54 protein-coding genes and 1 pseudogene are annotated in these 56,817 nt (G+C 65.8%); 32 read left to right on the forward strand and 23 right to left on the reverse strand.

Annotated features, from left to right (window positions below; all coding sequences use genetic code 11):
* Positions 1–257 precede the first annotated feature (257 nt).
* Entirely contained in the window at positions 258–1,034 is a 777-nt protein-coding gene (locus tag SB786_RS30300; protein ID WP_410730672.1) for an enoyl-CoA hydratase, read from the reverse strand.
* Between the two features lie 129 nt (positions 1,035–1,163).
* On the opposite strand from SB786_RS30300, the gene paaN reads away from it, so the two are divergent.
* From paaN to paaK, 5 genes are all read left to right on the forward strand, one after another.
* The gene (paaN, locus tag SB786_RS30305) at positions 1,164–2,870 is read left to right on the forward strand and encodes a phenylacetic acid degradation protein PaaN (RefSeq protein ID WP_410730673.1); all 1,707 of its coding nucleotides are present in this window, start codon (positions 1,164–1,166) and stop codon (positions 2,868–2,870) included.
* 87 nt (positions 2,871–2,957) lie between these two features.
* Positions 2,958–4,160: a 3-oxoadipyl-CoA thiolase gene (pcaF, locus tag SB786_RS30310; RefSeq protein WP_410730674.1), complete on the forward strand. Its 1,203-nt coding sequence runs from the start codon at positions 2,958–2,960 to the stop codon at positions 4,158–4,160.
* A 43-nt stretch (positions 4,161–4,203) separates the two neighbouring features.
* Positions 4,204–4,995 carry a 2-(1,2-epoxy-1,2-dihydrophenyl)acetyl-CoA isomerase PaaG gene (paaG, locus tag SB786_RS30315; RefSeq protein ID WP_410730675.1) on the forward strand — a complete coding sequence of 264 codons (792 nt, stop codon included), beginning with the start codon at positions 4,204–4,206 and terminating at the stop codon, positions 4,993–4,995.
* 1 nt (position 4,996) lies between these two features.
* Complete coding sequence (gene paaI, locus SB786_RS30320; RefSeq protein ID WP_410730676.1) at positions 4,997–5,449, forward strand: hydroxyphenylacetyl-CoA thioesterase PaaI; 453 nt, start codon at positions 4,997–4,999, stop codon at positions 5,447–5,449.
* Between the two features lie 38 nt (positions 5,450–5,487).
* Positions 5,488–6,786, forward strand: coding sequence for a phenylacetate--CoA ligase PaaK (gene paaK / locus SB786_RS30325; RefSeq protein ID WP_410730677.1), 1,299 nt, complete (start codon positions 5,488–5,490; stop codon positions 6,784–6,786).
* 132 nt (positions 6,787–6,918) lie between these two features.
* Here the strand turns inward: paaK and SB786_RS30330 are convergent, their stop codons facing one another.
* Positions 6,919–8,043, reverse strand: coding sequence for a murein transglycosylase A (locus SB786_RS30330; RefSeq protein WP_410730678.1), 1,125 nt, complete (start codon positions 8,041–8,043; stop codon positions 6,919–6,921).
* Positions 8,044–8,071: 28 nt separating this feature from the next.
* On the opposite strand from SB786_RS30330, the gene SB786_RS30335 reads away from it, so the two are divergent.
* Positions 8,072–8,215 (forward strand): hypothetical protein, encoded by a 144-nt coding sequence (locus tag SB786_RS30335; RefSeq protein ID WP_006758475.1) that lies wholly within the window; start codon positions 8,072–8,074, stop codon positions 8,213–8,215.
* A 14-nt stretch (positions 8,216–8,229) separates the two neighbouring features.
* Here SB786_RS30335 and apaG read toward each other — a convergent pair whose 3' ends face one another.
* On the reverse strand, positions 8,230–8,604 hold the full coding sequence (gene apaG, locus SB786_RS30340; protein ID WP_011350820.1) for a Co2+/Mg2+ efflux protein ApaG: 375 nt from the start codon (positions 8,602–8,604) through the stop codon (positions 8,230–8,232).
* 177 nt (positions 8,605–8,781) lie between these two features.
* On the opposite strand from apaG, the gene rpe reads away from it, so the two are divergent.
* The 8 genes from rpe to SB786_RS30380 all read left to right on the forward strand — a co-directional run bounded on the left by rpe (position 8,782) and on the right by SB786_RS30380 (position 16,107).
* Positions 8,782–9,468 carry a ribulose-phosphate 3-epimerase gene (rpe, locus tag SB786_RS30345; RefSeq protein ID WP_006752695.1) on the forward strand — a complete coding sequence of 229 codons (687 nt, stop codon included), beginning with the start codon at positions 8,782–8,784 and terminating at the stop codon, positions 9,466–9,468.
* Between the two features lie 4 nt (positions 9,469–9,472).
* The gene (locus tag SB786_RS30350; protein WP_410730679.1) at positions 9,473–10,228 is read left to right on the forward strand and encodes a phosphoglycolate phosphatase; all 756 of its coding nucleotides are present in this window, start codon (positions 9,473–9,475) and stop codon (positions 10,226–10,228) included.
* Between the two features lie 358 nt (positions 10,229–10,586).
* Entirely contained in the window at positions 10,587–12,080 is a 1,494-nt protein-coding gene (gene trpE / locus SB786_RS30355) for an anthranilate synthase component I (RefSeq protein WP_006758479.1), read from the forward strand.
* A 13-nt stretch (positions 12,081–12,093) separates the two neighbouring features.
* The gene (locus tag SB786_RS30360) at positions 12,094–12,693 is read left to right on the forward strand and encodes an aminodeoxychorismate/anthranilate synthase component II (protein ID WP_410730680.1); all 600 of its coding nucleotides are present in this window, start codon (positions 12,094–12,096) and stop codon (positions 12,691–12,693) included.
* Between the two features lie 13 nt (positions 12,694–12,706).
* Positions 12,707–13,738: an anthranilate phosphoribosyltransferase gene (trpD, locus tag SB786_RS30365; RefSeq protein WP_410730681.1), complete on the forward strand. Its 1,032-nt coding sequence runs from the start codon at positions 12,707–12,709 to the stop codon at positions 13,736–13,738.
* A 29-nt stretch (positions 13,739–13,767) separates the two neighbouring features.
* Positions 13,768–14,553: an indole-3-glycerol phosphate synthase TrpC gene (gene trpC, locus SB786_RS30370; RefSeq protein WP_410730682.1), complete on the forward strand. Its 786-nt coding sequence runs from the start codon at positions 13,768–13,770 to the stop codon at positions 14,551–14,553.
* Entirely contained in the window at positions 14,553–15,179 is a 627-nt protein-coding gene (locus SB786_RS30375) for a CYTH domain-containing protein (protein WP_410730683.1), read from the forward strand. The genes trpC and SB786_RS30375 overlap by 1 nt, the downstream gene beginning before the upstream one ends.
* 13 nt (positions 15,180–15,192) lie before the next feature.
* The gene (locus SB786_RS30380) at positions 15,193–16,107 is read left to right on the forward strand and encodes a uracil-DNA glycosylase (RefSeq protein ID WP_410730684.1); all 915 of its coding nucleotides are present in this window, start codon (positions 15,193–15,195) and stop codon (positions 16,105–16,107) included.
* Between the two features lie 106 nt (positions 16,108–16,213).
* On the opposite strand, the gene SB786_RS30385 is transcribed toward SB786_RS30380, so the two are convergent.
* The 4 genes from SB786_RS30385 to SB786_RS30400 form a co-directional block, all read right to left on the reverse strand.
* Positions 16,214–16,810: an FMN-dependent NADH-azoreductase gene (locus SB786_RS30385; RefSeq protein ID WP_410730685.1), complete on the reverse strand. Its 597-nt coding sequence runs from the start codon at positions 16,808–16,810 to the stop codon at positions 16,214–16,216.
* A 146-nt stretch (positions 16,811–16,956) separates the two neighbouring features.
* Positions 16,957–18,756 carry a M61 family metallopeptidase gene (locus tag SB786_RS30390; RefSeq protein WP_410730687.1) on the reverse strand — a complete coding sequence of 600 codons (1,800 nt, stop codon included), beginning with the start codon at positions 18,754–18,756 and terminating at the stop codon, positions 16,957–16,959.
* A gap of 115 nt (positions 18,757–18,871) precedes the next feature.
* Positions 18,872–19,600, reverse strand: a complete 729-nt coding sequence (locus tag SB786_RS30395; RefSeq protein ID WP_006752685.1) for a DsbC family protein — start codon at positions 19,598–19,600, stop codon at positions 18,872–18,874.
* A 90-nt stretch (positions 19,601–19,690) separates the two neighbouring features.
* Complete coding sequence (locus SB786_RS30400) at positions 19,691–20,869, reverse strand: UbiH/UbiF family hydroxylase (protein ID WP_410730688.1); 1,179 nt, start codon at positions 20,867–20,869, stop codon at positions 19,691–19,693.
* A 248-nt stretch (positions 20,870–21,117) separates the two neighbouring features.
* On the opposite strand from SB786_RS30400, the gene ychF reads away from it, so the two are divergent.
* The 3 genes from ychF to SB786_RS30415 all read left to right on the forward strand — a co-directional run bounded on the left by ychF (position 21,118) and on the right by SB786_RS30415 (position 24,295).
* A complete protein-coding gene (gene ychF, locus SB786_RS30405) occupies positions 21,118–22,212 on the forward strand; it encodes a redox-regulated ATPase YchF (protein WP_410730689.1) in 1,095 nt (364 codons plus the stop codon).
* A gap of 203 nt (positions 22,213–22,415) precedes the next feature.
* A complete protein-coding gene (locus tag SB786_RS30410) occupies positions 22,416–23,648 on the forward strand; it encodes an AAA family ATPase (RefSeq protein ID WP_410730690.1) in 1,233 nt (410 codons plus the stop codon).
* 2 nt (positions 23,649–23,650) lie between these two features.
* A complete protein-coding gene (locus tag SB786_RS30415; protein ID WP_410730691.1) occupies positions 23,651–24,295 on the forward strand; it encodes a hypothetical protein in 645 nt (214 codons plus the stop codon).
* A 161-nt stretch (positions 24,296–24,456) separates the two neighbouring features.
* On the opposite strand, the gene gabP is transcribed toward SB786_RS30415, so the two are convergent.
* Together gabP and SB786_RS30425 are read right to left on the reverse strand one after the other, a co-directional pair.
* The gene (gene gabP / locus SB786_RS30420; protein WP_410730692.1) at positions 24,457–25,848 is read right to left on the reverse strand and encodes a GABA permease; all 1,392 of its coding nucleotides are present in this window, start codon (positions 25,846–25,848) and stop codon (positions 24,457–24,459) included.
* Between the two features lie 472 nt (positions 25,849–26,320).
* Positions 26,321–26,419: pseudogene (locus tag SB786_RS30425) on the reverse strand (MmcQ/YjbR family DNA-binding protein); the annotation flags it as partial.
* Between the two features lie 100 nt (positions 26,420–26,519).
* Between SB786_RS30425 and SB786_RS30430 the strand changes: the two are divergent.
* Entirely contained in the window at positions 26,520–26,828 is a 309-nt protein-coding gene (locus SB786_RS30430; protein WP_410730693.1) for a DUF3761 domain-containing protein, read from the forward strand.
* A 189-nt stretch (positions 26,829–27,017) separates the two neighbouring features.
* Positions 27,018–28,685, forward strand: coding sequence for an energy-dependent translational throttle protein EttA (gene ettA, locus SB786_RS30435; RefSeq protein ID WP_410730694.1), 1,668 nt, complete (start codon positions 27,018–27,020; stop codon positions 28,683–28,685).
* Between the two features lie 127 nt (positions 28,686–28,812).
* Here the strand turns inward: ettA and SB786_RS30440 are convergent, their stop codons facing one another.
* The 4 genes from SB786_RS30440 to SB786_RS30455 are packed head-to-tail and all read right to left on the reverse strand — an operon-like array spanning position 28,813 to position 32,126.
* Entirely contained in the window at positions 28,813–29,436 is a 624-nt protein-coding gene (locus tag SB786_RS30440) for an HAD family hydrolase (protein WP_410730695.1), read from the reverse strand.
* Positions 29,433–29,984, reverse strand: a complete 552-nt coding sequence (locus tag SB786_RS30445; protein ID WP_410730696.1) for a cysteine hydrolase family protein — start codon at positions 29,982–29,984, stop codon at positions 29,433–29,435. The genes SB786_RS30440 and SB786_RS30445 overlap by 4 nt, the downstream gene beginning before the upstream one ends.
* A 55-nt stretch (positions 29,985–30,039) precedes the next feature.
* Complete coding sequence (locus SB786_RS30450) at positions 30,040–31,854, reverse strand: aminopeptidase P family protein (protein ID WP_410730697.1); 1,815 nt, start codon at positions 31,852–31,854, stop codon at positions 30,040–30,042.
* Positions 31,851–32,126, reverse strand: coding sequence for a hypothetical protein (locus SB786_RS30455; RefSeq protein ID WP_006755625.1), 276 nt, complete (start codon positions 32,124–32,126; stop codon positions 31,851–31,853). The genes SB786_RS30450 and SB786_RS30455 overlap by 4 nt, the downstream gene beginning before the upstream one ends.
* A gap of 171 nt (positions 32,127–32,297) precedes the next feature.
* On the opposite strand from SB786_RS30455, the gene SB786_RS30460 reads away from it, so the two are divergent.
* From SB786_RS30460 to SB786_RS30490, 7 genes are all read left to right on the forward strand, one after another.
* Entirely contained in the window at positions 32,298–33,059 is a 762-nt protein-coding gene (locus SB786_RS30460) for a response regulator transcription factor (RefSeq protein ID WP_175758650.1), read from the forward strand.
* 26 nt (positions 33,060–33,085) lie between these two features.
* Complete coding sequence (gene hemA, locus SB786_RS30465; protein ID WP_410730698.1) at positions 33,086–34,384, forward strand: glutamyl-tRNA reductase; 1,299 nt, start codon at positions 33,086–33,088, stop codon at positions 34,382–34,384.
* A gap of 82 nt (positions 34,385–34,466) precedes the next feature.
* Entirely contained in the window at positions 34,467–35,549 is a 1,083-nt protein-coding gene (gene prfA, locus SB786_RS30470) for a peptide chain release factor 1 (RefSeq protein WP_410730700.1), read from the forward strand.
* 7 nt (positions 35,550–35,556) lie between these two features.
* Complete coding sequence (prmC, locus tag SB786_RS30475; protein WP_410730701.1) at positions 35,557–36,399, forward strand: peptide chain release factor N(5)-glutamine methyltransferase; 843 nt, start codon at positions 35,557–35,559, stop codon at positions 36,397–36,399.
* Between the two features lie 67 nt (positions 36,400–36,466).
* Positions 36,467–36,778: a Grx4 family monothiol glutaredoxin gene (gene grxD / locus SB786_RS30480; RefSeq protein ID WP_006753626.1), complete on the forward strand. Its 312-nt coding sequence runs from the start codon at positions 36,467–36,469 to the stop codon at positions 36,776–36,778.
* Between the two features lie 13 nt (positions 36,779–36,791).
* Positions 36,792–37,388, forward strand: coding sequence for a UbiX family flavin prenyltransferase (locus tag SB786_RS30485; RefSeq protein ID WP_410730702.1), 597 nt, complete (start codon positions 36,792–36,794; stop codon positions 37,386–37,388).
* 217 nt (positions 37,389–37,605) lie between these two features.
* Positions 37,606–38,397: a DODA-type extradiol aromatic ring-opening family dioxygenase gene (locus SB786_RS30490; protein ID WP_410730703.1), complete on the forward strand. Its 792-nt coding sequence runs from the start codon at positions 37,606–37,608 to the stop codon at positions 38,395–38,397.
* Between the two features lie 112 nt (positions 38,398–38,509).
* On the opposite strand, the gene SB786_RS30495 is transcribed toward SB786_RS30490, so the two are convergent.
* A complete protein-coding gene (locus tag SB786_RS30495) occupies positions 38,510–40,108 on the reverse strand; it encodes an APC family permease (protein WP_410730704.1) in 1,599 nt (532 codons plus the stop codon).
* A gap of 420 nt (positions 40,109–40,528) precedes the next feature.
* Between SB786_RS30495 and SB786_RS30500 the strand changes: the two genes are divergently transcribed.
* Positions 40,529–40,732, forward strand: coding sequence for a cold-shock protein (locus tag SB786_RS30500; protein ID WP_006477070.1), 204 nt, complete (start codon positions 40,529–40,531; stop codon positions 40,730–40,732).
* A 102-nt stretch (positions 40,733–40,834) separates the two neighbouring features.
* Here SB786_RS30500 and SB786_RS30505 read toward each other — a convergent pair whose 3' ends face one another.
* Together SB786_RS30505 and SB786_RS30510 are read right to left on the reverse strand one after the other, a co-directional pair.
* Entirely contained in the window at positions 40,835–42,085 is a 1,251-nt protein-coding gene (locus SB786_RS30505) for an Hsp70 family protein (protein WP_410730720.1), read from the reverse strand.
* A gap of 185 nt (positions 42,086–42,270) precedes the next feature.
* Positions 42,271–42,876 (reverse strand): nitroreductase family protein, encoded by a 606-nt coding sequence (locus SB786_RS30510; RefSeq protein WP_006759422.1) that lies wholly within the window; start codon positions 42,874–42,876, stop codon positions 42,271–42,273.
* A 443-nt stretch (positions 42,877–43,319) separates the two neighbouring features.
* On the opposite strand from SB786_RS30510, the gene SB786_RS30515 reads away from it, so the two are divergent.
* Positions 43,320–44,336 (forward strand): fimbrial protein, encoded by a 1,017-nt coding sequence (locus tag SB786_RS30515; RefSeq protein WP_410730705.1) that lies wholly within the window; start codon positions 43,320–43,322, stop codon positions 44,334–44,336.
* Between the two features lie 54 nt (positions 44,337–44,390).
* Here SB786_RS30515 and SB786_RS30520 read toward each other — a convergent pair whose 3' ends face one another.
* The gene (locus SB786_RS30520) at positions 44,391–45,674 is read right to left on the reverse strand and encodes an MFS transporter (RefSeq protein WP_410730706.1); all 1,284 of its coding nucleotides are present in this window, start codon (positions 45,672–45,674) and stop codon (positions 44,391–44,393) included.
* 216 nt (positions 45,675–45,890) lie between these two features.
* Here SB786_RS30520 and SB786_RS30525 point away from each other — a divergent pair, with 216 nt between their 5' ends.
* Positions 45,891–46,514 (forward strand): TetR/AcrR family transcriptional regulator, encoded by a 624-nt coding sequence (locus tag SB786_RS30525; RefSeq protein ID WP_410730707.1) that lies wholly within the window; start codon positions 45,891–45,893, stop codon positions 46,512–46,514.
* An 82-nt stretch (positions 46,515–46,596) separates the two neighbouring features.
* On the forward strand, positions 46,597–47,169 hold the full coding sequence (locus SB786_RS30530; RefSeq protein WP_410730708.1) for a DUF1415 domain-containing protein: 573 nt from the start codon (positions 46,597–46,599) through the stop codon (positions 47,167–47,169).
* Positions 47,170–47,236: 67 nt separating this feature from the next.
* On the opposite strand, the gene SB786_RS30535 is transcribed toward SB786_RS30530, so the two are convergent.
* The 4 genes from SB786_RS30535 to SB786_RS30550 form a co-directional block, all read right to left on the reverse strand.
* Entirely contained in the window at positions 47,237–48,127 is an 891-nt protein-coding gene (locus tag SB786_RS30535; RefSeq protein ID WP_410730709.1) for a class I SAM-dependent methyltransferase, read from the reverse strand.
* 89 nt (positions 48,128–48,216) lie between these two features.
* Positions 48,217–49,350 carry a methyltransferase gene (locus tag SB786_RS30540; RefSeq protein ID WP_410730710.1) on the reverse strand — a complete coding sequence of 378 codons (1,134 nt, stop codon included), beginning with the start codon at positions 49,348–49,350 and terminating at the stop codon, positions 48,217–48,219.
* A gap of 138 nt (positions 49,351–49,488) precedes the next feature.
* Positions 49,489–49,821 (reverse strand): YegP family protein, encoded by a 333-nt coding sequence (locus SB786_RS30545; RefSeq protein WP_410730711.1) that lies wholly within the window; start codon positions 49,819–49,821, stop codon positions 49,489–49,491.
* Between the two features lie 150 nt (positions 49,822–49,971).
* Positions 49,972–50,466: an LEA type 2 family protein gene (locus tag SB786_RS30550; RefSeq protein WP_410730712.1), complete on the reverse strand. Its 495-nt coding sequence runs from the start codon at positions 50,464–50,466 to the stop codon at positions 49,972–49,974.
* A gap of 644 nt (positions 50,467–51,110) precedes the next feature.
* On the opposite strand from SB786_RS30550, the gene SB786_RS30555 reads away from it, so the two are divergent.
* Positions 51,111–53,279, forward strand: coding sequence for a M1 family metallopeptidase (locus tag SB786_RS30555; RefSeq protein ID WP_410730713.1), 2,169 nt, complete (start codon positions 51,111–51,113; stop codon positions 53,277–53,279).
* A 145-nt stretch (positions 53,280–53,424) separates the two neighbouring features.
* Here SB786_RS30555 and SB786_RS30560 read toward each other — a convergent pair whose 3' ends face one another.
* Both SB786_RS30560 and SB786_RS30565 read right to left on the reverse strand, forming a co-directional pair.
* Positions 53,425–54,453, reverse strand: a complete 1,029-nt coding sequence (locus tag SB786_RS30560; protein ID WP_410730714.1) for a transporter — start codon at positions 54,451–54,453, stop codon at positions 53,425–53,427.
* Between the two features lie 186 nt (positions 54,454–54,639).
* The gene (locus tag SB786_RS30565; RefSeq protein WP_410730715.1) at positions 54,640–55,608 is read right to left on the reverse strand and encodes a phage tail protein; all 969 of its coding nucleotides are present in this window, start codon (positions 55,606–55,608) and stop codon (positions 54,640–54,642) included.
* A gap of 121 nt (positions 55,609–55,729) precedes the next feature.
* On the opposite strand from SB786_RS30565, the gene SB786_RS30570 reads away from it, so the two are divergent.
* Positions 55,730–56,575, forward strand: coding sequence for a M15 family metallopeptidase (locus SB786_RS30570; protein ID WP_410730716.1), 846 nt, complete (start codon positions 55,730–55,732; stop codon positions 56,573–56,575).
* Positions 56,576–56,817: the final 242 nt, after the last annotated feature.

Raw genomic sequence — 56,817 nt, forward strand, 5'->3', positions numbered from 1 at the left:
TCGTTGCGACGGCGGGGTTCAACTTCGTGTGCGCCGGGGCTCCTGCAACCCACCCTCGACAGCACCGCTTCCCTTCCCTCCCGCGCCGTGTTTCCGTTAGCGCGAAAGAGGCGTGATTCTAAGCACCCCATCCCGTCTTCGCAAGCCCCTTTGTGAAAATATTTTGAAAAAGCCCCCGGGCGCTGCCGCGCGCGGGGGCTGCGGGTTCATAGCACCCAAGGAGATCACTTGCCGGCGACGACACCGTCGCCACCGAATCAGCGGTTCTTGAATACCGGCTTCCGCTTCTCGACGAATGCCGCCATCCCTTCCTTCTGATCTTCGGTCGCAAACAGCGAATGGAACAGTCGACGCTCGAAATGAACGCCCTCGGCCAGCGTCGTCTCATACGCACGGTTCACCGACTCCTTGACCATCATGACCGCCGGCAGCGAAAACTCGGCGATCGTCGTCGCCGCGGCAATCGCTTCGTCGAGCAACTTGTCGGCCGGCAGCACGCGCGAAACGAGCCCTGCCCGCTCCGCCTCCGCCGCATCCATGAAGCGCGCGGTCAGGCACATGTCCATCGCCTTCGCCTTCGACACCGCACGCGGCAGGCGCTGCGTGCCGCCCGCACCCGGCATCACGCCCAGCTTGATTTCGGGCTGGCCGAACTTGGCCGTATCCGCCGCGAAGATGATGTCGCACATCATCACGAGCTCGCAGCCGCCGCCGAGCGCGAACCCCGCGACGGCAGCAATGATCGGCTTGCGGATCTCGCGGACGGTCTCCCAGTTACGCGTGATGTAGTCGCCGCGGTAAACATCCATATAGGAATAGGTCGCCATCATGCCGATGTCGGCCCCTGCCGCGAACGCCTTCTCGCTCCCCGTCACGATGATCGCGCCGATCTCGTCGTCCGCGTCGAACGCTTTCAGCGCAGCGCCCAATTCATCCATCAATGCATCGTTCAGCGCATTGAGCGCCTTCGGGCGGTTCAGCGTGACCAGCCCGACCCGCCCCCGGGTCTCCACCAGGATGTTCTCGTAAGACATCTATTTCTCCTCGATCAATGAAATGAGAAACGCCTCGCACACGCGAATAGTTTGATGCTACCATTCTCCGACCAACCGGTCGGTTAATTAATCGGCCCAATCCCTCCCAACGTCCATCAGGCCGCCGTCATGACCCATGCACTGTTCACGAAGCACGAAGACACGCTGAAACACGCCCTCGCCGCCATCGAGAGCCGCGGGTACTGGAGCCCGTTCGCGGAAATGCCAAGTCCCAAAGTGTACGGGGAAAGCGCCAACGCCGATGGTGAAGCGGCGTTCAAAACACATCTCGGCAACACGTTCGTGCTCGACCAGCCGGCGTCCGGCGGAACCGTCGGCGCGGAGCAGTCGCCGTTCGGGATCGCGCTGGGCATCCGCTATCCGAAATCGACGCCCGACGAGCTGATTGCAGCGGCCGCCGCTGCCCAGCGTGCATGGCGCGAAGCCGGCCCGAGCGCGTGGATCGGCGTCAGCCTCGAAATCCTCGCGCGGCTGAACCGCGCAAGCTTCGAGATTGCCTACAGCGTGATGCACACCACGGGCCAGGCGTTCATGATGGCGTTCCAGGCCGGCGGCCCGCATGCGCAGGATCGCGCACTCGAAGCAGTCGCCTATGCGTGGGACGAACTGCGTCGCATCCCCGCCGATGCGCACTGGGAAAAGCCTCAAGGCAAGAACCCGCCGCTCGCGATGCACAAGCGCTATACGATCGTCCCGCGCGGCACCGGCCTCGTGCTCGGCTGCTGCACGTTCCCGACCTGGAACGGCTACCCCGGCCTGTTCGCCGACCTGGCGACCGGCAACACGGTGATCGTCAAACCCCACCCCGGTGCGATCCTGCCGCTCGCGATCACGGTTCGCATCGCCCGCGACGTGCTGCGCGAGGCCGGCTTCGATCCGAACGTCGTCACGCTTCTCGCCACCGAACTGAACGACGGCGCCCTCGTCCAGGACCTCGCGCTGCGCCCTGAAATCAAGCTGATCGACTTCACGGGCAGCACGCAAAACGGCACGTGGCTCGAACGCCATGCCCATCAGGCCCAGGTGTATACGGAGAAGGCCGGCGTCAACCAGATCGTGATCGACTCGACCGACGACCTGAAGGCCGCGGCCAAGAACATCGCGTTCTCGCTGGCGCTGTACTCCGGCCAAATGTGCACCGCACCGCAGAACATCTACGTGCCGCGCGACGGCATCCGGACGGCGGACGGCCACGCGAGCTTCGACGAAGTCGCGCAGGCGATCGCCGTGTCCGTGCAGAAGCTGACCGGCGACCCGGCTCGCTCGGTCGAACTGATCGGCGCGATCCAGAACGACGGCGTGACCGCGCGCATCGACGACGCCCGCAAGCTCGGCCGCGTGCTGGCCGACAGCCAGACGCTCCAGCACCCGGCGTTCGCCGACGCTCGCGTGCGCACCCCGCTGGTACTGCAGCTCGACGTGGCCGACCGCGCGAAATTCACGCAGGAGTGGTTCGGCCCGATCTCGTTCGTGATCGCGACCGACTCGACCGCCCAGTCGCTCGATCTCGCCGGCGAAATCGCCGCGGAGCATGGCGCGCTGACGCTTTCCGTCTACAGCACTGACGACACGATCCTCGACGCCGCGCACGATGCGGCGGTGCGTGGCGGCGTCGCACTGTCGATCAACCTGACGGGTGGTGTGTTCGTCAACCAGTCGGCCGCGTTCTCCGACTTCCACGGTACCGGTGCGAACCCGGCCGCCAACGCGGCGCTGGCAGACCCGGCGTTCGTCGCCAACCGGTTCCGCGTGGTGCAAAGCCGTGTCCATGTTGCGCCGAAGGCAGTGCCCGCGGAAGCCGGCCAGACTGCATAACCCGAATGGCCGACGTGCAAACGCCGCCACGTTCCCTACCATGAACGAATCCGCCACCCGGCGGGTTCGTTGCACATCGACACACCCATGACCGACGCCTACATTTGCGACGCGATTCGCACCCCCATCGGCCGCTACGGCGGCGCCCTGAAAGACGTTCGTGCCGACGATCTCGGCGCGGTGCCGCTCAAGGCGCTGATCGAACGCAACCAGCACGTCGACTGGTCGGCGATCGACGACGTGATCTATGGCTGCGCGAACCAGGCCGGCGAAGACAACCGCAACGTCGCGCGCATGTCCGCGCTGCTCGCGGGCCTGCCGACCGCCGTGCCGGGCACGACGCTGAACCGGTTGTGCGGCTCGGGCATGGACGCCGTCGGCACGGCCGCGCGCGCGATCAAGGCGGGCGAGGCACGCTTGATGATCGCGGGCGGCGTCGAGAGCATGACGCGTGCGCCGTTCGTGATGGGCAAGGCCGCCAGTGCATTCACGCGCCAGGCCGCCATGTTCGACACGACGATCGGCTGGCGTTTCATCAATCCGCTGATGAAACAACAATACGGCGTCGATTCGATGCCCGAGACGGCCGAGAACGTCGCGGTCGACTACAACGTCAGCCGCGCCGATCAGGATCTGTTCGCGCTGCGCAGCCAGCAGAAGGCCGCGCGTGCGCAGCAGGACGGCACGCTCGCCGCCGAAATCGTCCCAGTCACGATTGCGCAGAAAAAAGGCGATGCGCTCGTCGTATCGCTCGACGAGCATCCACGCGAAACATCGCTCGAAGCGCTCGCGAAGCTGAAGGGTGTCGTGCGTCCCGACGGCTCGGTAACGGCCGGCAACGCGTCGGGCGTCAACGACGGCGCATGCGCACTGCTGCTCGCCAACGCGCAAGCCGCCGATCAATATGGGCTGCGCCGCCGCGCGCGTGTCGTCGGCATGGCGAGCGCCGGCGTCGAGCCGCGCGTGATGGGTATCGGCCCCGCGCCGGCCACGCAGAAACTGTTGCGCCAGCTCGGCATGACGATCGACCAGTTCGACGTGATCGAGCTGAACGAAGCGTTCGCGTCGCAGGGTCTCGCGGTGCTGCGCATGCTCGGCGTCGCCGACGACGATCCGCGCGTGAACCCGAACGGCGGCGCGATCGCGCTCGGCCATCCGCTCGGCGCATCGGGTGCGCGACTCGTGACCACGGCGCTTCACCAACTCGAGCGTACGGGCGGCCGCTTTGCGCTCTGTACGATGTGCATCGGCGTCGGCCAGGGCATCGCGATCGCGATCGAACGCGTGTAACCGACGCGCCGCGCCTATAACGAAGTCATGAAGGAGACTCTGCATGTCATATCAGGCGATCCAGCTGGATATCGATCAGGTTGCCCGCGTGGCCACGATCACCCTCTACCGTCCGGACAAGCTGAACAGCTTCACACGGGCGATGCACCGCGAACTGCAGTCGGCACTCGATGAAGTCGAGGCGAGCGGCGCGCGTGCGCTGATCCTGACGGGTGCGGGGCGCGGCTTCTGCGCGGGCCAGGATCTGGCCGACCTCGACTTCACGCCAGGCGCGTCCACCGACCTCGGCACGCTGATCGACGAGCATTTCAATCCGCTGATCCGCCGCCTGCAACGCATGCCGATTCCGGTGATCGCCGCCGTCAACGGCACGGCGGCCGGCGCCGGCGCGAATCTCGCGCTCGCATGCGACATCGTATTTGCCGCGCGCTCGAGCAGTTTCATCCAGGCCTTCGTCAAGATCGGGCTCGTACCCGATTCGGGCGGCACCTGGTTCCTGCCGCAACGCGTCGGCATGGCCCGCGCGCTCGGGCTCGCCCTGACCGGCGACAAGCTCGGGGCCGAACAGGCCGAACAATGGGGCCTGATCTGGCGCGCGGTCGACGACGATGCGCTCGCCGCGTCGGCCCGCCAGGTCGCCAACCAGCTCGCGCAGCAGCCGACGCTCGCGATCGCATCGATCAAGCAGTCGATGCGCGACAGCATGACGAATACGCTCGACCAGCAGCTCGACCTCGAGCGCGACCTGCAGCGCAAGCTCGGCCAGTCGGCCGACTACGCGGAAGGCGTCAAGGCGTTCATCGAGAAGCGCGCGCCGCGCTTCGAGGGCCGTTGACATGACCACGCCCACCGACACGCTCGCCGCCGATGCGCTCGCCCGTGCCACGGCGCAGGCCATGTACGATGCGGACGCCTGCAGCCGCGCGTTCGGCATGGAAATCACCGAAGTGCGGGCCGGCTACGCTCGCGTGCAGATGCGCGTACGGCCGGAATTCCTGAACGGACACCAGACCTGCCACGGCGGCATCATCTTCACCCTCGCCGATTCGACGTTCGCATTCGCGTGCAACTCGTACAACCTGAATACCGTTGCGGCGGGCTGCTCGATCGAATATCTGCGTCCCGTATACGGCAACGACCTGCTGACGGCCGAGGCGATCGAACAGACGCGCAGCGGCCGGCACGGGATCTACGACATCCGCGTCACGAACCAGACAGGCGAAACGGTCGCAATGTTTCGCGGCAAATCGGCGCAGATCAAGGGCACAGTCCTCCCGGATGAACGCTGACGTCCACGGCTCGCTCATAACAATCACTGGAGACACGCATGACTACCCCGCTACCGCTCGAGCCGATCGAGACCGCGTCACGCGACGAGTTGACCGCGCTGCAACTCGAGCGCCTGAAATGGTCGCTCCGGCATGCGTATGAGCACTCCCCCGTCTATCGCCGCAAATTCGACGAAGCGGGCGTGCATCCCGACGACCTGAAAACGCTCGCGGATCTGTCGCGCTTCCCGTTCACGACCAAGATCGACCTGCGCGACAGCTATCCGTTCGGGATGTTCGCGGTGCCGCAGGACCAGATCTCGCGCATTCACGCGTCGTCGGGCACGACGGGCAAGCCGACCGTCGTCGGCTATACGGCGCGCGACATCGACACGTGGGCGAATCTCGTCGCGCGCTCGATCCGCGCGGCCGGCGCGCGCCGCGGCGACAAGGTTCACGTCAGCTACGGCTACGGGCTGTTTACGGGCGGGCTCGGCGCGCACTACGGCGCCGAACGCGCGGGGCTGACGGTGATCCCGTTCGGCGGCGGCCAGACCGAGAAGCAGGTGCAGCTGATCCAGGATTTCCGGCCCGACATCATCATGGTGACGCCGAGCTACATGCTGTCGATCGCCGACGAGATCGAGCGCCAGGGCCTCGATCCCGCGCAAAGCTCGCTGCGCATCGGCATCTTCGGCGCGGAACCGTGGACCAACGACATGCGGGTGGCCATCGAGCAGCGAATGGGCATCGATGCGGTCGACATCTACGGGCTGTCCGAAGTGATGGGTCCGGGCGTCGCGTCGGAATGCGTCGAGACCAAGGACGGCCCGACCATCTGGGAAGACTACTTCTATCCGGAAATCATCGATCCCGAGACCGGCGAAGTGCTGCCGGACGGCCAACTCGGCGAACTGGTGTTCACGTCGCTGACGAAGGAAGCCCTGCCGATCGTCCGCTACCGGACGCGCGACCTGACGCGTCTGCTGCCCGGCACCGCGCGCATGATGCGCCGGATGGAAAAAATCACCGGGCGTACGGACGACATGATGATCGTGCGGGGTGTCAACGTCTTCCCGACGCAAATCGAGGAACAGCTGCTGAAGCAGCACGCGCTCGCGCCGCACTATCAGATCGTGCTGACGAAGGAAGGGCCGCTCGACGTGCTGACGCTCAACGTCGAGCCGTGTCCCGAAACGGCCCCCGACACGGCGGCGATCCATGCGGCCAGGCAGGCGCTGGCGCACGACATCAAGTCGCTGATCGGCGTGACGGCCGTGATCAACGTGCTGCCCGTGAACGGGATCGAGCGCTCGGTCGGCAAGGCACGCCGCGTGATCGACAAACGCAAGGGCTGACACCCGCCGCGGCCCCATCGCCGCGCGAAGCAGCAATCGCGTACGCAAAAAAACAGCCCGACCGGCCAACAAGCCGATCGGGCTGTCTCGTTTCGATGCCCGGCTACACGTGTACGCCGGCACCGCCGCGCATCACGAATTCGGGAACAGCAGCCACATCCTGCCGCTCTGCTTCATCCGCCCGGCCTGATCGCCGGCGTCGTCGCCGAGCCCCCAGAAATAGTCGGCCCGCACGCCACCCCGGATCGCGGAACCCGTATCCTGCGCGAACACGAGCCGGTTCATCGGCGTATTCGTCAACGGGCGCGTGGTCTGCAGGAACACGGGCGTGCCGAGCGGGATCGACGACGGATCGACCGCGATCGAACGCTCGGGCGTGAGCGGCACGCCGAGCGCGCCGATCGGGCCGTCCGCGCCGCCGTGCGGCGCATCTTCCTTGGTCGGCATGTCACGGAAGAACACGAATCGCGGATTCGTGTCGAGCAACGCGTCGACGCGAGTCGGGTTCGCCTTCGCCCACGCCTTGATGCCCTGCATCGTCGCCTGGGCGGGCGTCAGCTCGCCGCGATCGAGCAGCCACTTGCCGATCGAACGATACGGCTGGTTGTTGGTCCCGCCGAAACCGACCCGCATCACCGAACCGTCGTCGAGCAGCACGCGTCCCGAACCCTGCACCTGCAGGAAGAACGCCTCGATCGGATCGTCGACCCACACGAGTTCGTTGCCGTTCAGGATGCCGGCGCGCTCGAGCTGCGCGCGAGCGGGCAGCGCGGCGCCGGCGCGATAGCCTGCCGGCCAGCGGTACAGCGCGTACTGGTAAGGACCGCGACGCACGCGTGAGCCATGCAGCAACGGCTCGTAATAGCCGGTCACGAGCCCGTCGAGCGTGCCGTCGGTGTTCGCCAGCTGAAACGGCGTGAAATACGTTTCGAAGAATGCACGCGCGCCGCTGACGTCGAGCTCGTCGAGGCGATCCGCGGCCGCACAGGCGCGCTGCCACGCCGGCTGGCGCGCGAGCCGCACGCAGTTCTGCCGCAGCGCCGCCGCCGCGCCGATCAGCGAATCGTCCTGCCAGCCCGGCACCTGCTGCCAAGCGACCGGCGTCAGCCGCTTCGCGGCGACCTGCCCCGGCACGATCGCCGTGCCGGTCGGCGGCTTGAGCGTCGATGTCCGCGTCGGCGCGCCGCCGCACGCGGCAAGCAGTGCGGCCGTCGCGGCCACTGCAACCCAGCCGGCCAGCCGGGGCCCAAACCACATACAATGTCCGTTCTTGATGGAAACCGCCATGTCAGATTTTCTCGACCAATATCCGATGCTCATCTTCGCGCTCGAAGCTTTCGTAGCGCTCGCCCTGCTGATCTTCATCGTCGTGTGGACGTCGTCAGGCAGGAAGAAACACGCCCGCGGCAACGACCGCCAGCCACGCTGACCGCCCCCGCACGCTCAATGCAGCGTGCGCGGCATGTGCAGCGCAAATTCGTCGACCGGCGCCTCGAACCGCTCGCCGTCCTCCGCCACGCAGAAGTACGCGCCGCGCATCGTGCCGACCGGCGTCGCGATCACGGCCCAGCTCGTGTATTCGAAGTGTTCGCCCGGCTGCAGCAGCGGCTGGTGCCCGACGACGCCGAGCCCCTTCACTTCCTGCACGTGGTTCTCGCTGTCCGTGATGATCCAGTGACGCGCGATCAGCTGCGCCGCGACCTGCCCGGTATTGCGGATGGTCAGCGTGTACGCGAATGCGTATTGACGTCGATCGGGGTCGGATTGTTCCGGCAGGTAGCTGGTTTTCACCGAAACGGTGAACTGATACTGACTCATGATGTTTCCGCTGTAGGTAAGCGCCCGCGCCGATTCGAGCGGCCGGGCCGCGGGCGCGCCGCATTGGTTCGGCATTCTATGCGGAATCGGGCCGCCACCGCACGGCCTGTCGCCGCGCAGCGGGTCGCCGGACGGTAGAATGACGGTTTTGCGCCGCAGCGTCCCCGCTCCCCTGTCATGACTCAATTCCGCATCGCTCCCAGCATCCTGTCGGCCGACTTTGCCCGGCTCGGCGAAGAAGTCCGCAACGTGGTCGCCGCCGGCGCCGACTGGATTCACTTCGACGTGATGGACAACCATTATGTGCCGAACCTGACGATCGGCCCGCTCGTCTGCGAGGCGATCCGCCCGCACGTGCAGGTGCCGATCGACGTGCACCTGATGGTGCGCCCGGTCGACCGGATCGTGCCCGATTTCGCGAAAGCCGGCGCGAACCTGATCAGCTTCCACCCGGAAGGCTCGGACCACATCGATCGTACGCTATCGCTGATCCGCGATCACGGCTGCAAGGCCGGCCTGGTGTTCAACCCGGCCACGCCGCTGAACTATCTCGACCACGTGATGGACCGCCTCGACTTCGTGCTGCTGATGTCGGTGAACCCGGGCTTCGGCGGCCAGTCGTTCATTCCGGAAACGCTGAACAAGCTGCGCGAGGCGCGTGCCCGCATCGACGCGTACACCGAGCGCACCGGCCGCGAGATCCTGCTCGAGGTGGACGGCGGCGTGAAGGCCGACAACATCGCGGAAATCGCGGCAGCCGGCGCGGACACCTTCGTCGCGGGTTCGGCGATCTTCGGCAAGCCCGACTACCGCACGGTGATCGACGAGATGCGCGCCGCGCTCGCTACCGTCGAGCGGAGCTGACGCCGTGGCCGATTCCTTGCTGGCGGGTCGGGCACCGGCCGAAGCCGACGGCCCGATCCGTTTCGCGGTGCCGCGCATCGACGCGGCGCTGATCGATCTCGACGGCACGATGGTCGATACGGCCGACGATTTCACGGCCGGGCTGAACGGCATGCTCGCGCAGCTCGGCGCGCCGGCCACGTCGCGCGACGAGGTGATCGGCTACGTCGGCAAGGGCTCCGAGCATCTGATCCAGAGCGTGCTGAAGGCGCGCTTCACGCCCGACCAAGCGCACGCGCGCTTCGACGACGCACTCGCGATCTATCAAACCGAATACGCAAAGATCAACGGCCGGCACACGCGCCTCTATCCCGAGGTCGCGGCCGGTCTCGACGCGTTGCGCGCGGCCGGCATCCGGCTCGCGTGCGTGACGAACAAGCCGCACCGCTTCGCGGTCGAGCTGCTCGAGCAATACGCGCTGGTCGACCGCTTCGGCATCGTGCTCGGCGGCGACAGCGTCGCGCGCAAGAAGCCCGATCCACTGCCGATGCTGACGGCCTGCGATGCGCTCGGCGTCGGGCCGGACGCGGCGGTCGCGATCGGCGACTCGGAAAACGACGCGCTGGCGGGCCGTGCGGCCGGCATGGCGACACTGACGGTGCCGTACGGGTACAACCACGGCAAGGCTATACAAACGATAAATTCGGATGGTATAGTCGATTCGTTGCTGGTCGCAGCACGCGCGATCACCGCGCACAACGCCGGCCGGCCAACCATCTGATTATTTCTTCCATCCGCATGTTTCTGAATAAAAAACGGAGTCTGAGCAGCATCGACCGGGGAGCCTGGCCCTGGCGTCGCTGGTCGCGCTAACCTCTTCGATGAGGTACGCTGAGGCACGTCTTCAGCGCCGTTTTTTATCTCGCTGCGCATCCGCGCGCCGATCGTCGCACCACCTCGAGTTCCACCGCGCCCGAACGCTTGCGTTCAGGATCGGCCGCAGGCTCGCGACGCTCACGCCCGGAATGCCGGCCGGCAACAGGCACTTCTCGATCGACCGCCCTTTCGCCGACGGCAGCCCGCGCAGCGTCAAGTGATCCCTGGCGCACACCGCCGCTCGTCCCGAACAGGACCGGAACATGACCGAACTCGAATTCCAATCGCTCGCGAACGAAGGCTACAACCGTATCCCGCTGATCGCGGAAGCGCTCGCCGACCTCGAAACACCGCTGTCCCTCTACCTGAAGCTGGCCCAGCCCGAACGTGCGGGCGCCAACTCGTTCCTGCTCGAGTCGGTGGTCGGCGGCGAACGCTTCGGCCGCTATTCGTTCATCGGCCTGCCTGCGCGCACGCTGGTGCGCACCCGCAACGGCGTGTCCGAAGTGGTGCGCGACGGCGAGGTCGTCGAGACGCACGACGGCGACCCGTTCCAGTTCATCGAATCGTTCCAGGCGCGCTTCAAGGTCGCGCAGCGCCCGGGCCTGCCGCGCTTCTGCGGCGGCCTCGCCGGCTATTTCGGCTACGACGCGGTGCGCTACATCGAGAAGAAGCTCGCGAACACCGCGCCGCGCGACGATCTCGGCCTGCCCGACATCCAGTTGCTGCTCACCGAAGAAGTCGCGGTGATCGACAACCTCGCCGGCAAGCTCTACCTGATCATCTATGCGGATCCGGCCCAGCCGGAGGCTTACACAAAGGCGAAGCAACGCCTGCGCGAGCTGAAGCAGCGCCTGCGCACGACCGTGCAGCCGCCCGTCACGTCGGCGAGCGTGCGCACCGAGACGTTCCGCGAATTCAAGAAGGACGACTATCTGGCCGCCGTGCGCCAGGCGAAGGAATACATCGCGGCCGGCGAACTGATGCAGATCCAGGTTGGCCAGCGGCTGACGAAGCCGTACCGCGACAATCCGCTGTCGCTGTATCGCGCGCTGCGCTCGCTGAATCCGTCGCCGTACATGTATTACTACAACTTCGGCGATTTCCACGTGGTCGGCGCGTCGCCGGAAATCCTGGTGCGCCAGGAAAAGCGCGGCGAAGACCAGATCGTCACGATCCGTCCGCTCGCCGGCACGCGTCCGCGCGGCAATACGCCCGAGCGCGATGCGGAACTCGCGACCGAACTGCTGAACGATCCGAAGGAAATCGCCGAGCACGTGATGCTGATCGACCTCGCGCGCAACGACGTCGGCCGCATCGCGCAGATCGGCTCGGTGCAGGTCACCGACAAGATGGTGATCGAGAAGTACTCGCACGTGCAGCACATCGTCAGCTCGGTCGAGGGCAAGCTGAAGCCCGGCATGACGAACTACGACGTGCTGCGCGCGACGTTCCCGGCCGGCACGCTGTCCGGCGCGCCGAAGGTGCGCGCGATGGAACTGATCGACGAGCTGGAGCCGGTCAAGCGTGGGCTGTACGGCGGTGCCGTGGGCTACCTGTCGTTCTCGGGCGAGATGGATCTCGCGATCGCGATCCGCACGGGCCTGATCCACAACGGCAACCTGTACGTGCAGGCGGCGGCAGGCGTCGTCGCCGACTCGGTGCCCGAATCCGAATGGCAAGAGACCGAAAACAAGGCGCGCGCGGTGCTGCGTGCGGCCGAACAGGTCCAGGACGGCCTCGATAGCGACTTCTGACCGGAGACTGACCATGCTGCTCATGATCGACAACTACGACTCGTTCACCTACAACCTGGTCCAGTACTTCGGCGAACTGGGCGAGGATGTGCACACGTACCGCAACGACGAAATCACGCTCGACGACATCGCGCGCCTGAATCCCGACACCATCTGCCTGTCGCCCGGCCCGAGCAACCCGCGACACGCGGGCATCACGCTCGACGTGCTGCGCGAATTCGCGGGCAAGAAGCCGATTCTGGGCGTCTGCCTCGGGCACCAGGCGATCGGCGAAGCGTTCGGCGGCCGCGTGGTGCGCGCGAAGACCATCATGCACGGCAAGGTGAGCCGGATCGAAACCGACTGCCGCGGCGTGTTCGCCGACCTGCCGAAGCATTTCGACGTCACGCGCTACCACTCGCTCGCGATCGAACGCGAGTCGCTGCCCGACTGCCTCGAGGTGTCCGCGTGGACCGACGACGGCGAGATCATGGGCGTGCGCCACAAGACGCTGCCGATCGAAGGCGTGCAGTTCCACCCGGAATCGATCCTCTCCGAGCACGGCCATGCGCTGCTCGAGAATTTCCTGAAGCAGAATCGCGCGGCGGCCCACGCGGCCGCGCCGGTCGCCTGACGGGAGACGCACGATGACCATTACCCCGCAGGAAGCGCTGCAGCGCACGATCGAGCACCGCGAAATCTTCCACGACGAGATGCTGCACCTGATGCGGCTCATCATGCGCGGCGACATGTCGCCCGTGATGGCGGCCGCGATCATCACCGGCCTGCGCGTGAAGAAGGAGACGATCGGCGAGATCGCCGCCGCCGCGACCGTGATGCGCGAGTTCGCGAATCACGTCGAGGTGCAGGACAACTCGAACTTCGTCGACATCGTCGGCACGGGCGGCGACGGCTCGCACACGTTCAACATCTCGACCGCGTCGATGTTCATCGCGGCAGCGGCCGGCGCGAAGGTCGCGAAGCACGGCAACCGCGGCGTGTCGAGCAAGTCCGGCAGCGCCGACGTGCTCGACGCGCTCGGCGTGAACATCGACCTGCAGCCCGACCAGGTTGCCGCGTCGATCGCCGAAACCGGCATGGGCTTCATGTTCGCGCCGAACCACCACCCGGCGATGAAGAACATCGCGGCCGTGCGCCGCGAGTTGGGCGTGCGGACGATCTTCAACATTCTCGGCCCGCTGACCAATCCGGCCGGCGCGCCGAACCAGCTGATGGGCGTGTTCCACCCGGACCTCGTCGGCATCCAGGTGCGCGTGATGCAGCGTCTCGGCGCGCAGCACGTGCTGGTGGTGTACGGCAAGGACGGGATGGATGAAGTGTCGCTCGGCGCCGCGACGCTCGTCGGCGAATTGCGCGACGGCAAGGTGCACGAATACGAGATCCATCCGGAGGATTTCGGCCTGCAGATGGTGTCGAACCGCACGCTGAAGGTGGAAAATGCCGAGGAATCGCGCACGATGCTGCTCGGCGCGCTGGACAACCGGCCGGGCGTCGCACGCGAAATCGTCACGTTGAACGCGGGCACCGCGCTTTACGCGGCCAATATCGCCGAATCGATCGCGGACGGCATCCAGCTCGCCCGCGAAGCGATGGCGAGCGGCAAGGCGCGCGCGAAGGTCGACGAACTCGTGCGCTTCACGCAGCAGTTCAAGCGCTGACTCCCCTTACGAATCAAGCAGGAACCCACATGAGCGACATTCTCGACCGAATCATCGCCGTCAAGCGCGAAGAAATCGCGGCGGCCATGCGCAGCGCGCCGCTCGAGGCACTGAAACTGGACGCATCGACGCGCGACCTGCGCGACTTCGTCGGCGCACTGCGCGCGAAGCAAGCGGCCGGCAACGCGGCGGTGATCGCCGAAGTGAAGAAGGCGAGCCCGTCGAAGGGCGTGCTGCGCGAGCATTTCGTGCCGGCCGACATCGCGCGCTCGTATGCGGCCCACGGCGCCGCGTGCCTGTCGGTGCTGACCGACGAGCAGTTCTTCCAGGGCAGCGTCCGCTACCTCGAGGAAGCGCGTGCGGCCTGCACGCTGCCGGTGCTGCGCAAGGACTTCATCGTCGACGCGTACCAGATCCTCGAAGCACGCGCGATGGGCGCCGACGCGATCCTCCTGATCGCGGCCGCGCTCGACACGCCGCTGATGCAGGACCTCGAGGCGTATGCGCACTCGCTCGGCCTCGCGGTGCTGGTCGAAGTCCACGACCGCGACGAGATGGAACAGGCGCTGACGCTGAAGACGCCGCTGCTCGGCATCAACAACCGCAATCTGCGCACATTCGAGACGACGATCCAGACCACGCTTGACATGCTCGACATGATTCCGCCGGAACGCATGGTCGTGACCGAGTCCGGCATCCTGTCGCGCACCGACGTCGACACGATGCGCGCGGCGAACGTGAACGCGTTTCTCGTCGGCGAAGCGTTCATGCGCGCCGACCAGCCGGGCGAGGAACTCGCGCGGATGTTCTTCTGATGGCGATCGAAACGGAAATCAAGCTCGCGCTGCCGGCCGGTCGGGCCGATGCCGCGCGGCGCTTTTTCGCGACGCTGACCGGCGAAGACGGCGACGTCATCACGCTCGCGAACGTCTACTACGACACGCCCGAACTCGCGCTGGCCCGTTCGAAGAGCGCGGTGCGCGTGCGCCGCACGCCGCACGGCTGGCTGCAGACCTTCAAGACGGTCGGCAGCGCGCAAGACGGCCTGCATAGTCGCCACGAATGGGAACTGCCCGTTGCCGGCGATGCGCTCGAAATCGATGCGCTCGTCGCCGCGTGCGACGTGCCGGACGCTGCCGCCGCACTGCGCGACGCGGCGCCGGCGCTGCACGCGCTGTTCCGGACGGATTTTTCGCGTACGCTGTGGCGCATCGCAATCGGCGGCGCAACCGTCGAGGCCGCGGTCGATGTCGGCGAGATCGTCGTCCAGACGGAAAACGATACGCGCCGCGAACCGATCAGCGAAATCGAACTCGAACTGATCGACGGCCCGGAAGCGGCGCTCGCGACGCTCGCCGCCGAACTGCAGCAGGCGCTGCCGGGCCTCGCCCCCGAAAACATCAGCAAGGCGCAGCGCGGCTACCGGCTGCGCGCGCAATAAACACGCATCACGCATGGCAACCCGCAAGACTCTCCGCACGCCGCAGCAGGCGTCGCTGTTCGACGATCCCGTGCCGGAAACGGCGCAGGACGATGTTTCCGCCACGGCGCCCGCGCCGGCCGCTACCGGGCGCAAACCCGCGAGGAAGGCCGCGGCGGACGCCCCGATTTCCGCCGCGCCGCAGCCCGTGCGCCCCGTTGTCGCGAACGTCCCGCACCTGGCCGCGCAGTTCGACGCGCTGCCGGCCGCCTGGCGCGACGTGCTGAAACCCTTCACCGACAGCGACGCGTATGCGCCGCTGTGCCGCTTCGTCGACGACGAGCGCGCGGCCGGCAAGACGGTCTACCCGACCGACGTGTTCCGCGCGCTACGCCTGACGAGCCCGGACGACGTGAAGATCGTGATCCTCGGCCAGGACCCCTACCACGGCGACGATCGCGGCACACCGCAGGCGCACGGCCTGGCGTTCTCGGTGCCGCCGGCCGTGCGCACGCCGCCGTCGCTGCGCAACATCTTCAAGGAAATCGCCGCGAATTTCGGCCACGACACGCCGCGTCACGGCTGCCTCGACACCTGGGCGCGCCAGGGCGTGCTGCTGCTCAACACCGTGCTGACGGTCGAGCGCGGCGCGGCCGCGAGCCACGCGAAGCGCGGCTGGGAGCAGTGCACGGACACGCTGATCCGCGAACTGGCCAACCGCCATCGCGGGCTCGTGTTCATGCTGTGGGGTGCGCACGCGCAGGCGAAGCGCGCGCTGTTCGATGCGAGCGCCCACTGTGTGCTCGAGGCGCCGCATCCGTCACCGCTGTCCGCACATCGCGGCTTCCTCGGTTGCCGCCACTTCGCAGTCGCGAACGACTATCTCGTCGAAGCGGGCCGCGAACCGGTCGACTGGCGCCTGCCTGAGGTGGCCGAAACGCTCGCGTAACCGCGCTCCGGTTTTACGCGCACCACGCAAGAACGCCGCGCCCTTTCGGGACGCGGCGTTCTTTCATCCGGCGACGCAACGCGGGTGCGATGCACCCGCGCTGGGCTTACGCGGCAGCGATTGCTTCGCGTGCGCTGGCGAGTGCCGCGCTCTGGGAATCCGGCCCGAGGTTCAGGCCTTCCGCGTGGATGAAGCTCACGTCGGTCAAGCCGATGAAGCCGAGGAACGTGCGCAGGAACGGCGTCTGGCTGTCGTTCGGCGTACCGGCGTACTTGCCGCCGCGCGCCGTCACCACGTAAACCTTCTTGCCCTTGATCAGGCCTTCCGGACCGTTCTCGGTGTAGCGGAACGTGACGCCTGCGCGGGCGATCCAGTCGAAATACGTCTTCAGTTGCGACGAGACGCCAAAGTTGTACATCGGCGCACCGATCACGACGATGTCGGCGGCTTGCAGTTCGGCGATCAGCGCATCGCTCTTCGCGACGATCGCATTCTGTTCCGCGCTGCGCTGGTCGGCCGGCGTGAAAAATGCGCCGAGCACCGATTCGTCGAGGTGCGGCAGCCCGTTGGCCAGCAGGTCGCGAACCACGACGTTCGCGCCGGCGTTCGATTGTTGCAGCTTTGCCGTCAGTTCGTTGGCCAGCAGCGTGGATTGCGCACCTTGCGAGCGCGCCGCGGAATTGATTTGCAGAATGGTCGTCATGTCAGCTCCAGTTGGATTGCGCTTCGGTAGCGCGAGTGACGCCATTGTGCGTGGCCGTATCGTCGCGAAAAAGCGGCTTAGGGGCGACGGATTGTTGCAGCAGTAGAACAATCCATGGTCGCGCCCCTAAACCTGCTCGCGGATGATCAGCCTTTCAGCCAGATTTCCCTGGACTTGCGCGCGGCGGCCGGCTTCGCGGCCGCCGTGAGCCGGTAGCGCATGACCTCAGGCCCGTCCAGCTTCAGTTTCGCGGTCCGCAGTTCGTCGCGGCGGAATGCGTGCAACTCGACCTTGTCGCCCGGCCGGTAGCGCGCGAGCAGCGTGTCGAGATTCGTGCCGGTGACGCGCAGCCCGTCCAGCGCGATCAGCGTGTCGCCGGCCGACAGCCCCGCGCGATGCGCGCCGCCGCCCTCGTACACCGCCGCCAGCGTGCAGTCGGCCCCGCCGCGCAGGCGCGCGCCGATCGTCGGTTTCCCGGCCGCGCCAGGCGCGACCTCGGGCGCGAGCGTCACGCCGAACGGCGCGAGCAGTTCGGCGAGCGGCAGGTCGCGCGTGCCGTGCACGGCGTCGGCGAACAGTCGGCCGAGTGCCACGCCCGTCGCTTCCTCGATCAGCGCCTCGACCTCGTTTTCCTCGACGCCCGCCTGCTTGCCGCGATAGAACTCGCGGCCGTAGCGCTGCCACAGCAGACGCATCACGTCGTCCAGCGACTTGCGGTCGCGCGTCTGCGCGCGGATCGCGAGATCGAACGCGAGCGCGACGAGCGAACCCTTCGTGTAATAGCTGACGATCGCGTTGGTCGCGCTCTCGTCCTGGCGGTAATACTTGATCCACGCGTCGAACGAGCTGTCGGCGACGCTTTGCTTCAGGCGCCCCGTGCCGCGCAGCACGCCGCCGACGGTACGGCCGAGCGCCGCGAAATACTCGTCCTGCGACATCAGCCCGCTGCGCACGAGCATCAGGTCGTCGTAATACGACGTGAAACCCTCGAACAGCCATAGCAGCGACGTGTAGTTCTCCCGTGCGAAGTCGTACGGCACGAACGCGGCCGGTTTGATGCGCTTCACGTTCCACGTGTGGAAATACTCGTGGCTGCACAGGCCGAGATACGTGCGATAGCCTTCCGTCGTTTCCGGCCGGCCCTTCACCGGCAGATCGGTGCGGTTGCAGATCAGCGCGGTCGACGCACGGTGCTCGAGGCCGCCGTACCCGTCGCTGACCGCGAGCGTCATGAACACGTAGCGGTCCATCGGCGCCTTCTTCGATTTCGGCTCGAACAGCGCGATCTGCGCTTCGCACACGCGCTTCAGGTCGGCGCGCAGCCGTTCCATGTCGAGCTGCGTCACGCGCCCGGCGATCACGATGTCGTGCGGCACGCCGTGCGCGTCGAACGTCGCCAGCGCGAATTCGCCGATCGTCACCGGATGGTCGGTGAGCTCGTCATAGTTCGAGGCCCGATATGCGCCGAACCCGTAGCGCCGGGTGCCGCGCGCCTCGGGCAGCGACGTACCGACGCGCCACGTGCGGAACGCCGCGCCCGCCGGTTTCGCGATGTCGACTTCGCACGGTGCCTCCTCGCGGCCGGCGACGCTCAGGAACACGGCCGTGCCGTTGAAGAAGCCGCCCGATTCGTCGAGATACGCGGAGCGGACCGACAGATCCCACGCATACACGTCGTACCGCAGCGTCAGCGTGCCGTTCACCGGCGCAGCCTGCCACGTGTTCTTGTCGGTTTTTGCGATCCGCACCTTGCGGCCGGCGTCGTTGAACGCGGCGAGCGTCACGATGTTGCGCGCGAACTCGCGCACGAGGTAGCTGCCGGGAATCCATACCGGCAACGAGAAGCGCTGGCCTTCGGGATCGGGATCGGTGACCGTCACCGACACTTCGAACAGGTGCGCGGCAAGATCTTTCGGGGTAATCGAATAACGGATCGGCTGGGTCATCGTGGCAATCGGTCGGAAATCGGACGGGATATGGCGGCGGAAACGAAGAGAGGCGCCGGCGGATATCGCGGGCGCCCCTCGCTGGCCGGGCCATGCGGCCCGGCGTGTCGGTCGGTTACTTGCTCGACGCGAGCGCCTGATTCAGCTGATCGGCCGACACCGCGCCCGGCAGGCGACGGCCGTCGGGCAGGAAGATCGTCGGCGTGCCCGTGACGTTCATCCCGCGGCCGAGCGCGAGGTTCTTGTCGAGCGCGCTCGTATCGCAGTTGCCGGCGCCTGACGGTGCGCGATGGTCGAGCATCCAGCCTTCCCAGCTTTTCGCGCGGTCGGTCGCGCACCAGATCGCCTTCGACTTCGTGGTCGAATCGGGCGACAGCACCGGGTACAGGAACGTGTAGACGGTCACGTTGTCGACCGACTGAAGCGTCGTCTCGAGCCGCTTGCAGTACGGGCAGTTCGGATCGGAGAACACCGCGATCTTGCGTGCGCCGTTGCCCTTGACCACCTTGATCGCGTTCGCGAGCGGCAGGCTCGCGAAGTCGATCTTGTTGAGGTCGGACAGGCGCGCGTCGGTCAGGTTCTTGTGCGTCTTGGTGTCGACGAGATCGCCGAGCAGCACGTAGTCGCCGGCTGCATCGCTATAGATGATCTGCGTGCCGAGGTTCACTTCGTACAGGCCCGCGACCGGCGATTTCGACACGCTCTTGATCGGCGCGTCGCTACCGAGACGCGCTTGCAGCGTGGCTTTCAACTTGTCGGTGGTCTGGTCGGCCTGCGCGGTGCAGCCGAGCGTCGCCATCGTGACGGCCAGCGCCAGCGATGCGATGCGGATCGTTTTTTTCATCCTGTTGTTCCTTCAGCTCAATCGGAGTGCACGTCACAGTGTACGCCGTAACGGAGCCCTGTCCGACAGGCCGGGCGCGCGAAGGTTCGATCAGCCGAGCGCCGCCGACACGAGCCAGCGCTTCACGAGCGGTTGCGCGCCGACGAACGCCATGCCCGCGTTGCGCACCGCCTTCGCGAACGAGCCGGGCACCGCGAACAGCCGCTGCAGCCCGTCGGTCGCGACCATCAGCGCGCGGATGTCCTCGCGGCGCGAACGCTCGTAGCGGCGCAGCAGCACCGTATCGCCGAGGTTGCGGAAGCGCTCCTTGTTCGCGATCGCATCGGCGAGCGCCGCGACGTCGCGCAACCCGAGATTCATCCCCTGCCCCGCGAGCGGGTGGATCAGGTGCGCGGCATCGCCGACGAGCGCGACGCGCGGGGCGATCAGCTTGTCGACGGTCTGCAGCGCGAGCGGGAAACCGGCGGCCGGCGTCACACATTCGAGCGTGCCGAGCTGCCCGTGCGACACGCGCTCGACTTCGGCCGCGAGTTGCGCGGGATCGAGCGCGAGCAGTTCGTCCGCGTGCGCGGTGTGCGCGGACCACACGAGCGACACATGCCCGTCCGGCAGCGGCAGCAGCGCGACGATCTCGCCGTCGCGGAACCATTGGCTGGCGGTCTCGCGGTGCGGGAGCGATGCCTTGAAGTTCGCGACGACGCCCGTCTGCCGATAATCGCGCCGCTCGGTCCTCGCGCCCATCTGGGAGCGCACCCAGGAATGCGCGCCGTCCGCGCCGACCACGAGGTCCGCTTCCAGCACTTGCCCCGACGACAGCGTGAGTACGGCCGCGTCGTCGCGCACGTCGAAACCTTGTGCGCGCGCATCGAACCACGTGAGGTTCGGCTGGAACCGCAGCGCGGCGTCGAGCGACGTCTCGATCAGCGACGATTCGGCGATCCAGGCGAGCTGCGGAACGGACGCCTGGTAGGCGGAGAAATGCAGTTCCGCATGCGCATCGCCGTACACCCGCATGTCGTAGACCGGCGCGAGCCGGCCATGGTCGAGCGCCTGCCAGACCCGCAGCCGCTCCAGCAATGCCTGCGAGCTGGACGACAGCGCGTAGATGCGCGTGTCGAACGCGAGATCGGCGGGGCGCGGCGCCGCCGGCTGGGCGAGCAAGGCGGTCTTGTAGCCGGACTGGGTCAGCGCGAGCGCGGCCGTCTTGCCGACGAGCCCGCCGCCGACCACGGCGACGTCGAAGGTGTGGTGGGCAATCATGGCGGGCATTATAGCCGCGGGGCCAATCCCTTACGCGGCCGGACTTTGCGGGAAATCAGCAGAATCGCGGGCTGGCCCGGCGGCGCGGCGGCCCGTCGCATCGGGCGTTCGGGGGAAGGCCGGAAACCGGGGCGTCGGCACGGTACAATAGCGGCTTCGAACATCGGCCCGCCGCATCGCAGGCGCCGGCCGTCCCTATTTTTCCCGCGCCGCCGCGCTTTGTCCGGCCGCGCCGCCTCACCGGTCCGAAGGATTCCATGAGCCTCAAATGCGGCATCGTCGGCTTGCCCAACGTCGGCAAGTCCACCCTGTTCAATGCGCTGACCAAGGCCGGCATCGCCGCCGAGAACTACCCGTTCTGCACGATCGAGCCGAACGTCGGCATCGTCGAAGTGCCCGACACGCGCCTGAAGGCGCTGTCCGAAATCGTGAAGCCCGAGCGCGTCGTGCCGGCCGTCGTCGAATTCGTCGACATCGCCGGCCTCGTCGCGGGCGCGAGCAAGGGTGAAGGCCTCGGCAACCAGTTCCTCGCGAACATCCGCGAAACCGATGCGATCACGCACGTCGTGCGCTGCTTCGAGGACGACAACGTCATCCACGTCGCCGGCAAGGTCAGCCCGATCGACGACATCGAAGTGATCAACACCGAACTCGCGCTCGCCGACCTCGCCACCGTCGAGAAGGCGCTCACGCGCTACTCGAAGGCCGCGAAATCGGGCAACGACAAGGAAGCGGGCAAGCTCGCCGCGGTGCTCGAGAAGGTGCGCGCGCACCTCGACCAGGGCAAGGCCGTGCGCGGCCTCGATCTGTCGGACGACGAGCAGGCGCTGCTCAAGCCGTTCTGCCTGATCACCGCGAAGCCGGCGATGTACGTCGCGAACGTGAAGGACGACGGCTTCGAGAACAACCCGCACCTCGAAGCGGTGCGCAAGTACGCGGAAAGCGAGAATTCGCCGGTGGTCGCGGTGTGCGCGGCGATCGAGGCGGAAATCGCCGATCTCGACGATGCGGACAAGGAAGCGTTCCTCGCCGACATGGGCATGCAAGAGCCGGGCCTCGACCGCGTGATTCGCGCGGGCTTCAAGCTGCTCGGCCTGCAGACCTACTTCACCGCGGGCGTGAAGGAAGTGCGCGCGTGGACGATCCACATCGGCGACACGGCGCCGCAAGCGGCCGGCGTGATTCACACCGACTTCGAGCGCGGCTTCATTCGCGCGCAGACGATCGCGTTCGACGACTTCGTTTCCTACAAGGGCGAACAGGGTGCGAAGGAAGCCGGCAGGATGCGTGCGGAAGGGAAGGAATATGTCGTGCACGACGGGGACGTGATGAACTTCCTGTTCAACGTCTGACGCAATGCCCCATCACCCCGCAGGAGGTGGCATGGCACACGCATCCCGCTAACACCACCGCGATTCCGTTAGAATTAAATTCTGCCCTCGATCCAATGTCGAGGGCTTTTTTATGGACGTAACTCAGCGGACCCGCATACAATTTTATGCACCGCAAATGAGCAGATAGGCAAACACCGTTTGCTCGAAAAATAGGACGCGACATGGCATTGATAGAAGGCTTCCGCGTGCGCAACTATCGCGCTTTGCATGATGTAACTCTAGGAAAACTATCCACTGAACAGAAAGGTGATCCACTTACACCTTTCACGGTAGTAATTGGAAAGAACGGCGTAGGCAAAAGCACGCTGTTCGATGCCTTTGGATTCGTCGCCGACTGTCTTTCGACCGACGTAGAAACCGCGTGTGATGCCAAGCAGCGTGGTGGATTTGAGCGCATGCGCTCCCTCGGAACAGATGAAGCAATCAGTTTTGAGATTTACTATCGCGAGGCAAAAGGTGAGCGACCAATCACATATGAACTCGCCATCAATCTCGATGAAACTGGTCGGCCATTTGTTGAGTCAGAGGTTCTTAAACAACGGCGTAAAGGACAGAAACACGGGCGTCCTTATCCTTTCCTCCGACTTCATCACGGCATAGGAAAGGTATGGGCTGGTGAAGAAGCGGTTGAAACAACTAGCGGCGAAGAAGATCGCGCACAGGAAGATGTCGAGTTAACTGACCTGCGTCAACTCGGAATTGCCACACTCGGAACTCTTAAAGAGCACCCTCGCATTAAACGTTTTCGAGATTTTCTGAAAGGCTGGTATTTATCTTACTTTCATCCGGACGCCGCACGATCAATTCCATCAGCCGGCGCACAACGTCACCTTAATATTCACGGCGACAATATCGGGAACGTAGTCCAATACATGGAGCGCGAACACAAGGAGCGCTTCAAGACCATATTAGAGCGAATCGCCACCAAAATTCCCGGCGTACAAAGCATCACCACGACCATCACTCAAGACAAACGAGTTCTCCTTCAGTTTAACGATGGGGCATTCAGAGACCCGTTTTACGCAGGCCAAATGTCTGATGGCACCTTGAAAATCTTTGCGTACCTCTTATTGATGGAGGACCCAGATCCGCCTCCATTCATTTGCATTGAAGAGCCCGAGAACGGGCTCTATCATCGCCTATTGGATTCGCTCGCTTATGAGTTGCGCAGTCACGCAACCGGCAAGAAAAATGCACCCCAAATATTTGTGACAACTCATCAGCCATATTTTGTTGATGCGTTGTCACCAAAAGAGGTTTGGATATTAGAGAAAGGTAATGACGGCTTCTCTTCAATCCGCCGAGCTTCCGATATTGAATTGGTCCGCAATTTGGTAGACGAAGGATTGCCACTTGGCGGCCTTTGGTACAGCGACTACCTTGATGCGAGGTAAGCATGCACATCGAGGTACTGGTTGAAGATAGCTCAGGCGCGAAGCTGATTGAAAATTTACTACCCAGAATCGTAGGGACATATGGAGAGCCGCATACTTGGCGCGTTCACATCTACAAGGGAATTGGCCGCATTCCGCCCAATCTTTCGCCTAAAGCAGACCCTGCAAAACGCGCCCTGCTTGATCAATTGCCGCGCCTTCTTTCAGGATATGGGAAAACGCCAGGCATTGACGCAGTAGTAGTGGTTTTGGACAGCGATCGCCGCGACTGCAAAACATTTCTACGAGAGCTAAATTCATTGAGTGCGAAGTGCAACCCCGCGCCAAAAACTCTGTTCCGGCTCGCTATCGAAGAAATGGAAGCTTGGTTTTTTGGTGATCGGCAAGCTCTGTTGAGAGCCTATCCGAGAGCACGCAAGGAAGTACTCGGTCGCTACGAGCAGGACAGTGTTTGTGATACATGGGAGCTACTGGCGGACGCAATCTATCCCGGCGGGCGTTCTGCAATCGAAGCCGAAGGGTGGCCTTTACCTGGACAGGTCAAACATGAATGGGCGGAGACTATCGGCCCTTACATGGACATTGACGCCAACACATCGCCAAGCTTCTGCAAATTTCGTGACGGACTGCGACGTCTAATCGGCTGATCGAGTATCAGCGACTCGTATAAGCGAAATCATTCGGGATAGGACAACGAATCACACACCCTATCCCGAACTCTCTGGTTCAACAGCCGGGCGACGCTAACAGCGCGTTGCTGAATTCGCCATTTAAGTCACTCAAAAGCGAATTGATCCGCCAATCGGCGTCACGTCGCCGTCGCCCGCGGCCCCGCCCCTGCCCGCGCATCGCGACCGCGCTTGTTCAACCACGCGGCAAACAGCACGATCAGCGCCAGCACGGCCGTCGCACCCACTTCCATCCGGTGTTCCTCGCTGACGAACATCACGGTCAGCGTGCCGCAAATGAACAGGATCACCGCCCACGTGAGCCACGGGAACAGCCACATCCGCAGCGTCAGGTCGGCGCTGCCCGATTCGAGCGTCTTGCGCATCCGCAGCTGCGAGATCGCGATCACGAGATACACGAGCAGCGCGATCGCACCCGACGTCGCCAGCAGGAAGCCGAACACCTGTTCCGGCATCAGGTAGTTGGCGATCACGGTCAGGAAACCGAACGCCGTCGATGCGAGCACGGCCGCACGCGGCGTGCCGGTCGAATCGGTGCGGTGCAGGAACGCGGGCGCGTCCTTGCGCCGGGACAGCGAGAACAGCATCCGCGACGCGGTGTACAACGCGGAATTCAGGCAGCTCGCGACCGACACGAGCACGATCACGTCGATGATCGCCTTCGCGTTCGGAACGCCGATCAGCTCCATCGCACGCTGATACGAGCCGTGCTTCGGCAGCAGCGGATCGTTCCACGGCACGATGGCCGCGACGACGAGGATCGAGCCGAGATAGAACAGCGTGATGCGCCAGATCACCGAGTTCGTCGCACGCACGATCTGGCGTTGCGGGTTATCCGATTCGGCGGCCGCGATCGTCACGATCTCGGTGCCGAGGAACGAGAACATCGTCGTCAGCATCGCCGCGAGCACCGCACTGGCGCCGTGCGGCATGAAGCCGTCATGTGCAAACAGGTTCGACACGCCCGACACGGCCGGGGCAGGAACGATGCCGACGATCGCCGCGCCGCCGATGCACAGGAACACGACGATCGCGACGACCTTGATCAGCGCGAACCAGAATTCGAATTCGCCGTAGTTCTTGACCGAGAAGAGGTTGGTGATCGTCAACAGCAGCGTGATGCCGAGCGCGAAGATCCAGGTCGCGACGCCGGGGAACCACGCATTGAGAATGGTCGCGGCGGCGGTCGCCTCGATCGGGATCACGAGCACCCAGAACCACCAGTACAGCCAGCCGATGGTGAAGCCTGCCCAGTGGCCGATCGCGCGATCGGCATAGGTCGAGAACGAACCGCTGTCCGGATGCGCGACGGCCATCTCGCCGAGCATGCGCATCACCAGCACGACCAGCACGCCCGCGATCGCATACGCGAGGATCGAAGCCGGACCGGCCTCGGCGATCGCGTGGCCGGAGCCGACGAACAAGCCCGCGCCGATGACGCCGGCAATCGACATCATCGTCACGTGACGCTGCTTCAGGCCCGTGCCGAGGCCGGTGTTGCTTCCACTCATATGTCTCTCTCCAAAAAACGATTCCGGTACGACCGGGGGTCTCGTGAAGGCGGCGCGGGGAGTTGTCGTTGTTGAACCGGGCAGCCCGCCGCGCGTGCGCGGCATGCGGGCAGGAAGCCGGATCGAGCCTGTTTCGGTCGGTGCGCGACGCAGTGTCTGCGAAGCTGCGGGTGCGATGCGGCACTCGGGGATGCCGGCGCATCGCGTGCGCCCGTTCCGTCGGCTGTCGGTCAGCCGCCTTCGAAGCGAACGAGTGTAAGCATCAAACGGTTCTTCACTGAGAACCAATTGAAGAATTTCGATGGAACCACTTGTTGCATCGAGGTGAATCGATGCAACGCTTGGTCCGGTTGGGCATCCGCTGGGCGCGCGGCCAGATCGGGCAATCGAAGGCAATGGTGCCCCCTGGGCATCGCGGCGGCCCCGTTCCGTCGAAGAGGTTCGTTCACCGCGCGGGCGCCGCGCCGGATGCTCAGTTCGCGCCGCGTGCCCCTTCGTCGCGCCATTTGGCCGGCACGATCGCCTGCCATTCTCGCAGAAGCAGATTTTCCACGGCGTCGGGATGCGCGGCCTAGCGTCGCCGCGCCTCGGCGCAGCGGCGCCGATCTTCAGCCGATCGGCTAACATGCGGCCCGGGATCGACAGCAGATAACAACATCCGGAGAGAGACCATGCCTGCCCAGCTCCGCCGCGCGATGCGCATCGCGACCCTGTCCGCCGCGCTGTTCGCCGCGTGCGCCGCCGTGCCGCCTATGGCGCACGCGTATCGCGCGTCGCCCGGGTACGGCAACGAAGCCGACCTCGACCGGCACGACACGTACCGCAATCGCGACGGCGACACCGTCCATGCGCCGGCCCATTCGAAATCGGGCCGCGTGCCCGAGGGCGCGAGCGCGCGCTGCCGCGACGGTACGTACAGCTTCAGCCGCCATCGGCGCGGCACCTGTTCGGGGCACGGCGGCGTCGCCGCGTGGCTGTGAACGCGGGTCGGCCGAATGGCCGGCGCGGTGTCAGCGGCAGCCGGCGGCGAAGTACAATACGCGCTCGCGCCGCCAACCCGCGGCGACACCGCCGCGCCCCGCGCGGCACGCTCCTTACCGAATCACCCGACGCCACGCATGCCCATGCGCCGCGAGGCAGTCTCAACCCATTCTGACTTTCACATCCAAATGGCCCAATACGTTTTCACGATGAACCGGGTCGGCAAGATCGTGCCGCCCAAGCGCCAGATCCTGAAGGACATCTCGCTGTCGTTCTTTCCCGGCGCGAAGATCGGCGTGCTCGGCCTGAACGGCTCCGGCAAATCGACGCTGATCCGCATCATGGCGGGCGTCGACAAGGACATCGAAGGCGAAGCGACGCCGATGCCGAACCTGAACATCGGCTATCTGCCGCAGGAACCGCAGCTCGACCCGACGAAGACGGTGCGCGAAGCCGTCGAGGAAGGCCTCGGCGACCTGTTCCAGGCGAACAAGAAGCTCGAGGAAATCTACGCCGCGTATGCGGAACCGGACGCCGACTTCGACGCGCTCGCGGCCGAGCAGGCGAAATACGAAGCGATCCTCGCGTCGAGCGACGGCGGCAGCCCGGAGCAGCAGCTCGAAGTGGCCGCCGACGCGCTGCGCCTGCCGGCGTGGGACGCGAAGATCGAGCACCTGTCGGGCGGCGAAAAGCGCCGCGTCGCGCTGTGCAAGCTGCTGCTCGAGAAGCCGGACATGCTGCTGCTCGACGAACCGACCAACCACCTCGACGCCGAATCGGTCGACTGGCTCGAGCAGTTCCTGGTGCGCTTCCCGGGCACCGTCGTCGCCGTCACGCACGATCGCTACTTCCTCGACAACGCAGCCGAGTGGATTCTCGAACTCGACCGTGGCCACGGCATTCCGTGGAAGGGCAACTACAGCAGCTGGCTCGACCAGAAGGAAGAGCGCCTGAAGCAGGAAGAAGCATCGGAATCGGCGCGCCAGAAGGCGATCAAGAAGGAACTGGAGTGGGTGCGCCAGAACCCGAAGGGCCGCCAGGCGAAGTCGAAGGCGCGTATCGCGCGCTTCGAGGAGCTGAACAGCCAGGAATACCAGAAGCGCAACGAAACGCAGGAAATCTTCATCCCGGTCGGCGACCGCCTCGGCAATGAAGTGATCGAGTTCAAGAACGTCAGCAAGGCGTTCGGCGATCGCCTGCTGATCGACAACCTGAACCTGAAGATCCCCGCCGGCGCGATCGTCGGCATCATCGGCCCGAACGGCGCCGGCAAGTCGACGCTGTTCCGGATGCTGACCGGCCAGGAACAGCCGGATTCGGGCGAAGTCGTGATGGGCCCGACGGTAAAGCTCGCATACGTCGACCAGAGCCGCGACGCGCTCGACGGCTCGAAGACGGTGTTCGAGGAAATCTCGGGCGGCGCCGACGTGCTGACGGTTGGCAAGTACGAAACGCCGTCGCGTGCGTACATCGGCCGCTTCAACTTCAAGGGCGGCGACCAGCAGAAGATCGTCGGCAACCTGTCCGGCGGCGAACGCGGCCGCCTGCACCTCGCGAAGACCCTGATCTCCGGCGGCAACGTGCTGCTGCTCGACGAACCGTCGAACGACCTCGACGTCGAAACGCTGCGTGCGCTGGAAGACGCGCTGCTCGAGTTCGCAGGCTCGGTGATGGTGATCTCGCACGATCGCTGGTTCCTCGACCGGATCGCGACGCACATCCTCGCGTTCGAAGGCGATTCGCAGGTCACGTTCTTCGACGGCAACTACCAGGAATACGAAGCAGACAAGCGTGCACGCCTCGGCGAGGAAGCCGCGAAGCCGAAGCGCCTGCGCTACAAGCCGATCAGCCGCTGAACGGCGCGGCTCGGGCAACCGGCACTGCGGCAACGCGGGCCGGTGCCGAAAGCGGCCGCCGCCGGATCGGCAACACGACAAAGCGGGCCGCCGGCCCGCTTTTTTTATCCGGCTGTCGCTCGGCCGCCTACGCGAGCGCGCCCAGTTCGCGCAGGCGCGCCTCGGTCGCTGCCGCGCTCGTGTGATGAATGCCATGCCAGCCGAGCGCCGTCGCGGCCGCCGCGTTCTTCGCGTTGTCGTCGATGAACACGAGTTCGTGCGGCGCGATGCCCGGCAGATGCGGATCGATCCGCGCGTGCATTTCGCGATAGATCGCCGGATCGGGTTTCACGAGCTTCACGCGGCCCGACACGACGATATCCTTGAAGCGCCGCAGCACCGGGAAGTTGTCCCATGCATACGGAAAGGTCTGCGCGGACCAGTTGGTCAACCCGAAGAGCGGTATCCCCTGCGCGTCGAGCCGGTCGACCAGCGCGGCGCCTTCGTCGAGCACGCCGCCGATCATCTCGTGCCAGCGTGCGTAGAACGCGCGGATCAGCGCCTCGTGCTCCGGAAACTTCGCGACGAGCTCGCTCGTTCCCTCGTCGATCGTCTGCCCGCCGTCCTGGCGGATCACCCAGTCCATCGCGCACACGTGCGTGAGGAACCAGCGGCGCTCCGCTTCATCCGGAATCAGTTGCCGGTACAGATAGTCGGGGCTCCAGTCGATCAGCACGCCGCCGAAATCGAACACCACGGCCTTGATCGTCATGCGAACTCCGTTGCAAGCACGTCCGCGAGCGGACGCGGCCGGACCGCGTTGCCCGACAGCGTATTGTTTTCCCAGACGAAGTGATGATGCGCGACGATCTGCGCGGCCGACAGGTGCGTGCGCTCGTTCGTCGTGTGGAGGTCGGAGACGACGGTCGTCCGGTAGCCGAGCAGTGCCGCGCGGCGGGCGGCCGAATCGACGCAGAATTCGGTCGCATAGCCGCAGATCAGCACCGAACGGATACCGTGGCCGTCGAGCTGCGCGGCAAGCGGCGTGTCGTGGAACGAATCGCTCATCCGCTTGCGGATGCGCCAGTCGGCGCCTCCGACGATCAACGCCTCATGCAGTTCCCAGCCGGGCGTGCCGGGCACGATGTCGTCGTCCGCATCGCCGTCGTGCTGCACGAAGCACACGGGCGCGTGCGCCGCGCGCGCGGCCGCCGTCAGCCGGTTGATGCCCGACACGACGTCGTCGAGCCGGTACGCGGGCCGCGCCCGCTGCACCAGCCCGCGCTGCATGTCGATCACGATCACTGCGGTGTCTGCCATCGGTTGCCCTCTCGGTCATGGTCCGGCCGTCGTGCGGCCGGTATCGCGTGTTGCGTCAGATCGGCTGCGTGCGCGCGTCGAGCCACGCCTTCGCGTCGCCGCTCACGTGCCGGCCGACACGCTCGCGCACGGTCGCGTGATACGCGTTCAGCCACGCGCGCTCTTCGTCATGCAGCATCTCGACCAGCACGCAGCGCGTGTCGATCGGGCACAACGTGAGCGTCTCGAACGCGAGGAAGTCGCCGAACTCGGTCTGCCCGCCCGCGCGGTTCACGACCAGGTTCTCGATCCGGATGCCCCATTTGCCGGGTCGGTACACGCCCGGCTCGATCGACGTGATCATCCCTTCTTCCATCGCCGTGTACGGCTCGGCCGGCGCGTAGTGCGAGATGACCTGCGGGCCCTCGTGCACGTTCAGGAAGTAGCCCACGCCGTGGCCGGTGCCGTGGCCGTAGTCGAGCCCGGCCGCCCACATCGGTGCGCGCGCGATCGCATCGAGCATCGGCGAGCGGATGCCGCGCGGAAAGCGTGCGCGCGACAGCGCCATCATCGACCGCAGCACGATCGTGAAATCGCGGCGCTGCAGGTCGCTGAGCGTGCCGACCGGCACGACGCGCGTGATGTCGGTGGTGCCGGTCGTGTACTGGCCGCCCGAATCGATGAGCAGCAGGCCGTCGCCGGCGATCGTCGCGTGCGATGCGGGCGTTGCGCGATAGTGCGGCATCGCGCCGTTCGCGTTGAAGCCGGCAATCGTCGCGAAGCTCGGCGACACGTAGCCGGGGCGCCGTGCGCGCGCGGCCGTGAGCTGCTCGTCGATCGTCAGCTCGGTGATGGTCTCGCGGTTCACCGCCTGCTCGAACCACGCGAAGAATTCGGCAAGCGCGGCGCCGTCGTGCTCCATCGTCACGCGCACGTGCTCGATCTCGGCGGACGTCTTGCGCGACTTCGCGAACGTCGACGGGTTCACCGCCTCGATCAGCTTCACGCCGGCCGGCACGGCCTCGAGCGTGCCGAACGTCACGCGGCGCGGATCGATCAGCAGCGTCGCGCCGTCGGGCAGCGCCGCGAGCGACGCGTGCACCGCGTCGTACGCACGGACTTCGACGCCGTCGCGCGCGAGCGACGCGGCCAGCGCCGGCGACACCTTGCCGTCGGCGACGAACAGCGTCGCGCGATCGGCGCCGATCAGCGCGTGCGCGACGAACACGGGGTTGAAGTTGACGTCGGCGCCGCGCAGGTTGAACAGCCATGCGAGATCGTCGAGCGTCGACACAAAATGCCATTGCGCGCCCTGCGCGTGCATCGCACGGCGCACTTCGGCGAGCTTGCTCGCGCGCGTCGTGTCGGCCTGCGGCGCCAGGTGCTCGAACACCGCGTCGCCCGGCAGCCCGGGGCGCTCCGGCCAGATCGCGTCGAGCAAATCGAGATCGGTGCGCAGTGCGATGCCGCGCCCGCTCAGCGCGGCCGTCAGCGCGCGTGCCGCCGTGACGCCGAGCACGGCGCCGTCGACGCCGACCGTCGCACCGGCCGGCACGTTCTGCGCGAGCCAGTCGACGTGGGGCGCGCTCTGCTGGCCGCCCGTCATCTTCATCAGCTGGACGCCCGTGCCGGCGAGTTCGGCCTCGGCCTGCACCCAGTAACGGCTGTCGACCCACAAGCCCGCGAAATCCGCGGTCACGACCAGCGTGCCGACCGAGCCCGTGAAACCGGACAGCCAGCGGCGCGCCTGCCAGCGCTCGGGCAGGTACTCGGACAGGTGCGGATCGGCGGACGGCACGAGATAGGCGGCCAGATCCTCGCGGACCATCGCGCCGCGCAGCAGCGCGAGGCGGGCCGGCACCGGCGAGACTTCGGGGAGACGGGCATTCATGATTTCACCTGAGCGCTTTCGCGACGGGCCGACAGGGCGACCGTCACGGCTACGGCGAGGAACGCGACACCGGTGCAGACCGGCCATTCGAGCGTTTCGCCATCGTAAAACAGTCCAGAGAGGTTGCCGGCCATGCGCGCGGCGGCGGCGCCTGCGATGCCGACCAGCACCACGATCCACCATGCCGGCCGGCCCGTGCGCCGCATCGGATGCAGCCACCGGCCGAACAGCCCGACGGCCGCTCCCAGGACAAGGATTCCAAACCAGTTCATTCGACGCCTTCTATAAATTCAGATTCGTCCCATAGGCGTGAACGTTGCCAGCGGCTAGCATCGATTCATCCATCGAACCCGAGACCAGCCGGGCGCCGCGAACATTCGAGTGTAGGGGCCGACCCGACGTTATGGCAAGCGCGCACCGGCAGCCGTATTGAAGAAATCCTCATGCGAATCGCCCTGATCGATCCGGAGGCGCGTCATGCTGCGCTCCTGAACCGCCTGCTCTTTGCCGGCGGTCATGTATGTCACGCGTTTCCGTCCAGCGCGGCGTTCTTCGAGTGGCTCGCCACCGATACCTGCGACATGCTGATCACCGGCAACTGGGCCGGCGATCAGCCCGCCGAGGAAGTCATTCCGCGGGCGCAGGCGATCCTGCCCGGGCTGCCGGCGATCGCCGTGATGCAGCTGCCGCGCGAAAGCGAAGTCGTGTCGTGCCTGCACGCTGGCGCCGACGACTGCCTCGTGCGCCCGGTGAGCGGACCCGAGCTGCTCGCACGCGTCAATGCGCTGAGCCGGCGCGCCGGCGTGCGGCGGCCGCCGAACCGCTCGCGCGAAATGTATGGAGAATACGCATTCGACGCGACTCACAGCCTCGTGCGCTTCGGCGACGCGGTCGTCGCGCTCACGCCGAAGGAGTTCCGCTTCGCGCAGCTGCTGTTCGCGAATCTGTCCCGGCCCGTATCGCGCGCCCATATCCTCGAAACCGTCTGGGCCTGCCGCCGCGACATGAAGTCGCGCACGCTCGACACCCATGCGTCCCGGCTGCGCAGCAAGCTGCAACTGCTCCCGGAGCACGGCTACCGGCTTCTGCCGCTCTACGGCTACGGCTATCAGCTTGACCGCGTACCGATCGAGCCCCCAAATTCGAGGCCGCGCCACGCTGATGCCCGGTATGCCGCGAGTGAGGAAATCGCCGAAACGCTATAATATGGGGCTAAACGATAGCCCTCGATATGCAACTCCTCACGATCGGAATCAACCACCACACTGCGCCTGTCGCCCTGCGCGAACGCGTGGCGTTTCCGCTCGAGCAAATCAAGCCGGCTCTCGTCACGTTCAAGAACGTGTTCCTCGGCCCCCACGCGCCCAATGCACCGGAAGCCGCGATCCTCTCCACCTGCAACCGCACCGAACTCTATTGCGCGACCGACGATCGGGCCGCACGCGAGGGGGCGATTCGCTGGCTGTCGGAGTACCACCGGATTCCCGTCGACGAACTCGCGCCGCACGTCTACGCGCTGCCGCAGTCTGAAGCGGTGCGGCACGCATTCCGCGTCGCGTCGGGCCTCGATTCGATGGTGCTCGGCGAAACGCAGATTCTGGGCCAGATGAAGGACGCGGTGCGCACCGCGACGGAAGCCGGCGCACTCGGCACCTATCTGAATCAGCTGTTCCAGCGCACGTTCGCCGTCGCAAAGGAAGTACGCGGCACGACCGAGATCGGCGCGCAGTCGGTGTCGATGGCCGCCGCCGCCGTCCGTCTCGCGCAGCGCATCTTTGAAAAGGTGTCGGATCAGCGCGTGCTGTTCATCGGCGCCGGCGAGATGATCGAGCTGTGCGCGACGCACTTCGCCGCGCAGAGCCCGCGCGAGCTCGTGATCGCGAACCGCACGGCCGAACGCGGCCAGCGGCTCGCCGAACGCTTCAACGGCCGAGCGATGCCGCTGTCGGACCTGCCGGTGCGGATGCACGAGTTCGACATCATCGTGTCGTGCACCGCGTCGACGCTGCCGATCATCGGCCTCGGCGCGGTCGAGCGCGCGGTGAAAGCGCGCCGCCACCGGCCGATCTTCATGGTCGACCTCGCGGTGCCGCGCGACATCGAGCCGGAAGTCGGCAAGCTGAAGGACGTATTCCTCTACACCGTCGACGATCTCGGCGCGATCGTGCGCGAAGGCAACGCGTCGCGCCAGGCCGCGGTCGCGCAGGCCGAGACGATCATCGAGACGCGTGTACAGAATTTCATGCAATGGCTCGACACGCGCAGCGTCGTGCCGGTGATCCGTCACATGCATACGCAGGCCGACGCGCTGCGCCGTGCGGAAGTCGAAAAGGCGCAGAAGCTGCTCGCGCGCGGCGACGATCCGGCCGCCGTCCTCGAAGCGCTGTCGCAGGCGCTCACCAACAAGCTGATCCACGGCCCGACGAGCGCGCTCAACCGCGTGAACGGCGCCGACCGCGATTCGCTGATCGACCTGATGCGCGGCTTCTACCAGCACGCGCCGCGCTCGAACGACCCGTCCGGCCACTAGCGCCGGCCCGGGTGCCCTGCCGCCGGCCGCGAGCCGGCCTATCCTTTCCGAATACCCTTGCCCGGGAGCGCCGCTCCACACCATGAAGACGAGCATGCAACGCAAGCTCGACCAGCTGTCTACCCGGCTGGCCGAACTGAACGACCTGTTGAGCCGCGAAAACGTCACGGCCGATCTCGACCAGTACCGCAGGCTGACGCGCGAACACGCGGAACTCGGCCCGGTCGTCGAGCAGTACGCGCTGTGGCGCCAGTCGCGCAACGACGAGACGGCCGCACAGGAGCTGCTCGCCGATGCATCGATGCGCGATTTCGGCGAAGACGAGATTCGCAGCGCACGTGAGCGCATGGTCCGCCTCGAAGGCGAGTTGCAGAAGATGCTGCTGCCGAAGGACCCGAACGACGACCGCAACATCTTCCTCGAAATCCGCGCGGGCGCCGGCGGCGACGAATCGGCGCTGTTCGCGGGCGATCTCCTGCGCATGTACCTGCGCTTCGCGGAACGCCAGCGCTGGCAGGTCGAGATGATGTCGGAAAGCGCGTCGGATCTCGGCGGCTACAAGGAAGTGATCGTGCGGATCGCCGGCCAGGGCGCGTACTCGCGCCTGAAGTTCGAGTCGGGCGGCCATCGGGTGCAACGCGTGCCGGCCACCGAGACGCAGGGGCGCATCCACACGTCCGCATGCACGGTCGCGGTGATGCCGGAAGCGGACGAGATCGGCGAGGTCGAGATCAATCCGGCCGACCTGCGGATCGACACGTTCCGCGCGTCGGGCGCGGGCGGCCAGCACATCAACAAGACCGATTCGGCGGTGCGCGTCACGCACATCCCGACCGGGATCGTCGTCGAATGCCAGGACGACCGTTCGCAGCACAAGAACAAGGACCGCGCGCTGAAGGTGCTCGCCGCGCGCATCAAGGACAAGCAGTATCACGAGCAGCATGCGAAGGAAGCGGCGACGCGCAAGAGCCTGATCGGCTCGGGCGACCGCTCGGAACGGATCCGCACGTACAACTTCCCGCAAGGCCGGATGACCGACCACCGGATCAACCTGACGCTGTACCGGCTCGAGGCGCTGATGGACGGCGATCTCGACGAACTGATCGGCGCGCTCGTCACCGAGCACCAGGCCGAACTGCTCGCGTCGCTCGGCGACACCGACTGAGGCCGCGATGCCCGACACCACCGCCGACGACCTGCTGCGCGCGTCGCCGCTCGACGCGGTCGATGCACGCGTGCTGCTCGCGCATGCGCTCGGCTGGACCCGCACGCAACTGATCACGCGCGGCGACGCCCCGCTCGAGCCCGCGTCGATCGAGCGCTACCGCGTGCTCGAAGCGCGCCGCGTGGCCGGCGAGCCGGTCGCACAGCTCGTCGGGATGCGCGAATTCTTCGGCCGGCCGTTCGATGTGACGCCCGACGTGCTGATTCCGCGCCCGGAAACCGAACTGCTCGTCGAAGCCGCGCTCGACGCAATCGACGGACGGCCGCATCCGGCCGTGCTCGATCTCGGCACCGGCAGCGGCGCGATCGCCGTGTCGATCGCGGCGGAACGGCCTGACGCACGCGTATGGGCGCTCGACCGTTCGCCGGCCGCGCTCGACGTCGCACGGCGCAACGCGGACAAGCTGCTCGACGCGCGCCGCCCCGGCGGCGCGCTGCACTGGCTGCAGAGCGACTGGTACGCCGCGCTCGAGCCGGCGCTCGCGTTCGACACGATCGTCAGCAACCCGCCGTACATCGCGCAGCACGATCCGCACCTTGCGCAGGGCGACCTGCGGTTCGAGCCGCGCGGCGCGCTTACCGACGACGCCGACGGCCTGAGCGCGATCCGCACGATCGTCGCGGGCGCCGGCGCTTACCTGAAACCGGGCGGCACGCTGTGGATCGAGCACGGCTACGACCAGGCCGAAGCCGTGCGCGCGCTGCTCGTGTCGCGCGGCTTCGTCGCGGTCGAATCGCGCGCCGATCTGGCCGCGATCGAACGCACGACCGGCGGCCGCCGGCCCGGCTGATGGCCGGCCCGACCGGTTGAAATCCGCTATCATTTCGTACCAACGCCCCGCAAACGCAAGGTCAGTCATGGACACCCAACAACGTATCAAGCAAATCGTCGACGAAAACCAGGTCGTGCTCTTCATGAAGGGCAACGCGCAATTCCCGATGTGCGGCTTCTCGGGCCGCGCCGTGCAGGTGCTGAAAGCCTGCGGCGTCGACCAGTTCAAGACGGTCAACGTGCTCGAGGACGACGAAATCCGCCAGGGCATCAAGGAATTCTCGAACTGGCCGACCATCCCGCAGCTGTATGTAAAGGGCGAATTCGTCGGCGGCTCGGACATCATGATGGAGATGTACCAGTCGGGCGAACTCCAGCAACTGTTCGCCGCCGCGTAACGTCCCCTTCCCGATGGCATCTCCCAGCGCGCCGCCACGCCGGCTGATCGTCGCGATCACCGGCGCCACCGGCGCGGTCTACGGCGTGCGGCTGCTCGAATTGCTGCGCGCCGCCGGCGGCGTCGAAACGCATCTGCTCGTTTCGAACGCCGGCTGGCTCAATATCCAGCATGAACTGAAGCTGTCGAAGGCCGAAGTCGAAAGCCGTGCGGATGTCGTGCATTCGGTGCGCGATGTCGGCGCGACGATCGCGTCGGGCTCGTTCGCGACCGACGGAATGGTGATCGCACCCTGCTCGATGAAGACGCTTGCGAGCGTCGCGCACGGGCTGTCGGACAACCTGATCACGCGCGCGGCCGACGTCACGCTGAAGGAGCGCCGCCGTCTCGTGCTGATGGTGCGCGAAACGCCGTTCAACCTCGCGCATCTGCGCAACATGACCGCCGTCACCGAAATGGGCGGCATCGTGTTCCCGCCGCTGCCCGCGTTCTACGCGATGCCGAAGACGATCGAGGAACTCGTCGACCAGACCGTCATGCGCGTCCTCGACCTGTTCGCGCTCAGTGCGCCGATGACGACGCCATGGGCCGGGATCCGGCCCGCACAGTAAGCTGTTCGTCGGCGCTTTCGCGCCGTTCCTCACGCATCGTCGTCGATTCAGCCGCCTTCCGGCTCGCTCTGGTCATTTCAAGCGTCGCAGGCCCTCGTGCACACAGAAGCACCCGCATTAACAACCAACAAGATTCAATTAAATTCCTCGCGGCCGATTTATCAATGCGCGGTGCGCGCCTATAGTCACAGGCAAACCCTTTTGCAGGCTCCCCACCATGAATCGCTTGCCTTCGCTTTACCTGTCCCACGGCGCGCCGACGCTGCCGATCGACCCGACGCTGCCGTCCAGCGCGTTCACGCACCTCGGTGCCGAATTGCCGCGCCCGCGCGCGGTGCTGATGCTGTCCGCACACTGGGGCACACAGCAGCCGGTGGCGAGCGTGGCCGCGCATCCTGAAACGATCCACGACTTCCATGGCTTCCCGCGCGCCCTGTACGAGATCCGCTATCCGGCAGCGGGCGCGCCCGAGGTCGCCGAACGGGCGGCGGCGCTGCTGAACGCGGCCGGCATCGCGACCGCGACGACCGAGCACGGCCTCGACCACGGCGCGTGGGTGCCGATGCTGCTGATGTTCCCGGAGGCCGACGTGCCCGTCGCGCAATTGTCGATCCAGCCGCGCGCGGACGCCGCCCATCACTTCGCGCTCGGCCGCGCGCTGCGGCCGCTGCGTGACGAAGGCGTGATGGTGATCGGCTCGGGGCAAATCACGCACAACCTGCGCGCCGCCGATTTCGGCGCGGCGCCCGAGGATGCGGACCCGCGCGTCGCGGAGTTCACCGACTGGTTCGAGGCCAAGCTCACCGCGCGCGATGTCGACGCGCTGCTCGACTATCGCCGCCAGGCGCCGCACGCGGTGCTGATGCATCCGACCGACGAACACCTGCTGCCGGTGTTCACCGCGCTGGGTGCGGCCGACGACGACTACCGGCTCGGCATCCAGTCGCTCGGCACGTATCAGCGCGTGCTTGCGATGACGAACTACGTGTTCGCGAGCGCGGCCGGCTGAGTCGCCCGGCACAGGCACAACCGGCGACCCCAAACAAAAAGCCCGCCCGAGCATCGCTCGGGCGGGCTTTCTTGCGCTTTCCGCCACCGCCGATTCCGGTGGCAGGCAAGCGTCAGACACCGACCCCTTCGAGGATCTCGTCATGCGCTTCGCGCTCGTCGAGATATTGGGTCCGGTAACCCGTGCTCACGCCCCAGAAGTAGAACACCAGCGAAATCGCCGCGACGATCACCATGTCCCAGCCGTACGGCATCAGACCATGGCCGCCGAACTCCTTGCTGCCGATCAGCGACAGCACGGCCATCGTCGGCAGGTACGCGACCAGCCACCATGCGGCCTTCAGGTCGGCGCCCCAGCCGCTCCAGCCAGACTTGGCCTGGAAGAAGAAGTACACCGGCAGCGCGACGATCATCAGCAGGATGATTTCGCCGGTCAGCGGCCACTTCGCCCAGTACAGGATCAGCGATGCGCAGACGAACGCAAACGGTGCGATCAGCTTCATCAGCGGAATCGACAGTGGACGCTCGATGTCGGTCGCCGCGCGGCGCAGCGCCATCAGGCTGATCGGACCGGTCAGGTACGAAATCACCGTCGCCACCGAGATCACCGCCGCGAGCGAGCTCCAGCCGCGGAAGAAGAACAGGAAGATGAACGACACGAGCAGGTTGAACCACATCGCCTGGCGCGGCACCCCGTAGATCGGGTGCACGTTGCCGAACATCTTCGGCAACGTGTTGTTGCGCTCCATCGCGTAGATCATGCGGGTGGTCGTCGCCATGTAGGTCGTGCCGGTACCGCTCGGGCTGACGAACGCGTCGACATACAGCAGGATCGCGAGCCAGTTCAGGTTCAGCGCGATCGCGAGTTCCGCGAACGGCGACGAGAAGTTGAAGTGCTCCCAGCCCTTCGCGACGTCGACCGGATTCACCGAGCCAATGTAGGCCATCTGCAGCAGCACATAGATCACGAGGGCGAGCAGGATCGACGTGATCACCGCGAACGGCACGCTGCGCGACGGATCGCGCGCTTCGCCGGCCAGGTTCACGGGGCTCTGGAAGCCGTTGAACGCGAACACGATGCCGCTCGTCGACACCGCGGTCAGCACGGCCGACCAGCCATACGGCGCGAAGCTTGCGTTCGATGCGGTGCCGAGGTTTTCCGAGTGGAAGCTCGTCAGCATCAGGCCGAGGATCGTGAGGCCGGGGATCAGGAACTTGAAGATCGTGATCGCGGTGTTCGCACGCGCGAAGGCCTTGACGCCCCAGTAGTTCAGCATGAAATAGATGACCACCAGCACGGCCGACAGCAGCAGGCCGGGTGTCGTCAACTCGCCGTTCACGAACAACGCGTGCGCCCATGGATACGGCCACGTGCTCATGTACTGGATCGACGCTTCCGCCTCGATCGGGATCACCGATACGATCGCGATCCAGTTCGCCCATGCGCTGATGAAGCCCACCAGCGAACCGTGCGAGTAGCGCGCATAGCGCACCATGCCGCCGGACTCGGGAAACATCGCGCCCAGTTCGGCGTACGTGAGGGCAATCGCGAGAATCACGACCGCGCCGATAATCCATGCGCAGATCGCCGCCGGACCGGCGATCTTCGCGGCCTTCCAGGCGCCGAACAGCCAGCCCGAGCCGATAATCGAACCCAGCCCCGTCAGCATCAGTGCAAACGGGCCGATGTTCCGTTGAATAGAACTCTTCACATCCTCTCCTGTGTCTCAAAAAGCGTGGTCGGCCAGCTGTCCGGGATCGGCTCGGACAGCACCGCGCGCGTCATTTTGGGGGGACGGGTTACCCGATCGGGGCAACCCGTCCAGCGGCGCGTAGTTTAACGGTTGCACCTGCAAGATGGCGCCAAAATCGTTCTCCCCCTACAAAAAATTCGCGTCGTTCGCAAGGTTTGTAAACCGCAACTCCGCAATAACCCTGAGTGCATGGAAATCCGGTTGACCCCGCGATCGATTAGCCGTATAAATAACGTTGCAGGATTTCAAGCGGCGAGTGAATTGGTTCTTTCGTAGTTCGCCCATCAACGGTACTCCGGTTGGTCCTATTACCCCCTTCCTTGATTTTCCGCACCCCATGGGCCTCGGCCCCGTTTTATCTTTTTAGGAATAAGTAACATGGCAACCGGTACCGTCAAGTGGTTCAATGACGCAAAGGGCTTCGGCTTCATTACCCCGGAAGGCGGCGGCGACGATCTGTTCGCGCACTTCTCGGAAATCCGCGTCGAAGGCTTCAAGACGCTGCAAGAAAACCAGAAGGTTGAATTCGAAGTGAAGACGGGCCCGAAGGGTCTGCAAGCTGCGAACATCCGTCCGGTCTAAGTTCGGCGCGATTATTTCGTGTAAAAAAGCCCCGCTTCGGCGGGGCTTTTTGTTTTACGGTGCGACAGCGATGCGGCCGCCGCCCGCGCGGCTCATTTTCGTTCAGCCGAACAGCCGCTGCGCGTGAATGCCGAGCCCCGTCGCGACGCTCGCGAGGCGATCGCCAAACACCGGTTGCGCGTCCGGGAAAGCGCCGGCCAGCGCACCCGACAAAAATGCGAGCCCGGTCGAGCCGCCGGTGAAATACAGCGCGCCGACGTCGCGCGGCGCAACGCCGGCCAGCCGCACCGTTTCGCGCGCGGCGTCGACGATGCGCGCGGTGTCGTCGACGCTCGCATTAACGAGGCGGTCGGCGTCGAACGCGATCTGCAGATCCTCTTCCACGTCGTTCAGGTCGATCATCGTCTCCCCGCCCGCCGCCACGCCGATCTTCGCCTCTTCCGCGCGTGCCATCAGCGCATGCCCGAGCCGCTGTTCGACCACGCGCGTGAGCCGGTCGTACTGCCGCCCATCCTGGTACAGATGCTTCATCAGCTTCAACTCGCCCAGCCGCTTCGGCGTATAGACCGTGTTGATCAGGTGCCAGGTCGCCAGGTCGAAGTAGATCCGGTTCGGCAGCTCGCGCCCCTCGGGATCGAGCGCGCGGTAGCCGAACGCCGGCAGGATCGCCGCCAGTTCGACCCGGCGGTCGTAATCGGTGCCCGCGACGTGCACGCCGTGGTGCGCGAGCACGTCGTCCTTGCGCTCGAGGTGCGCCATCCGCTCCGGCCCGACACGCACGAGCGAGAAGTCCGACGTACCGCCGCCGATGTCGGCAACCAGCACGAGTCGTTCGGCCTGCTGGCGCGACTCGTAGTCGAACGCGGCCGCGATCGGTTCGTACTGGAAATGCACGTCGGTGAAACCGACCGACCGCGCGGCCGCTTCGAGCTGGTCCTGCGCGAGGCGGTCGGCGCGCGGATCCTCGTCGACGAAAAACACCGGCCGGCCGAGCACCGCGCGGCCGATCGGCGCGCCCGCGCGTGCCTCGGCCTTGCGTTTCAGGTGCGTCAGGAAGCGCGCGATGATCTCCGTGTACGCCATCGCGCTGCCGTCGCCGAGGTCGGTCGTGGTTTCCGCGAGCGGCGAACCGAGGATGCTCTTCATCGAGCGCATCAGCCGGCCTTCGAAACCGTCGATATACGACGCGAGCGCCGCACGGCCGTATTCGACCGTCTGCTCGTCGTTGTTGAAGAAGATCGCGGTGGGCAGCGTCAGGTGATCGCCCTCGACGGGCGCGAGGCGCATGCCATCGCCGTCGGGCAGCGCCACGGCGGAATTGGACGTGCCGAAATCGATCGCGCAGTAAGTCATCGGAAGGTGCCGCAGCATGGCCGGCGCGGAAAACGGAAAGGACGGGCTTTTTAACATGAAGCCCGCCGGATCACAACCGGGGCCGGCCACCGGTACGGCGCAACCGGCCCGGGGCGGAGACCGGACGCGCCGGGCGCGACAGGTGCGGTCGGGGGCCACACGCACCCCGCCGCCTGCCCGAGAAATCAGGCTGCCGCTTCGAAACCCTTCTTCCATGCGCCCGCATAGACGACCTCGCCAAGCGCATGGCGCGTGCGGGGCGCCTTTTCGCGGTCGCGCAGCACCGGATCGAGTTTGTCGACGTTGCCGTAGTGGCCGAGCGAGATGAGCGCCGGAATGGCGACGTCGGCCGGAATCTCGAACGCGTCGCGGAACGCCTTCGCATCGAAGCCGCTCATCTGGTGCGCGGCAAGGCCCAGCGCGTGCGCCTGCAGCACCAGCGACATCGCGGCCGCGCCCGCGTCGTACAGCGCGGTCGACGCCGGCTCGCCCTTCGGCGTGAGCGTGTGCGAAGTCACGGCGATCAGCACCGGCGCCGGCGCGTTCCAGGCCTGGTTGAACGGCACCAGCGTCGCGAATGCGCGCTTGAACGCCGCTTCGTCCTGCGTGCGATCGAATACGATGAAGCGCCACGGCTGCGCGTTGTAGGCGGACGGCGCCCAGCGCGCGGCTTCGAGCACCGTGTGCAGATCGGCGGCGCTGATCGGCTCGTCCGAATACGCGCGCGGGCTCCAGCGGCCCGCGATCAGGTCGTGAATCGAAACAGTGGTGGGAGCAGGTTTGACAGACATGCGGTCCTCGTGAAGTCGGAAATGGGGTCGCCTCATGAACGCACAAGAATAACCGTTCGCGGCGACTCCCGCACGGTCGGCCGCGTAGAAGCTTATCCCGAGACATGAAAAGGCAGGCGGCTTCGAGCCGGCGCACGCAAAGGGTTGATCGGGGGTTCATCGGTGCCTTCCCGCTCCACGGAAAACCACGATTTAGTACTCGTCCCATATCGTGAATCTCGGCAATTCGCAAAAATAGAGCCTTGTCGGCCTCATGCGCACGAGAGCAGGCCACCCGTCATATCCCGATTGGCGTACAACGCCCGCCCCTCTCCGGGGCAAGTCGCGTTTCACGCCCGCCCATTGCGTCACATTCATCGCGCGTGACCGCCAATGCATCCGCAGTAATTTCCACTATGCGAAAATTAACCGTCCAAACTGAATGGCGTTCCCGAACAGGCTGCTTGCTGCACGTTGCGCTCCTCATGATCGCGGCGGCCGTCAGTACAGAAGGCTTTGCCGGCACGTGTTCGTTCGCGCCGGGCAACTCGGCCAGAAACGACACCATTTCGCTGCCGTCGACCGTCTTTACCGGACGCGACATTGCGATCGGGCAAGTCATCTATCGCGGAAACTTGTACTACAGTGGCGGGTCCCAGGGCAATTGCACCGGCCTGTCCGACACGAAGCAAACCGAGCAGACCAGTTTCGAGGCGAGCGGCGGCCAGCTCGCTTCCTGGAGTCAAGGAAGCTACGCAGGCAAGGTGTTCAAGACCGGCCTGGACGGAGTCGGTATCGCGTTTCTCGCCGGCACGCCGAGCGCGGCCGCCTATGTGCCATCCGGCACGATCGACTTCCTGCTGGGCCCGGGGCAGGGAACCAAGGCCGATTTCAACCATTCGGTCGCCATCGTGCTGATCAAGATCGGCGACGTGAAGCCGGGGAAAATCAATGCGTCCATACTTCCCCAAATCAGGATGTACTACGGCTCGAACCGGCTCAACGCGATCAATTATTCAGTCACCGGCTCGACCGCGATCACGGGGGGCACCTGCAATACGCCGGACGTCGCCGTCGACATGGGCACGTTCCTGAAGGAGCGCACGTTCACCGGCCCGGGCTCCGCCACGCCATGGAAGCCTATCCCTATCGCGCTGCAAAACTGCCCCGCGTTCACGTCGAACGTCGCGCTGCGCTATATGCTTACGCCGGTTACGCCGATCATCAATTCTCGGCAAGGCATCATCGCGCTGAAACCGGAGGCCGGAAAGCCGACGGCGACCGGCATCGGCCTGCAGATCGCAAAGGCCGATCGCACGCCTGTCACGTACAACACGCTCATGCCGGTGGATTTCACGCCGCAGTTCATCGAAGGCGGCAACTACACGATCATGCTAAATGCGCGCTATTACCAGACCGAGTCCACCGTCACACCCGGCACGGCGAACGCGCTCGCCACGTTCACGCTGAACTATCAGTAGCGCCGAGCCCGCTTGCCGGGCTCGGCGAGCCGGTCACCTCCACGGTCGTCGCCCTTACGCCGGTTGCGCGGCCGCGCGCGACCGCCCGCGGTTGATCCGCAGCACGATCAGCGCGCCGACGATGCAGAGCCCGCCGGAGATCATCGACGCGATCGTATAGGTGCCAAGGCTCGCACGCAGCAACCCCGCGCCGAGCGCCGCGAACGCCGCGCCGAGCTGGTGGCCGGCGACGATCCAGCCGAACACGACCGGCGCCGCGGCCTTGCCGAACACATCGGTGGCGAGCCGCACGGTCGGCGGCACGGTGGCGATCCAGTCGAGCCCGTAGAACATCGCGAACAGCGGCAGCCCGAAGAAATCGATGCCGAACGCATGCGGCAGGTAGATCAGCGACAGCCCGCGCAGCCCGTAGTACCAGAACAGCAGCATGCGGTTGTCGTAGCGGTCGGACAGCCAGCCCGACAGCGTCGTGCCGAACAGGTCGAACACGCCCATCGCGGCGAGCAGCGACGCGCCCTGCACTTCGGTCATCCCGTAGTCGCTGCACATCGCGATCAGGTGCGTGCCGACATAGCCGTTGGTGCTCGCGCCGCAGATGAAGAAGCTGAAGAACAGCAACCAGAAGTCGCGCGAGCGGCTCGCCATCAGCAGCGTACGGAACGCGACCGCGAGCGGGTTCTCCTTCGTCGCGTCGGGCGCGGCCGGCGCATCGGCCGGCTCGCCGTACGGGCGCAGCTGCACGTCGGCCGGCCGCTCGGGCAGCAGGAAGGCGACCAGCGGAATCACGATCGCGGCCGCCACCGCAACGACGAGCACGACCGGCCGCCAGCCGTGGCGCTGCGCAATCGCCGCGAGCATCGGCAGGAACACGAGCTGGCCGGTGGCCGTGCTCGCGGTCAGGATGCCCATCACGAGGCCGCGCCGCGCATGGAACCAGCGCGTGACGAAGGTTGCCGACAGCGTCAACGCGACGACGCCGGTCGAGCAGCCGACCATCAGCCCCCAGATCACGACCATCTGCCAGCTCTGCGTCATCATCGACGACAGCGCGACGCCCACGCTCATCGTCACCAAGGCGGTCAGGATCGTCGGCCGCAGCCCGAAACGCTGCATCGCCGCGGCCGCGAACGGGCCCGTCAGGCCGTACAACGCGATGTTCACCGAAATCGCCAGCGAAATCGCCGCGCGGCTCCAGCCGAGTTCGCGCTCGAGCGGCACCATCAGCACGCTCGGTGTCGCGCGCGTGCCGGCCGCCGCCAGCAGGATCAGGAAAACCACCGCCGCCGCGAGCCATCCGTAGTGGAAGCGCCCGCCGATTCGTGTCACTGCCCAGTTCATGTTGTCGCTCTCCAGTTGGCGGCGCGGCGCCCGCGCGCCCGCCCCGCCTCACCACCAGGCCACCTCCGCCGCACGCTGCATCGGCTGACCCGGGCCGATACTGGCATTTGTCTGTCGATCCGTTCGGCATTGTTACCGCTCGGTCACAAGTTGGTTGCGATCGTAGTTACCAGTCGGTAACATGTCAAGCAATCCATCACGCAGTCGAGGGTCATCATGTCGGGCATCGAGGCCGTCAACAAGCCGCCAGCACGCCGCACGCGCCGGCCGATCGCCGCGGCCGCGGCGCAGGAACACCTGCTGCGCGCCGCCGAGGAGCTGTTTTACAAGGAAGGGGTGCGCGCGGTCGGTGTGGAGGCGGTCGTGGAACGCGCGGGTGTCAACAAGATGAGCCTGTACCGGCAGTTCTCGTCGAAGGACGAGCTGATCCTCGCGTATCTGGAACGGATGGATGCGTGTTTCTTCGAGCGTTTCGATTCGAGCGTCGCGAAGCATCCGGGCCAGCCGAAGGCGCAGTTGATCCAGTATTTCGTCGATCTCGCGGAACGCGCGACGCAGAAGGACTATCGCGGCTGCCCGTTCGTCAACGTCGCGGCCGAATTCCCGGACGCGTCGCACCCGGCGCGCGAGCGCGTCGCGCAGAACAAGGAACAGCTGATGAAGCGGCTCGTCGAGTTGTGCGAAAGCGCCGGCGCACGCCAGCCGAAAGCGCTCGCCGATGCGCTCGCGCTGGTGGTCGAAGGCATCTACGCGGCCAGCCAGACCTACCGGCACGGCGAAACGCCGATCGGCACCGCGCCTGCGCTCGTCACGCAGCTGATCGAAGCCGGCTGCGCGTGACGCGCGGCGCACGCCCGAACCCCGCCGCTCCGCTCCAGCTACAATGCGGCCCTCGCTGCCGCTTCGCCCGATTGCCTTCGCCATGACCGATCCCCGCCCCGACTCGCACGACGACATCCTCGCCGCCACGCGGCACTGGCTCGCGCGCGCGGTGATCGGGCTCAATCTGTGCCCGTTCGCGAAGAGCGTCTATGTGAAGGAACAGGTGCGCTATGCGATCAGCGAAGCGACGACGCTCGAGGACGCACTCGCCGACCTCGAAACCGAGCTGCGCGCGCTCGAGGCGGCGGATCCGCAGCAGGTCGACACGACGCTCGTGATCTATCCGCGCGCGTTCGCGGATTTCGTCGACTACAACGATGCGCTGTTCTTCGCCGACCGGCTCGTGCGGCAGTTGCGGCTCGACGGCGTACTGCAGATCGCGAGCTTCCATCCGGAGTACCGGTTCGAAGGCAGCGAAGCCGACGACATCGAGAACTACACGAACTGCGCGCCGTATCCGATCCTGCACCTGCTGCGCGAGGACAGCATCGCGCGCGCGGTCGACGCGTTTCCGGACGCGTCCGCGATCTACGAGAAAAACCAGGAAACGCTGCGCCGCCTCGGCCACGACGGCTGGCGTGAATGGATGCGCCGGCCGGGCGACGACGTCTGACGCGTCGCGCGACGGCCGGTCACCGCGCGGCTGAGGGGCCGCGCGCGTCAGTCGGCCTCAGTCGGCCTCAGTCTGCGGCCGGCTCGACCGCCTCGCCGTGCGCGGCCGCGGGCGCCGGCACGAAGAAGCGCTCGTTCAGTTCGGCGAGCCCGAACATGCCGAGGATCTCGTTCAGCCGCTCGCCGGGCTTGCGGCGCGGCAGGTTCTTGTACTGCGCGATGATCAGCTCGTTCTTCATCGAATGCTCCCAGCCGACCAGCTCGGTCACGCTGACCTGGTAGCCGTGCGCCTCGAGCTGCAGACAGCGCAGCACGTTGGTGATCTGGCTGCCGAATTCGCGCGTATGCAGCGGATGCCGCCACACTTCCGTCAGCGCATTCGCGAGCGACTTCCCCTTGTTCCTGCGCAGCACGCCCGCGACCTCCGCCTGGCAGCACGGCACCAGCACGATGTGCTGCGCGCGCTTCGCGAGCGCGAAACGGATCGCGTCGTCGGTCGCCGTGTCGCACGCATGCAGCGCGGTCACGACATCGACCGTTTCGGGCAGCTTCGGCGACCTGATCGAATCGGCGACCGACAGGTTCAGGAACGACATCCCGCCGAACCCGAGTCGCGCGGCGAGTTCGGCGGAACGCGTGACGAGCTCTTCGCGCGTCTCGATGCCGTACACGTGCGACGCGAACGCCGGCGTGCCGTGCCCCGGCTGCAGCTTGAAGAACAGGTCGTACAGGATGAAGCCGAGATACGACTTGCCGGCGCCGTGATCGACGAGCGTGACGGCGCCCTTGTCGCCCTGCACGCTCGCGAGCAACGGTTCGATGAACTGGAACAGGTGATAGACCTGCTTCAGCTTGCGGCGGCTGTCCTGGTTCAGCTTGCCGTCGCGGGTCAGGATGTGCAGTTCCTTCAGCAGTTCGACGGACTGCTCCGGACGGATTTCGTGGGTCTTGTTCGACATCGTGAAGCGGCGCCGGGCCATGGTCGGGTGACCACGGCCCGGCGGCGTGAATTCGTGAGGAATGGCGACAGTTTACCGAAAATGCGCGATCAGGCCCGTGCGCCGAGACGCCAGAGCGACGTGACCTCGGCGCGGCGTGCCGCGTGCAGCGGATCGTCCGCGTCGGTCGACTTCGGATGCGCGGGGCGGATGTCTTCTCGGCCGAGCACGACGAGACCGGCTTCGTCGATCCATTGCAGCAGCGTGTCGCGCGGCCGCAGGCCGAGATGCTCGGCGAAATCGGACAGGATCAGCCAGCCTTCGCCGCCCGGTTCGAGATGGTCGGCGAGCCCGGCGAGGAAACCGCGCAGCATGCGGCTGTCGGGATCGTAGACCGCGTATTCGATCGGCGCGCTCGGGCGGGCCGGCACCCACGGCGGGTTGCACACGACGAGCGGCGCGCGGCCGGCCGGAAACAGGTCGGCTTCGACGACGTCGACGCGATCGGCGTGGCCGAGCCGCGCGATGTTCTCGCGCGCACACGCGAGCGCGCGCGGATCCTGGTCGGTCGCGACGATGCGCTCGACGCCGCGCGACGCGAGCACGGCCGCGAGCACGCCGGTGCCCGTACCGATGTCGAATGCGAGCGACGTCGCCGGCAGCGGCGCACGCGCGACGAGTTCGACGTATTCGCCGCGCACCGGCGAAAACACGCCGTAATGCGGATGGATCGGCGCGCCTCCGAGCGCCGGAATCGGCACGCCCTTCTTGCGCCATTCGTGCGCGCCGACGAGACCGAGCAGTTCTCGCAGCGACACGACCGACGGCGCGCCGCCCGGCCCGTACGCTTCCTCGCACGCGGCACGCACGTCGGGCGCACGGCGCAGCGGGATCGTGTAGTCGGCATCGAGCGGAATCAGCAGCATCCCGAGCGTGCGGGCGCGCTGCGATTGCGCGAGCCGGTGCAGGTTGAATGCGTCGGCGCCGGCCGCGACCTTCGCCTTCTTCGGCTTGCGTTCGACGCGGCGGGCCATCGCCTGCACGAGCTGGCGCGCATTCTGGAAGTCGCCCTGCCAGACGAGCGCGGTGCCCTCGCATGCGAGGCGGTACGCGGCGTCGGCGGTGAGGCGGTCGTCGGCCGGCACGGCGCGCTTCGGCGGCTGCACGCCGGCTTCGGAGCGCCAGCGCGCGGCATGTTCGGCGCCGTCGGCGTCGGTCCAGTGGAAAACGGGGAAATCGGTCACGCGAGCTCGGCTACGGTTGGCTTCAGACAGGCGGCGAGAATTCACCGCGCGGACGACACCATACCGCGCTTTGTCCGGCCTCGCAAAACGTGGGCCGCGGCGCCCGCCCGAAGGCGTTTGCCGCGGCACGATCGTCTATCAGGCGAGATCGAAAGTCTCTGCGGCAGCCGCGTCGCGCTTGACGGCAGCAATCCCGTTGTCGCGACCTTGGGTGCTCTTGTACGTTTCACTCGTACCGATAACCTGGTGGTTTGCGGCCTTCAGGTTGAACATGTGCTCGCCGTTGTGCGCGATCTTGCGCTCATAGCGTTCGTCGAACGGCGCATTCTCACGGACGGAAGCGATGCCGGTTCGCACGCCGCCCTTCTCCTCATACCGCTCGCTCGCCAGAATGATCTCGCCATTCGCGGACTTCAGATGGAAGAAGTACTGACCGTTCGTCGCCTTTTTGATCTCGAACTTTGCAGCCATGTGGTTACTCTCCTAAAAGAACGTCCGACCCTCGGACACTGACCAGTGTAGGAGCCGTAACCATCAAAATCGAACTTCCGCCCAAGCGAACTGTTGAAGACTGTTAATTCATCAACTTTTCGTGACATTTAGCCGACGTTAACAGCACATCTACCCGCCCCATCCCGGCGTCGGCGGCATGCGCAACGTGCCCGCGTCGCGGAAATGCACGCTGCCGAGCACGCCGCCCGCGAGCCGCCCGCGCAGCGCGTAGGGCAGCTCGCCGCTGGCCGCCGCGCCGGGCAGGTTCCACGCCTGCCGTGCGGCGGCGAACGCCGAGACCGAAACGGGCACGTCGATCACCGCCTCGCCGAAACGCGGCACGACGCCCGAGCGATCGCTGACGCCGCTCGCGAACGGCGTGCCGTTCAGGTCGAGCGCAACCGAAATGCCGTCGTACTCGATCGGCGCGTCATTCGGGTTCTGCACGCGCAGCTTCAGACTGAAGCGCATCTCGAGGCCTTGTCCGACCAGCGGCTCGAGCCCGGCGACGGACACGCTCAGGGGCTCGCGCGTGAAGCCCGCGCAACCGCCGAGCACGAAGGCGGCGGCGAACAGCAGCAGCGCGGCACGCAGCGGCGCGATAAGGAACAGGGCTCGTGGCATCGGCTGGCCTCCTTGCGGCAATCGATCGACAGGTCGTCGATGCATTGTACCGAGCGCGCCGCGTCACACCGAGGTTCGTAGTTTTCGCGTAGCACCGAGATCGTTAATAGATTAAAACTACGGAAAGAGGCAGCCAAACGGAAAGTGAATTAATGCCTCCAGGCATTCAATGGCACACGAAAACTTCAATTGAGCCACCTTCTAATTTTTTCGTTTCCTTTACCCAAAACCATCAAGTATATTTACGCATCCTTCGAGCAGGCCGACAAACCTCGATGCCGCATGACGGCGATTTTACGGAACGGCGACACGCCGTCCTTCCGTCCTGCGGCCTGGTACGGCCAGCCCCGTGGGTCGTCGGTTCAAAGGGAATGCACGCCCGTGCAGGGCGGGCGGCCGTGTGTCGTGCGCGCGAAATCAATTCAGTACAACACGCGCATGGCCATTTTGAACCGGCAAGTTAACCGACATCCGGAAACACAGAGGGGGCAGTAAACGATGATTACCTTCACGTAGTCGGCCGACCGTCTTTTCGAATAATCCGCCATTGGCATTTCTCATCGCCGCTGATTAACGGCGAGGGATTGTCTTTGCCGGCGTTTTCGCAGCACTGAACGATTCTTTCAACAATCGAGGTTTCAGTCATGTCGATCAACATTCACAAGATGCGTTATCTGCCGCTGGTCGCCGCACTCGCACTCGCCGGTTGCGGCGGCGACGACGGCGGCGTGGGCTCGGCTTCCGCACTCAGCTCGGCCGGCGCGCCGCACTCGGGTTCGTCGCCCGCCGCCAACACGCCGCCGGGCCCGTCCAACGTCGACAAGAGCGTGTCGCCTGTCGAGCTGCCGGACACCGTGGTACCGGTCAACTACCGGCTGTGGTTCCGCCCGAACGACGCGCTGAACGCGTTCGACGGGCGCGCCGACGTCGAAATCAAGGTGCTGAAGCCGGTCAACAACATCGTGATCGCCGGCCACCGGATCAAGTTCACGAACGGCCGCATCACGCTGCAGCCGGGCAACATCCAGCTGATCGCGACGCCGCAGGACAAGGGCGACTTCTACCAGTTGCGCCCCGCGGCCGGCACGATCGCGCCGGGCACCTATTCGCTGCACATGGAGTGGTCGGGCATCATCAACTTCAAGTCGTACGACGATCCGGCCACGCAGACGGGCGGCAGTTGCGGCGACGATCCGTATCCGGGCTGCTCGGCCGCGGAAGGCGTGTTCCGCGTCGACCTGAAGGGCACCGACGGCAAGACGAGCGGCGCGATCCTCACGCAGGGCGAAACCAACCTGTCGCGCCAGTGGTTCCCGGGCTGGGACGAGCCGGCGTTCCGTCCGACCTATGAAGTGACGGCCGAAGTGCCGCAAAGCTGGCGCGTCGTGTCGAATGCGGCCGAGAAGCCGGCGACCAACGTCGGCGGCGGCTACAAGCTCGTGCAGTTCGAGAAGACCCCGCCGATGCCGTCGTACCTGCTGTTCTTCGGCGGCGGCATGTTCGATACCTACGAGGACGATTTCTCGAGCCCGCTGCCGGGCGGCAAGGGCGGCCTGCACCTGCGCGTGTTCACGCCGCCGGGCATGAGCGACTGGGCGAAGCCCGCGATGGACCGCACCAAGCAGGCGCTCGACTACTACTACCGCTACACGGGCATCCCGCTGCCGCTGACGAAGTTCGATACGGTCGCCGCGAACGACGCGTTCAAGGAGCAGAAGGACCTGAACTTCGGCGGGATGGAGAACTGGGGGTCGATCCTCGAGTTCGCCGACGACATCCTGCCGCAGCCGGGCCAGCCGATGTCGCACTACGGCAACGAGGTGCTGACGCACGAAGTCGCGCACCAGTGGTTCGGCGACCTCGTCACGACCGACTGGTGGGACAACGTCTGGCTCAACGAGTCGTTCGCGACGTTCTTCGAGACGAAGACGACGATCCAGTTCTTCCCCGACGAGTTCAGCTGGCTCGACCAGGTGAAGAACAAGTACCGCGTGATCAATCGCGACATCGGCCCGAACGCGTTCCCGGTCGCGCCGAACTTCAACGACTGGGCGTCGAACGACTTCGTGCTGAGCGCGAGCGCGTTCACGTACGACAAGGGCGGCCACGTGCTGAAGACGCTCGAGAACTATCTCGGCGAGCAGACGTTGCGCCAGGGCCTGCAGCAGTATCTGGTCGACTACTCGTTCGGCAACGGCACGCCGAAGCGCCTGTGGGACGCACTGTCGAAGGCGAGCGGCCAGCCGGTCGGCCCGATCGGCGACAGCTACGTGCGTCAGACGGGCGTGCCGCTGATCTCGCTCGATACGCAGTGCGACATGACGAAGAACCAGACGATCGTCACGCTCAAACAGCAGCCGTTCCCGAACAAGAATGCGTATCCGGGCCTGCAGTGGACGGTACCGATCACGATCGCGTACGGCCAGGGTCTCGCGAAACACACGACGCTCGCGCTGAAGGACACGCAGGCGCAGACGCGGATCGACGGCTGCACGGGCGTGGTCGCGGATCCGAGCGGCCTCGACTACTACGTCGTGAACTACAGCGACGCCGCGTGGAGCGGCCTGCTCACGCAGGTCAACGGCTCGACCGACCCGGTGCTGCTCGCGAACCTGAAGAGCGAGGCTGCGCTGCTCGTCGCGAACAACCTCGCGCCGGCTTCGCGTTCGACGTCGATCGGCTCGGTCGCTTCGCCGGCCGCGATGAAGCTGCGCCAGACGCCGAGCTTCGGCGGCATCGCGCCGACGGCGAAGGAACGTCCGTCGCTGCGCTATCAGGGCATGTTCAAGCCGCGCAAGACGCTGGTTCAGTAACGTTGTCCGGCCGGCCGGTGCCGCGCGGTTCGCGGCGCCGGCTGGCGTTCAAGTCGTCACGTCCTTCGGCAGGCCCCGCATGCGGGGCCTGTTTTTTTGTCGGTATCGCTCGCGCCGCACCGGAGGGCTAGGGCGTGTTCACGCCCTAGCGATCGTCGCGCCGACGAAACGCCCACCACGCGGCGAGCGCGGTAAAGCCCGCGACGAGCAGCACCATCAGCCAGAAGCCGTGCTTGTTCTCGGAGAACGGCACGCCGCCGACGTTCATCCCGAAGAAGCCCGCGACGATGTTGATCGGCAGCGCGATCACGGTCACGAGCGTCAGCGTGAACAGCGTCCGGTTGTTCTGCTCGTCGAGCCGCGAGCCGATCTCTTCCTGCAACAGCTTGATCCGCTCGTTGAGCCCGGACAGATCGGCGAGTACGAGCGAGAACGCCTCGGTCGACTCGCGCAGCTCCTGCACGTCTTCGGGATGCAGCCACGCGGGCGGTTTCGCGAGCAGCCGGAAGATCGAGCCGGGCTCGGGCGCCAGCATGCGCTGCAGGCGCGTCAACGTGCGGCGCATCGCGCCGAGTTCGACGCGATTCGACGTGAGCCGTTGCGATAGAAAGCGATCCTCGATGCGATCGACGTCGACGCTCGTGCGCCGCATGATCTGGATCAGCAGGTCGGCCTGGTCGTGCAGCAGGTGCACGAGCAGTTCGACCGGCGACCGGAACCGCTCGCCGTCGCGCACGCCGGCGCGCAGCGTGTCGACCGAGCGCAGCGGCTTGAGCCGCGCGGTGACCATGATGCGCCGTTCGACGTGGACGAACAGTGTCGCGATTTCCGACGGCGTCAGTTCGAGATTGAACATCACGTCGTTGACGATCGCACGCAATGCGCCGTCCTCCTGCTCGATGCGCGTCGAGCGCGACCCTTCGTGCAGGAATTCGAAGAAGCTGTCGGGCAACCCGAGGTGCGTGCGCATCCAGCGCTCGCTCGCGCCGTGCGCGAGATTGAAGTGCAGCCAGACGAAATCGTCCGATGCGGTCGCCTCGCGCTCGCGGCACGTGCGCAGCCATGCAGCGGCCGCTTCGGCGTCGAGCATCACGCCCGAGCCGCCCGGGACGAAGCGGAATCCGCACACCATGCCGGACGTATCGGCGCCGTAAGTCTGTACGATCAGGTCCATCGTGTCGAAGGTCGTGCGGCGCGCGCCGCGCCGGGATATGAAAACGAAACGTATGCCCGACGGATGTGACGCTCTCGCGACACTGTCACATACGCCCGTCTCGGCCTCGTCAGCCTATCCCAAAAAGCAACGCGCCGCCCTTTGGGCGGCGCATGTGCAATCAGCGGGCCGGCGCGAAGCCGCGGATTACTGCCGCGGCTCCGACTGCGCGGCGGTCGGGCAGGCCGGATCCTTGCCCCAGTGGCCGTCGCAGACACGCCAGCGGCACAGCTGATCCTCGAAGAAACCGCGCTCCGAGCAATCCTTCACGCGCGATGCGAGCGAACCACCGCCCGTCGTGGCGGCGGTCCTGGTCGGCACGGCCTGCGCCTTCTGGTCGGCGGCCTTCTTGTCGGCCGGTTTCGTGCGTGCGACGAGCGCGGCGAGCAGATCCGCATCCGGGTCGTCCTTGCCGGACGCCTTCGCGCTCGCGGTACGGGTCGTCGCTTCGCGACGCTTCTTCGCCTGCGCGAGCTCCGCCTGCTGTTCCTTGTGATGCTTGCGGGCCTCTGCCTTCGTTTCGGCCTTCGCATCGGCCTTGCCGCGCGCGGCGACCTTGTCGCCCTTCGCGGTGTCGGCCTTCGCCGATTTCGTCGCCGCTGCTGCTGCGGCGGCCGTCGTCGCGGCGGCGCCTGCCGTGGCTGCGCCCGACGCATCGTCGGCCCCGCTCGCGAGCGCGCGCGACAAGCGGCTGCTGTCCGCGCCCGACGCAGAGGATGCGGACGCAACGGTCTGGGACGCGGCATCGTCATTGACGATCGTCGCGGGTTGCGCGGCGGGCGGGGCCGACGCTGCATTCTGCGCGACCTGCACGGCGGCGCCGCTGGCCGCCTCGGCCTTCGCCGGTGCCGGCACGGATGCGGCGGGCACGACGGCCTGCTCGCCCGCTTGCTGCTGCCAGCGCCACGCGCCCCAGCCGCCGACGGCGACCACGAGCGCGACGACGGCCGCGATCGGCGCCTTCAGCGAACGGCGCGGCGCCTCGGCTGGCGGCGTGACACGTCCTTCCAGATTCGCGAGAATGCGCGATTGCTGAGGTCGGCCCTCGCCTGCCGGTTTGGTATCGGACAGCAGGCTGGGCGGGGTTTTCGAATTTGAATTTTCCGGCGCACTCATTCAGCGTCTCATTGAATCCTGGTTTAATTCACCGCGATAATATAGCCCGGCCTCTCAAAGCAGCCTGATTCTAAGAGCAAGCATTGCAAAACACAATCAATTCCAATTTCCGGGGATTTCCTTGATTGCCGTCGCACTCGTCGCCTATTTCGCCCTTGCCGTCGCGGTCGCGGCCCTGTTGCTTTTACCGGGTATCCGGGCGACCGTTTTCGAATCGGTCGCCCAGTTTCACGGCCGCCTGACGCGCCGCGCGAACGATCGCGCCGCACGCACGCGCAGTCAAATTGTTAAATCGGCAACCGCGACGCGCGGCGCATTAAGTGGTGTGCAAAATTTACTGGTTCGGCGGCGCTTGATGATTATGGTGTCGGCAGGTATTCTTGCGACGCCGCCATTGGTGGCCATTGCGTTACGCGGTCGGCAATTATTTCAGTACGACGACACGGCGCGCGTGCCCGACGAGAAGATCGCCGCGCTGTTGCAGGGTGAACAACTCGTGCCGCCGCCGCCGTTGCCGCCGGAAGTCTTTGCCACGAAGGAAGTCGAACAGGTGCGGCCGGCGCTGAAGGATGCGAGCCGCGACTGGAACCTGCTGGATCCCGATTTCCGTACGCGTTTGCTGCTGGTCTACAAGATCATGCACGAACAATATGGTTACGAGATGGCGCTGCTGGAAGGTTATCGGAGCCCGGAACGGCAGAACCGGCTCGCGCAGATGGGCACCAACGTGACCAATGCGGCGGCCTTCCAGAGTTATCACCAGTTCGGGCTGGCGGCGGACAACGCGTTCCTGCGCGACGGCAAGCTGGTCATTTCCGAGAAAGATCCCTGGGCGATGCGCGGCTACCAGCTGTACGGCCAGGTCGCCGAGCAGGTCGGCCTGACCTGGGGAGGCCGATGGAAGATGATGGATCTCGGGCACGTGGAATACCATAAACCCGGTTTTAAACTGGGACGCGGCAGCTAGTCAGGCTGCCGAACAAGAAATAATGAGGGCGGCATGGGGCTTTTTAATCACCCGGCAGGAAACGACTTGGGCGGCGCAATCGATCGGGCATTCCGTTGCGCGATTTTTTCAGGCCGCCGCATCCGTTTTAATTCTCACAGCGTCCTTTCGTTATTGCGCGCGCCTTCTCCGATGCCGCGGGCGCATTGATGCCAGCCCCCTTCATCCCGCTTGACAGCATGGCGACACATCGCAGCGCCACC

It is taken from the genome of Burkholderia sp. SIMBA_062, assembly GCF_046534765.1.
Taxonomy (GTDB): domain Bacteria; phylum Pseudomonadota; class Gammaproteobacteria; order Burkholderiales; family Burkholderiaceae; genus Burkholderia; species Burkholderia ambifaria.

Coding starts and splice junctions, on each gene's coding strand:
- SB786_RS30300 (WP_410730672.1), bottom strand. CDS start 1,034: ATGTCTTACGAGAACATCCTGGTGGAGACCCGGGGGCGGGTCGGGCTG.
- paaN (WP_410730673.1), top strand. CDS start 1,164: ATGACCCATGCACTGTTCACGAAGCACGAAGACACGCTGAAACACGCC.
- pcaF (WP_410730674.1), top strand. CDS start 2,958: ATGACCGACGCCTACATTTGCGACGCGATTCGCACCCCCATCGGCCGC.
- paaG (WP_410730675.1), top strand. CDS start 4,204: ATGTCATATCAGGCGATCCAGCTGGATATCGATCAGGTTGCCCGCGTG.
- paaI (WP_410730676.1), top strand. CDS start 4,997: ATGACCACGCCCACCGACACGCTCGCCGCCGATGCGCTCGCCCGTGCC.
- paaK (WP_410730677.1), top strand. CDS start 5,488: ATGACTACCCCGCTACCGCTCGAGCCGATCGAGACCGCGTCACGCGAC.
- SB786_RS30330 (WP_410730678.1), bottom strand. CDS start 8,043: ATGTGGTTTGGGCCCCGGCTGGCCGGCTGGGTTGCAGTGGCCGCGACG.
- SB786_RS30335 (WP_006758475.1), top strand. CDS start 8,072: ATGTCAGATTTTCTCGACCAATATCCGATGCTCATCTTCGCGCTCGAA.
- apaG (WP_011350820.1), bottom strand. CDS start 8,604: ATGAGTCAGTATCAGTTCACCGTTTCGGTGAAAACCAGCTACCTGCCG.
- rpe (WP_006752695.1), top strand. CDS start 8,782: ATGACTCAATTCCGCATCGCTCCCAGCATCCTGTCGGCCGACTTTGCC.
- trpE (WP_006758479.1), top strand. CDS start 10,587: ATGACCGAACTCGAATTCCAATCGCTCGCGAACGAAGGCTACAACCGT.
- SB786_RS30360 (WP_410730680.1), top strand. CDS start 12,094: ATGCTGCTCATGATCGACAACTACGACTCGTTCACCTACAACCTGGTC.
- trpD (WP_410730681.1), top strand. CDS start 12,707: ATGACCATTACCCCGCAGGAAGCGCTGCAGCGCACGATCGAGCACCGC.
- trpC (WP_410730682.1), top strand. CDS start 13,768: ATGAGCGACATTCTCGACCGAATCATCGCCGTCAAGCGCGAAGAAATC.
- SB786_RS30375 (WP_410730683.1), top strand. CDS start 14,553: ATGGCGATCGAAACGGAAATCAAGCTCGCGCTGCCGGCCGGTCGGGCC.
- SB786_RS30380 (WP_410730684.1), top strand. CDS start 15,193: ATGGCAACCCGCAAGACTCTCCGCACGCCGCAGCAGGCGTCGCTGTTC.
- SB786_RS30385 (WP_410730685.1), bottom strand. CDS start 16,810: ATGACGACCATTCTGCAAATCAATTCCGCGGCGCGCTCGCAAGGTGCG.
- SB786_RS30390 (WP_410730687.1), bottom strand. CDS start 18,756: ATGACCCAGCCGATCCGTTATTCGATTACCCCGAAAGATCTTGCCGCG.
- SB786_RS30395 (WP_006752685.1), bottom strand. CDS start 19,600: ATGAAAAAAACGATCCGCATCGCATCGCTGGCGCTGGCCGTCACGATG.
- SB786_RS30400 (WP_410730688.1), bottom strand. CDS start 20,869: ATGCCCGCCATGATTGCCCACCACACCTTCGACGTCGCCGTGGTCGGC.
- ychF (WP_410730689.1), top strand. CDS start 21,118: ATGAGCCTCAAATGCGGCATCGTCGGCTTGCCCAACGTCGGCAAGTCC.
- SB786_RS30410 (WP_410730690.1), top strand. CDS start 22,416: ATGGCATTGATAGAAGGCTTCCGCGTGCGCAACTATCGCGCTTTGCAT.
- SB786_RS30415 (WP_410730691.1), top strand. CDS start 23,651: ATGCACATCGAGGTACTGGTTGAAGATAGCTCAGGCGCGAAGCTGATT.
- gabP (WP_410730692.1), bottom strand. CDS start 25,848: ATGAGTGGAAGCAACACCGGCCTCGGCACGGGCCTGAAGCAGCGTCAC.
- SB786_RS30430 (WP_410730693.1), top strand. CDS start 26,520: ATGCCTGCCCAGCTCCGCCGCGCGATGCGCATCGCGACCCTGTCCGCC.
- ettA (WP_410730694.1), top strand. CDS start 27,018: ATGGCCCAATACGTTTTCACGATGAACCGGGTCGGCAAGATCGTGCCG.
- SB786_RS30440 (WP_410730695.1), bottom strand. CDS start 29,436: ATGACGATCAAGGCCGTGGTGTTCGATTTCGGCGGCGTGCTGATCGAC.
- SB786_RS30445 (WP_410730696.1), bottom strand. CDS start 29,984: ATGGCAGACACCGCAGTGATCGTGATCGACATGCAGCGCGGGCTGGTG.
- SB786_RS30450 (WP_410730697.1), bottom strand. CDS start 31,854: ATGAATGCCCGTCTCCCCGAAGTCTCGCCGGTGCCGGCCCGCCTCGCG.
- SB786_RS30455 (WP_006755625.1), bottom strand. CDS start 32,126: ATGAACTGGTTTGGAATCCTTGTCCTGGGAGCGGCCGTCGGGCTGTTC.
- SB786_RS30460 (WP_175758650.1), top strand. CDS start 32,298: ATGCGAATCGCCCTGATCGATCCGGAGGCGCGTCATGCTGCGCTCCTG.
- hemA (WP_410730698.1), top strand. CDS start 33,086: ATGCAACTCCTCACGATCGGAATCAACCACCACACTGCGCCTGTCGCC.
- prfA (WP_410730700.1), top strand. CDS start 34,467: ATGAAGACGAGCATGCAACGCAAGCTCGACCAGCTGTCTACCCGGCTG.
- prmC (WP_410730701.1), top strand. CDS start 35,557: ATGCCCGACACCACCGCCGACGACCTGCTGCGCGCGTCGCCGCTCGAC.
- grxD (WP_006753626.1), top strand. CDS start 36,467: ATGGACACCCAACAACGTATCAAGCAAATCGTCGACGAAAACCAGGTC.
- SB786_RS30485 (WP_410730702.1), top strand. CDS start 36,792: ATGGCATCTCCCAGCGCGCCGCCACGCCGGCTGATCGTCGCGATCACC.
- SB786_RS30490 (WP_410730703.1), top strand. CDS start 37,606: ATGAATCGCTTGCCTTCGCTTTACCTGTCCCACGGCGCGCCGACGCTG.
- SB786_RS30500 (WP_006477070.1), top strand. CDS start 40,529: ATGGCAACCGGTACCGTCAAGTGGTTCAATGACGCAAAGGGCTTCGGC.
- SB786_RS30505 (WP_410730720.1), bottom strand. CDS start 42,085: ATGACTTACTGCGCGATCGATTTCGGCACGTCCAATTCCGCCGTGGCG.
- SB786_RS30510 (WP_006759422.1), bottom strand. CDS start 42,876: ATGTCTGTCAAACCTGCTCCCACCACTGTTTCGATTCACGACCTGATC.
- SB786_RS30520 (WP_410730706.1), bottom strand. CDS start 45,674: ATGAACTGGGCAGTGACACGAATCGGCGGGCGCTTCCACTACGGATGG.
- SB786_RS30525 (WP_410730707.1), top strand. CDS start 45,891: ATGTCGGGCATCGAGGCCGTCAACAAGCCGCCAGCACGCCGCACGCGC.
- SB786_RS30530 (WP_410730708.1), top strand. CDS start 46,597: ATGACCGATCCCCGCCCCGACTCGCACGACGACATCCTCGCCGCCACG.
- SB786_RS30535 (WP_410730709.1), bottom strand. CDS start 48,127: ATGTCGAACAAGACCCACGAAATCCGTCCGGAGCAGTCCGTCGAACTG.
- SB786_RS30545 (WP_410730711.1), bottom strand. CDS start 49,821: ATGGCTGCAAAGTTCGAGATCAAAAAGGCGACGAACGGTCAGTACTTC.
- SB786_RS30550 (WP_410730712.1), bottom strand. CDS start 50,466: ATGCCACGAGCCCTGTTCCTTATCGCGCCGCTGCGTGCCGCGCTGCTG.
- SB786_RS30555 (WP_410730713.1), top strand. CDS start 51,111: ATGTCGATCAACATTCACAAGATGCGTTATCTGCCGCTGGTCGCCGCA.
- SB786_RS30560 (WP_410730714.1), bottom strand. CDS start 54,453: ATGGACCTGATCGTACAGACTTACGGCGCCGATACGTCCGGCATGGTG.
- SB786_RS30565 (WP_410730715.1), bottom strand. CDS start 55,608: ATGAGTGCGCCGGAAAATTCAAATTCGAAAACCCCGCCCAGCCTGCTG.